At 64.7% G+C, this 57,671-nt stretch carries 50 protein-coding genes and 1 riboswitch (2 of these 51 running past the window's edge); of the genes, 24 read left to right on the forward strand and 26 right to left on the reverse strand.

Going from position 1 to position 57,671, the window contains the following annotated elements; all coding sequences use genetic code 11:
- The 14 genes from JY96_RS19450 to JY96_RS19515 all read left to right on the forward strand — a co-directional run.
- Positions 1–135 carry the 3' portion of an MFS transporter gene (locus JY96_RS19450; RefSeq protein ID WP_035043737.1) on the forward strand. Its footprint begins 1,317 nt before the window's first position, so the window shows 135 of its 1,452 coding nt (coding positions 1,318–1,452); its start codon lies beyond the left edge, outside the window; it ends in the stop codon at positions 133–135.
- A gap of 20 nt (positions 136–155) precedes the next feature.
- Complete coding sequence (locus JY96_RS19455; RefSeq protein ID WP_035039930.1) at positions 156–3,953, forward strand: nitrate reductase subunit alpha; 3,798 nt, start codon at positions 156–158, stop codon at positions 3,951–3,953.
- The gene (narH, locus tag JY96_RS19460) at positions 3,950–5,473 is read left to right on the forward strand and encodes a nitrate reductase subunit beta (protein WP_035039932.1); all 1,524 of its coding nucleotides are present in this window, start codon (positions 3,950–3,952) and stop codon (positions 5,471–5,473) included. Before JY96_RS19455 ends, narH begins: the two co-directional genes overlap by 4 nt.
- Before the next feature lie 4 nt (positions 5,474–5,477).
- A complete protein-coding gene (gene narJ, locus JY96_RS19465) occupies positions 5,478–6,182 on the forward strand; it encodes a nitrate reductase molybdenum cofactor assembly chaperone (protein WP_035039934.1) in 705 nt (234 codons plus the stop codon).
- Positions 6,179–6,874 (forward strand): respiratory nitrate reductase subunit gamma, encoded by a 696-nt coding sequence (narI, locus tag JY96_RS19470; RefSeq protein ID WP_035039936.1) that lies wholly within the window; start codon positions 6,179–6,181, stop codon positions 6,872–6,874. The genes narJ and narI overlap by 4 nt, the downstream gene beginning before the upstream one ends.
- A 12-nt stretch (positions 6,875–6,886) precedes the next feature.
- Positions 6,887–7,675 (forward strand): peptidylprolyl isomerase, encoded by a 789-nt coding sequence (locus JY96_RS19475; RefSeq protein WP_035039938.1) that lies wholly within the window; start codon positions 6,887–6,889, stop codon positions 7,673–7,675.
- Between the two features lie 6 nt (positions 7,676–7,681).
- Entirely contained in the window at positions 7,682–8,389 is a 708-nt protein-coding gene (locus JY96_RS19480) for a carbonic anhydrase (protein WP_035039940.1), read from the forward strand.
- Between the two features lie 67 nt (positions 8,390–8,456).
- Positions 8,457–9,647, forward strand: coding sequence for a PEP-CTERM sorting domain-containing protein (locus JY96_RS23775; protein WP_200883532.1), 1,191 nt, complete (start codon positions 8,457–8,459; stop codon positions 9,645–9,647).
- A 213-nt stretch (positions 9,648–9,860) separates the two neighbouring features.
- Positions 9,861–10,559 (forward strand): Crp/Fnr family transcriptional regulator, encoded by a 699-nt coding sequence (locus tag JY96_RS19490; protein ID WP_081961453.1) that lies wholly within the window; start codon positions 9,861–9,863, stop codon positions 10,557–10,559.
- Positions 10,560–10,687: 128 nt separating this feature from the next.
- Complete coding sequence (locus tag JY96_RS19495) at positions 10,688–11,125, forward strand: cytochrome c (RefSeq protein WP_035039944.1); 438 nt, start codon at positions 10,688–10,690, stop codon at positions 11,123–11,125.
- 18 nt (positions 11,126–11,143) lie between these two features.
- Positions 11,144–12,574, forward strand: coding sequence for a cbb3-type cytochrome c oxidase subunit I (locus tag JY96_RS19500; protein ID WP_035039946.1), 1,431 nt, complete (start codon positions 11,144–11,146; stop codon positions 12,572–12,574).
- A 32-nt stretch (positions 12,575–12,606) separates the two neighbouring features.
- A complete protein-coding gene (locus JY96_RS19505) occupies positions 12,607–13,428 on the forward strand; it encodes a CbbQ/NirQ/NorQ/GpvN family protein (RefSeq protein WP_035039948.1) in 822 nt (273 codons plus the stop codon).
- Positions 13,406–14,422 carry a 4Fe-4S binding protein gene (locus JY96_RS19510; protein WP_235333985.1) on the forward strand — a complete coding sequence of 339 codons (1,017 nt, stop codon included), beginning with the start codon at positions 13,406–13,408 and terminating at the stop codon, positions 14,420–14,422. Before JY96_RS19505 ends, JY96_RS19510 begins: the two co-directional genes overlap by 23 nt.
- Positions 14,422–16,332, forward strand: a complete 1,911-nt coding sequence (locus tag JY96_RS19515) for a nitric oxide reductase activation protein NorD (RefSeq protein ID WP_035039951.1) — start codon at positions 14,422–14,424, stop codon at positions 16,330–16,332. Before JY96_RS19510 ends, JY96_RS19515 begins: the two co-directional genes overlap by 1 nt.
- A gap of 24 nt (positions 16,333–16,356) precedes the next feature.
- Here JY96_RS19515 and JY96_RS19520 read toward each other — a convergent pair whose 3' ends face one another.
- From JY96_RS19520 to JY96_RS19540, 5 genes are all read right to left on the reverse strand, one after another.
- Positions 16,357–16,809: a bacteriohemerythrin gene (locus JY96_RS19520; protein ID WP_052162762.1), complete on the reverse strand. Its 453-nt coding sequence runs from the start codon at positions 16,807–16,809 to the stop codon at positions 16,357–16,359.
- Between the two features lie 9 nt (positions 16,810–16,818).
- Positions 16,819–18,387, reverse strand: a complete 1,569-nt coding sequence (locus tag JY96_RS24250) for a methyl-accepting chemotaxis protein (protein WP_035043742.1) — start codon at positions 18,385–18,387, stop codon at positions 16,819–16,821.
- 119 nt (positions 18,388–18,506) lie between these two features.
- Complete coding sequence (locus JY96_RS19530; protein ID WP_081961457.1) at positions 18,507–19,013, reverse strand: putative zinc-binding protein; 507 nt, start codon at positions 19,011–19,013, stop codon at positions 18,507–18,509.
- Between the two features lie 11 nt (positions 19,014–19,024).
- Positions 19,025–20,116 (reverse strand): hypothetical protein, encoded by a 1,092-nt coding sequence (locus JY96_RS19535; RefSeq protein WP_035039953.1) that lies wholly within the window; start codon positions 20,114–20,116, stop codon positions 19,025–19,027.
- 7 nt (positions 20,117–20,123) lie between these two features.
- Positions 20,124–20,459, reverse strand: a complete 336-nt coding sequence (locus JY96_RS19540; protein WP_052162763.1) for a metal-sulfur cluster assembly factor — start codon at positions 20,457–20,459, stop codon at positions 20,124–20,126.
- 249 nt (positions 20,460–20,708) lie between these two features.
- Between JY96_RS19540 and JY96_RS19545 the strand changes: the two genes are divergently transcribed.
- Genes JY96_RS19545 through JY96_RS19565 form a run of 5 tightly spaced genes read left to right on the forward strand, consistent with a single transcriptional unit; the run spans position 20,709 to position 25,091 of the window.
- Positions 20,709–21,407: a Crp/Fnr family transcriptional regulator gene (locus JY96_RS19545; RefSeq protein WP_035039955.1), complete on the forward strand. Its 699-nt coding sequence runs from the start codon at positions 20,709–20,711 to the stop codon at positions 21,405–21,407.
- Between the two features lie 55 nt (positions 21,408–21,462).
- Positions 21,463–22,476 carry a peptidase U32 family protein gene (locus JY96_RS19550; protein ID WP_035039957.1) on the forward strand — a complete coding sequence of 338 codons (1,014 nt, stop codon included), beginning with the start codon at positions 21,463–21,465 and terminating at the stop codon, positions 22,474–22,476.
- 26 nt (positions 22,477–22,502) lie between these two features.
- Positions 22,503–23,399 (forward strand): U32 family peptidase, encoded by an 897-nt coding sequence (locus JY96_RS19555; RefSeq protein ID WP_035039968.1) that lies wholly within the window; start codon positions 22,503–22,505, stop codon positions 23,397–23,399.
- A complete protein-coding gene (locus JY96_RS19560; RefSeq protein WP_052162764.1) occupies positions 23,396–23,866 on the forward strand; it encodes an SCP2 domain-containing protein in 471 nt (156 codons plus the stop codon). The genes JY96_RS19555 and JY96_RS19560 overlap by 4 nt, the downstream gene beginning before the upstream one ends.
- Positions 23,853–25,091, forward strand: coding sequence for an NnrS family protein (locus JY96_RS19565; protein WP_052162765.1), 1,239 nt, complete (start codon positions 23,853–23,855; stop codon positions 25,089–25,091). Before JY96_RS19560 ends, JY96_RS19565 begins: the two co-directional genes overlap by 14 nt.
- A gap of 22 nt (positions 25,092–25,113) precedes the next feature.
- Here the strand turns inward: JY96_RS19565 and JY96_RS19570 are convergent, their stop codons facing one another.
- The 4 genes from JY96_RS19570 to JY96_RS19585 are packed head-to-tail and all read right to left on the reverse strand — an operon-like array spanning position 25,114 to position 28,499.
- Positions 25,114–25,518, reverse strand: a complete 405-nt coding sequence (locus JY96_RS19570; RefSeq protein WP_035039972.1) for a hypothetical protein — start codon at positions 25,516–25,518, stop codon at positions 25,114–25,116.
- Between the two features lie 30 nt (positions 25,519–25,548).
- Positions 25,549–26,241, reverse strand: a complete 693-nt coding sequence (locus JY96_RS19575) for an anaerobic ribonucleoside-triphosphate reductase activating protein (RefSeq protein WP_052162766.1) — start codon at positions 26,239–26,241, stop codon at positions 25,549–25,551.
- Positions 26,235–26,414: an anaerobic ribonucleoside-triphosphate reductase gene (gene nrdD / locus JY96_RS19580; protein ID WP_035039975.1), complete on the reverse strand. Its 180-nt coding sequence runs from the start codon at positions 26,412–26,414 to the stop codon at positions 26,235–26,237. Before nrdD ends, JY96_RS19575 begins: the two co-directional genes overlap by 7 nt.
- Positions 26,415–26,456: 42 nt before the next feature.
- Positions 26,457–28,499, reverse strand: a complete 2,043-nt coding sequence (locus JY96_RS19585) for a ribonucleoside triphosphate reductase (RefSeq protein WP_052162767.1) — start codon at positions 28,497–28,499, stop codon at positions 26,457–26,459.
- Positions 28,500–28,672: 173 nt separating this feature from the next.
- Here JY96_RS19585 and hmpA point away from each other — a divergent pair, with 173 nt between their 5' ends.
- The gene (gene hmpA, locus JY96_RS19590) at positions 28,673–29,884 is read left to right on the forward strand and encodes an NO-inducible flavohemoprotein (RefSeq protein WP_035039976.1); all 1,212 of its coding nucleotides are present in this window, start codon (positions 28,673–28,675) and stop codon (positions 29,882–29,884) included.
- Between the two features lie 39 nt (positions 29,885–29,923).
- On the opposite strand, the gene JY96_RS19595 is transcribed toward hmpA, so the two are convergent.
- Genes JY96_RS19595 through JY96_RS19635 form a run of 9 tightly spaced genes read right to left on the reverse strand, consistent with a single transcriptional unit; the run spans position 29,924 to position 38,607 of the window.
- The gene (locus JY96_RS19595) at positions 29,924–31,621 is read right to left on the reverse strand and encodes a nitrite reductase (RefSeq protein ID WP_035039979.1); all 1,698 of its coding nucleotides are present in this window, start codon (positions 31,619–31,621) and stop codon (positions 29,924–29,926) included.
- A gap of 13 nt (positions 31,622–31,634) precedes the next feature.
- Positions 31,635–32,891, reverse strand: coding sequence for a heme d1 biosynthesis radical SAM protein NirJ (nirJ, locus tag JY96_RS19600; protein ID WP_035039982.1), 1,257 nt, complete (start codon positions 32,889–32,891; stop codon positions 31,635–31,637).
- A 20-nt stretch (positions 32,892–32,911) separates the two neighbouring features.
- Positions 32,912–33,394 (reverse strand): Lrp/AsnC family transcriptional regulator, encoded by a 483-nt coding sequence (locus tag JY96_RS19605; protein WP_035039984.1) that lies wholly within the window; start codon positions 33,392–33,394, stop codon positions 32,912–32,914.
- The gene (locus tag JY96_RS19610) at positions 33,381–33,941 is read right to left on the reverse strand and encodes an Lrp/AsnC family transcriptional regulator (protein WP_161784368.1); all 561 of its coding nucleotides are present in this window, start codon (positions 33,939–33,941) and stop codon (positions 33,381–33,383) included. Before JY96_RS19610 ends, JY96_RS19605 begins: the two co-directional genes overlap by 14 nt.
- Positions 33,925–34,962 carry an Lrp/AsnC family transcriptional regulator gene (locus JY96_RS19615; protein WP_052162768.1) on the reverse strand — a complete coding sequence of 346 codons (1,038 nt, stop codon included), beginning with the start codon at positions 34,960–34,962 and terminating at the stop codon, positions 33,925–33,927. Before JY96_RS19615 ends, JY96_RS19610 begins: the two co-directional genes overlap by 17 nt.
- Before the next feature lies 1 nt (position 34,963).
- Positions 34,964–36,145, reverse strand: a complete 1,182-nt coding sequence (locus tag JY96_RS19620) for a cytochrome D1 domain-containing protein (protein ID WP_035039987.1) — start codon at positions 36,143–36,145, stop codon at positions 34,964–34,966.
- Positions 36,142–36,528, reverse strand: coding sequence for a cytochrome c (locus JY96_RS19625; protein WP_081961459.1), 387 nt, complete (start codon positions 36,526–36,528; stop codon positions 36,142–36,144). Before JY96_RS19625 ends, JY96_RS19620 begins: the two co-directional genes overlap by 4 nt.
- Before the next feature lie 23 nt (positions 36,529–36,551).
- The gene (locus JY96_RS19630; RefSeq protein ID WP_035043761.1) at positions 36,552–36,863 is read right to left on the reverse strand and encodes a c-type cytochrome; all 312 of its coding nucleotides are present in this window, start codon (positions 36,861–36,863) and stop codon (positions 36,552–36,554) included.
- A gap of 25 nt (positions 36,864–36,888) precedes the next feature.
- Positions 36,889–38,607: a nitrite reductase gene (locus tag JY96_RS19635; protein WP_035039989.1), complete on the reverse strand. Its 1,719-nt coding sequence runs from the start codon at positions 38,605–38,607 to the stop codon at positions 36,889–36,891.
- Between the two features lie 319 nt (positions 38,608–38,926).
- Between JY96_RS19635 and JY96_RS19640 the strand changes: the two genes are divergently transcribed.
- Positions 38,927–39,715 carry a DUF481 domain-containing protein gene (locus tag JY96_RS19640; protein WP_035039991.1) on the forward strand — a complete coding sequence of 263 codons (789 nt, stop codon included), beginning with the start codon at positions 38,927–38,929 and terminating at the stop codon, positions 39,713–39,715.
- A gap of 25 nt (positions 39,716–39,740) precedes the next feature.
- Here the strand turns inward: JY96_RS19640 and JY96_RS19645 are convergent, their stop codons facing one another.
- On the reverse strand, positions 39,741–40,817 hold the full coding sequence (locus JY96_RS19645) for an oxygenase MpaB family protein (RefSeq protein WP_035039993.1): 1,077 nt from the start codon (positions 40,815–40,817) through the stop codon (positions 39,741–39,743).
- 110 nt (positions 40,818–40,927) lie between these two features.
- Here JY96_RS19645 and JY96_RS19650 point away from each other — a divergent pair, with 110 nt between their 5' ends.
- Positions 40,928–42,049: an AraC family transcriptional regulator gene (locus JY96_RS19650; protein WP_035039995.1), complete on the forward strand. Its 1,122-nt coding sequence runs from the start codon at positions 40,928–40,930 to the stop codon at positions 42,047–42,049.
- On the opposite strand, the gene uca is transcribed toward JY96_RS19650, so the two are convergent.
- The 3 genes from uca to JY96_RS19665 are packed head-to-tail and all read right to left on the reverse strand — an operon-like array spanning position 41,983 to position 47,161.
- Complete coding sequence (gene uca, locus JY96_RS19655; RefSeq protein ID WP_052162769.1) at positions 41,983–45,747, reverse strand: urea carboxylase; 3,765 nt, start codon at positions 45,745–45,747, stop codon at positions 41,983–41,985. The genes JY96_RS19650 and uca overlap by 67 nt on opposite strands.
- A gap of 6 nt (positions 45,748–45,753) precedes the next feature.
- Entirely contained in the window at positions 45,754–46,446 is a 693-nt protein-coding gene (locus JY96_RS19660; RefSeq protein WP_052162770.1) for an urea amidolyase associated protein UAAP2, read from the reverse strand.
- A 16-nt stretch (positions 46,447–46,462) separates the two neighbouring features.
- Entirely contained in the window at positions 46,463–47,161 is a 699-nt protein-coding gene (locus JY96_RS19665) for an urea amidolyase associated protein UAAP1 (protein WP_035039997.1), read from the reverse strand.
- Between the two features lie 275 nt (positions 47,162–47,436).
- Positions 47,437–47,552: riboswitch (guanidine-I (ykkC/yxkD leader) on the reverse strand.
- 382 nt (positions 47,553–47,934) lie between these two features.
- Between JY96_RS19665 and JY96_RS22565 the strand changes: the two genes are divergently transcribed.
- Complete coding sequence (locus JY96_RS22565; RefSeq protein WP_052162771.1) at positions 47,935–49,881, forward strand: ATP-binding protein; 1,947 nt, start codon at positions 47,935–47,937, stop codon at positions 49,879–49,881.
- A gap of 61 nt (positions 49,882–49,942) precedes the next feature.
- Here JY96_RS22565 and JY96_RS19675 read toward each other — a convergent pair whose 3' ends face one another.
- From JY96_RS19675 to JY96_RS22570, 3 genes are all read right to left on the reverse strand, one after another.
- Complete coding sequence (locus tag JY96_RS19675) at positions 49,943–51,835, reverse strand: aminopeptidase P family protein (RefSeq protein WP_035043767.1); 1,893 nt, start codon at positions 51,833–51,835, stop codon at positions 49,943–49,945.
- A 139-nt stretch (positions 51,836–51,974) separates the two neighbouring features.
- Positions 51,975–53,498 (reverse strand): NAD(P)/FAD-dependent oxidoreductase, encoded by a 1,524-nt coding sequence (locus tag JY96_RS19680; protein WP_081961466.1) that lies wholly within the window; start codon positions 53,496–53,498, stop codon positions 51,975–51,977.
- 146 nt (positions 53,499–53,644) lie between these two features.
- A complete protein-coding gene (locus tag JY96_RS22570; RefSeq protein WP_052162772.1) occupies positions 53,645–55,567 on the reverse strand; it encodes a bifunctional diguanylate cyclase/phosphodiesterase in 1,923 nt (640 codons plus the stop codon).
- A 177-nt stretch (positions 55,568–55,744) separates the two neighbouring features.
- Between JY96_RS22570 and JY96_RS22575 the strand changes: the two genes are divergently transcribed.
- The gene (locus JY96_RS22575) at positions 55,745–57,445 is read left to right on the forward strand and encodes a serine/threonine-protein kinase (protein WP_235333987.1); all 1,701 of its coding nucleotides are present in this window, start codon (positions 55,745–55,747) and stop codon (positions 57,443–57,445) included.
- Positions 57,446–57,461: 16 nt separating this feature from the next.
- On the opposite strand, the gene JY96_RS19695 is transcribed toward JY96_RS22575, so the two are convergent.
- Positions 57,462–57,671, reverse strand: the 3' portion of a protein-coding gene (locus tag JY96_RS19695) for a hypothetical protein (protein WP_035039999.1). 324 nt of this gene lie beyond the right edge of the window; only the last 210 of its 534 coding nucleotides appear in the window; the start codon falls outside the window, past its right edge; it ends in the stop codon at positions 57,462–57,464.

Genomic DNA, 57,671 nt, shown 5'->3' on the forward strand with positions numbered 1-57,671 from the left:
AAGAGTTACGGCACGTCGATCGGCGCCACGGGTGGCCCCGAAGCGGCCCTGTTGATCTTCATCGCTTTTTATCTGCTGTGCATCGTGACCACCTGGTGGTTCTATGCGCGTGACAACGCCGAGCAGCCCTGCTGATTGGATACGGAGTAAACACAATGAGCCACTTTCTGGACAAGCTGACCTATTTCGCGCAGCCCAAGCAGGGCTTCTCGGATGGGCATGGTGTCACCACCGGCGAAGACCGCACCTGGGAAGACGCCTATCGCAACCGCTGGCAACACGACAAGATCGTGCGTTCCACCCACGGTGTGAATTGCACGGGCTCCTGCTCGTGGAAGATCTACGTCAAGGGCGGCATCGTGACCTGGGAAACCCAGCAGACCGATTACCCTCGCACCCGGCCTGATCTGCCCAACCACGAGCCACGCGGCTGTGCGCGCGGCGCCAGCTACTCCTGGTATCTGTACAGCGCCAACCGCGTCAAGCACCCCATGGTGCGCGGCGAGTTGCTCAAGCATTGGCGTGCTGCGCGTGCCGTGGCCAAGTCCCCGGTGGACGCCTGGGCGGCCTTGATGAGCAATCCCGATACCCGCCGCAGCTGGCAGAAAGAGCGAGGCCTGGGCGGTTTCGTGCGCGCCAGCTGGGACGAGGTCAACGAGATCGTGGCCGCCGCCAACGTCTACACGATCAAGCAGCATGGGCCGGACCGCATCATCGGCTTCTCGCCGATCCCGGCCATGTCCATGATCTCGTATGCCGCAGGCAGCCGCTACCTGAGCCTGATCGGTGGCGTGTGCATGTCCTTCTACGACTGGTATTGCGACCTGCCGCCCGCCAGCCCGCAAATCTGGGGCGAGCAGACCGACGTGCCTGAATCGGCCGACTGGTACAACTCGACCTTCATCATCGCCTGGGGCTCCAACGTGCCCCAGACCCGCACCCCGGACGCCCACTTCTTCACCGAGGTCCGCTACAAGGGCGCCAAGACGGTCGCCGTCACGCCCGACTACGCGGAAATCTCCAAGCTGGCCGACATCTGGATGCACCCCAAGCAGGGCACCGATGCCGCCGTGGCCATGGCCATGGGCCATGTGATCCTCAAGGAGTTCTACTTCGACAAGCGCAGCGCGTACTTCGACGATTACGCCCGCCGCTACACCGACCTGCCCATGCTGGTCATGCTCGAAGAGCAGGACACCCCGGCCGGCAAGGCCCTGGTCCCTGGCCGCTACCTGCGCGCCAGCGACATGAGCGCCGAACTGGCCGCGGGCAGCAACTCCGAATGGAAGACCCTGGCTTACGAGCTGGATGGCCGCATCGTGCAGCCCAATGGCTCGATCGGCTTCCGCTGGGGTGCCGACGGCCGCGCTGATCAAGGCAAGTGGAACCTGGAAAGCAAGGAAGCCGTGGGCGACCGCGAGGTCAAGTTCAGGTTGTCGGTGCTGGAAGAGGGCACCCAGGCCGACATCAACAAGGTGGCCTTCCCGTACTTCGGTGGCATCGACACCCCCAACTTCAACGCCAACAAGCAAGGCGATGTGCTGCTGCGCAATGTGCCCATGAAGCGCATCACCGTGCAGGACAAGGGCGTGAGCAAGGACGTGTGGGTGGCCACGGTGTTCGACCTGCAGGTGGCCAGCTACGGTGTGAACCGCGGCCTGACCGATGCACAAGGCAATCTGGTGGACGACGGCGCCAAGTCCTTTGATGACAATGTGGCCTACACGCCCGCCTGGCAAGAGCAGATCACCGGTGTGCCCCGCGCACAGATCCTCACCGTGGCCCGTCAGTTCGCCGACAACGCCGACAAGACCAAGGGCAAGTCCATGGTCATCATCGGCGCGGCCATGAACCACTGGTACCACTGCGACATGAACTACCGCGGCATCATCAACATGCTGATGATGTGTGGCTGTATCGGCCAGTCGGGTGGGGGCTGGGCGCACTATGTGGGCCAGGAAAAGCTGCGCCCGCAAACTGGCTGGACGGCCCTGGCCTTTGCGCTGGACTGGTCGCGCCCGCCGCGCCAGCAGAACTCCACCAGCTTCTTCTATGCCCACACCGACCAGTGGCGCTACGAAAAGCTGGGCGTAGGCGAGGTGCTCTCGCCGCTGGCCGACAAGAAGATGTTCGGCGGCAGCATGATCGACTACAACGTGCGTGCCGAGCGCATGGGCTGGCTGCCCTCTGCACCCCAGCTGGAAACCAACCCGCTGAAGGTGGTGAAGGACGCGCAGGCCAAGGGCATGGACCCCAAGGACTATGTGGTCGACGCGCTCAAGAACGGCACGCTGAACCTGTCCTGCGAGGACCCGGACAACCCAGCCAACTGGCCGCGCAACATGTTCGTGTGGCGTTCCAACATCCTGGGTTCATCGGGCAAGGGCCACGAGTACTTCCTCAAGCACCTGCTGGGCACCACCCACGGCGTGCAGGGCAAGGACCTGGGCGCTGACGACACCAAGCCTGAAGAAGTCAAGTGGCATGCTGAAGCGCCACAAGGCAAGCTGGACCTGCTGGTCACGCTGGACTTCCGCATGAGCACCACCTGCCTGTACTCGGACATCGTGCTGCCCACCGCCACCTGGTACGAGAAGAACGACCTCAACACCAGCGACATGCACCCCTTCATCCACCCGCTGTCTGCGGCGGTGGACCCGGCCTGGGAAGCCCGTTCTGACTGGGAGATCTACAAGGGCTTTGCCAAGAAGTTCTCCGAAGTTTGCGTGGGCCACCTGGGCACCGAGAAGGAAGTGGTGCTCACGCCCATCATGCACGACACCGCTGGCGAAATGGCCCAGCCCTTTGGTGTGCAGGAATGGAAGAAGGGCGAGATCGACCTGCTGCCCGGCAAGACCGCACCGCAGATCACCGTGGTCGAGCGCGATTACCCCAACACCTACAAGCGCTTCACCTCCCTGGGCCCGCTGATGAACAAGCTGGGCAATGGCGGCAAGGGCATCGGCTGGAACACGCAGGATGAAGTCCATGCGCTGGGCGAGCTCAATGGCCTGGTGCGCGAGGAGGGCGTGAGCAAGGGCTTCCCGAAGATCGAGTCCGACATCGACGCCACCGAGGTGGTGCTGATGCTGGCCCCCGAGACCAACGGCCACGTGGCCGTCAAGGCCTGGGAGGCACTGGGCAAGCAGACCGGCCTGGATCACACCCACCTGGCCCTGCACCGCGAAGACGAGAAGATCCGCTACCGCGACATCCAGGCGCAGCCGCGCAAGATCATCTCCTCGCCGACTTGGTCTGGCCTGGAAAGCGAGAAGGTCTCGTACAACGCCGGCTACACCAATGTGCATGAGCTGATCCCATGGCGCACGCTCACCGGCCGTCAGCAGTTCTACATGGATCACCCATGGATGATTGCTTTCGGTGAAGGCTTCGTGTCCTACCGGCCACCGGTGGACCTCAAGACCCTGCACGACGTGCAGGACCGCAAGCCCAACGGCCACAAGGAAATTGCGCTGAACTTCATCACGCCGCACCAGAAGTGGGGCATTCACTCCACCTACACGGACAACCTGTTGATGCTCACGCTCAACCGCGGTGGCCCCGTGATCTGGCTGAGCGAGGATGACGCCAAGGGCGCCGGCATCGTGGACAACGACTGGGTCGAGCTGTTCAACACCAACGGCGCCATTGCGGCCCGTGCGGTGGTGAGCCAGCGCGTCAAGCCCGGCATGGTCATGATGTACCACGCGCAGGAAAAGATCATCAACACCCCGGGCTCTGAGATCACCGGCACACGCGGTGGCATCCACAACTCGGTGACGCGCATCGTGCTCAAGCCCACGCACATGATCGGTGGCTACGCCCAGTTGAGCTATGGCTTCAACTACTACGGCACGATCGGCACCAACCGCGATGAGTTCGTGGTGGTGCGCAAGATGAACAAGGTCGATTGGCTGGACGACGAAGTGTCCACGCAAGGAGAACATGCATGAAGATCCGTGCACAAATCGGCATGGTCCTGAACCTGGACAAGTGCATTGGTTGCCACACCTGCTCGGTGACCTGCAAGAACGTCTGGACCAGTCGCCCTGGCGTCGAGTACGCCTGGTTCAACAACGTCGAAACCAAGCCCGGCATCGGTTATCCCAAGGAATGGGAAAACCAGGACAAGTGGAATGGTGGCTGGGTGCGCAAGGGCAACGGCAAGATCGAGCCCCGTCAAGGCGGCAAGCTCAGCTTGCTGATGAAGATCTTCGCCAACCCGAACCTGCCGCAGATCGACGATTACTACGAACCCTTCACCTTCGACTACGAGCACCTGCAGAACGCGCCCAAGTCCAAGGCGCCGCCGACCGCTCGCCCACGCAGCCTGATCACCGGCAAGCGCATGGAGAAGATCGAGTGGGGCCCCAACTGGGAAGAAATCCTGGGTGGCGAGTTCAGCAAGCGCAGCAAGGACAAGAACTTCGATGATGTCCAGAAGGACATCTACGGCCAGTTCGAGAACACCTTCATGATGTACCTGCCGCGCCTGTGCGAGCACTGCCTGAACCCGGCGTGCGTGGCGTCGTGCCCCTCAGGCTCGATCTACAAGCGCGAGGAAGACGGCATCGTGCTGATCGACCAGGACAAGTGCCGCGGCTGGCGCATGTGCGTCAGCGGCTGCCCGTACAAGAAGATCTACTACAACTGGCAATCGGGCAAGGCCGAGAAGTGCATCTTCTGCTACCCCCGCATCGAAGCGGGCCAACCCACGGTTTGCTCCGAAACCTGCGTGGGCCGCATCCGCTACCTGGGCGTGCTGCTGTATGACGCCGACCGCATCCAGGAAGCCGCCAGCGTCGAGCATGACCGCGACCTGTACCAGGCGCAGCTCGACATCTTCCTGGACCCGAATGACCCCAAGGTGATTGAGCAGGCCCGCAAGGATGGCATCCCCGATGCCTGGATGGCCGCGGCCCGCAACAGCCCCGTTTACAAGATGGCCGTGGAGTGGAAGGTGGCCCTGCCGCTGCACCCTGAGTACCGCACGCTGCCCATGGTCTGGTACGTGCCGCCCCTGTCGCCCATCCAGGCTGCGGCCAACTCGGGTGACATCGGCGTCAACGGCGAGATCCCGGATGTCAACCAGTTGCGCATCCCCGTCAAGTACCTGGCCAACCTGCTGACCGCAGGCGACACCATGCCCGTCACGCGCGCGCTGGAGCGCATGCTGGCCATGCGCGCCTACATGCGTGGCAAGCATGTGGACGGCGTGGAGAACAAGCGCGTGCTGGATCAGGTCGGCATGGACAAGCACACCGTGGACGACATGTACAACATCATGGCCATTGCCAACTACGAAGACCGTTTCGTGATCCCGTCCGCACACCGCGAGTACGCCGAAAACGCGTTCGACGTGCGTGGCGGCTGTGGCTTCTCGTTTGGCAACGGCTGCTCGGAAGGGCAGACCGACGCCAGCCTGTTCGGTGGCAAGAAGCGCCGCACCATCCCCATCAAGTCGGAGGTTTGAGACCATGAAGAAGACACCGACTTACAGCCTGCGTGTGCTCGCCCGCCTGATGGGCTACCCCGATGCAGACTTGCGCGCGGCCTTGCCGGCCCTGCGCGAGGCCTTGCATGCCGAAGGGGCCTTGTCGGCCAAGCGCCTGCAAGGCCTGGACACCCTCATCGACAGCCTGGCAGCGCGCGACATTTTTGACGTGGAGACCGACTACGTCGAGTTGTTCGACCGCGGCCGCGCCACGTCCTTGAACCTGTTCGAGCACGTGCATGGCGATTCACGCGACCGTGGCCAGGCCATGGTCGACCTGCTGCAGACCTATGAGCAGGGCGGCCTGTTCCTGGACCCGTCGCAGGCCAACCGTGAAATGCCCGACTACCTGCCCGTGGTGCTGGAGTTTGTCTCCACGCAGCCCGCCGCTCAGGCTGTGGGCTTCATGAGCGAGGTGGCGCACATCCTCAACGCCATCTATGCAGCCCTGCTCAAGCGCCACAGCCTGTATGCCCACGTGCTGGGTGCGGCGCTGGAGCTGGGTGAACAGCCCATCGAGGCGGTCGAGGTGCCTGAAGAAGAGGCCCTGGACGCAGCCTGGGCCGAGCCCGATGCCTTTGGCGGTTGTTCCAGCAAGGGCCAGCAGCGGCCGGATCAGCCTCAACCCATCCAGATCGTCCGGCGCAATGCGCAGGGCGCGCAGCAAAACAGAGGAGCAGCAGCATGAGCCTCACACATCAATTCATCTTTGGCATCTACCCGTATATCTGCGGGGCCATCTTCCTGCTGGGCAGCCTGGCGCGCTTTGATCGCGACCAGTACACCTGGCGCAGCGAGTCCAGCCAGATGCTGGCCACGGGTACCTTGAGGGCGGGCTCCAACCTGTTCCACCTGGGCATCATTGGTCTGTTCTTCGGTCACTTCTTCGGCATGCTGACGCCGCCCGAGATCATCCACGCCCTGGGCGTGACGGCCTCGCAAAAGCAGATGCTGGCCGTGATCGCCGGTGGCACGCTGGGCAGCATCGGCCTCATCGGGCTGCTGTTGCTGATCCATCGCCGCCTGAGCAACGAGCGCGTGCGCGCCACTTCGCGTGGCCGTGACTTCCTCGTGCTGTTCTGGATCCTGGCGACGCTGTTGCTGGGCTTGTCCACCGTGCCCCTGTCGATCGAGCACAGTGATGGCGGCACCATGCTCAAGCTCATGGCCTGGGCCCAGCATGTGGTGACCTTCCGTGGTGACGCAGCCAGCTTCATCACCGATGTGTCCACGGTGTTCAAGGTGCACATGTTCATGGGCATGAGCCTGTTCGCCATCTTCCCCTTCACCCGCCTGGTGCATGTGTGGAGCGGCTTTGCCTCGGTGGGCTACCTGGTTCGCCCGTGGCAAGTGGTGCGCAGCCGCAAGATCGGCCTGTAAGGAGACAAGCACATGCAAGTTGCTGAACTTACCCTGCCCGTGGCCTTGCGCGTGGGCGACGTGGTGCTGGCGGACGCTTCTGAGCTCTTGACCGATGCCGATCGGCGCCAGCGCGCCAGCCTGGAGTTGTTGCGTCAGGCGGCGATCGAAGCCGGTTTGCTGGCTGAGGATGACCCTGCACCGGAAGGTGGCGTTATCACCGAGGCCGCGGCCGAGGCGATCGACCAGTACCTGCTGCAGCAACTGCGTGTGCCCGAGCCCGACGAGGCAGCCTGCCGCCGTCACCATGCGGCGCACGCTGCGCAATACGCGATTGGCGAGCGCGTGCAGGCCCGCCACATCCTGTTTGCCGTGACGCCTGGGGTGGACGTGCAGGCCCTGCGCCAGCGCGCCGAGCAGGCTTTGCTGGAGGTGCGTGCCGATCCCAATCGCTTTGGCGAGACGGCTCGCCAGTTGTCCAACTGCCCCAGCAGCGAACGGGGCGGCGACCTGGGCTGGCTCGATGCCCAGGACTGTGCGCCCGAGTTTGCCCGGGAGCTTTTCGGGCAGACCGAAGGCACGGCCAACGTGGGCGTGTTGCCGCGACTGGTGCACAGCCGCTTTGGCCTGCATGTGGTCGAGGTGCTGGCGCGGGACCCTGGGCAGGCGCAGCCTTATGAAGCCGTGAGCGAAGCCGTGGCGCAGTCTTTGCGCCAACAAGCCTGGATCACGGCCTTGCAGCAGACGATGCGCGTGCTGGCCTCGCGCTGGGACGTGCAGGGCGTGGACCTGGACGCAGCAGACTCACCACTGATTCAGTGATCGTCCATGGATGACCACTTATTGGAGCGCCTCAGGCGCTTCCGTAACGACTACTTCCCGGACTACAAGGAACAGTTCCAGCATCTGGTGGAACAAGGCCAGCACCCCACGATCCTGTTCGTGGGCTGCTCCGACTCCCGGCTCGTGCCCTATATGCTGACGGGCACCGGGCCCGGCGAGTTGTTCATCGTGCGCAATGTGGGGGCCCTGGTGCCGCCCTATAACGGCCTGCATGGCCTGCACGGCACGGCGGCCGCCATCGAATACGCGGTGCTCAATCTTCATGTGAGCCACATCATCGTGTGCGGCCATTCCCATTGCGGCGCGATGAAGGCGCTGTACGAAGAGGTGTCGCCCGAGGCCAAGAACCTGCAAGCCTGGCTGGACCTGGCCCGTGAGGCGGCCTTGCCGGTGCAGGTGTCCGAAGAGGCCTTGCGCCGCACGGAGCAACGCTCCATCGTGCTGCAACTGGAGCGCTTGATGGACTATCCCATGGTGCGCCAGCGCGTCGAGAAACGGCAGATCTCGCTGCACGGGTGGCACTATGTGATCGAAGAGGGCGAGGTCTATGTGTTCGACGTGAAGTCTGGCCGCTTCGTGCCGGCCACGCACGCGGAACACAGTGGAACGGGGCCGTACCAGGACGTCGATCCTGACAACGGCTCCATCTTCAACGAGGTGGATGCTTCGTGGTATCCGAACGGTAACACCTGAATGAGGGGGGGCATGAAGGCATGGTGGTGTGTACATAATGGAGAACGATAAAAACTCAGGAGTGTCTATGTCTGTATACCAAGCTGGCGTTCGTCTATTCGTTTCGCTGACCGTTCTGGCGGCCGCTTCCTTGCAGGTGGCTCACGCGGAAGATCCCTTCTTCAGCTCCAGTGTGAGCATCGGCAATCTGCGCTATCGCCTGATCGATCTGGATCCCAACGATGGCATCACGCCGGGCATCACGATCAGCGGTGGTAACTGGTTTGGCAGCACGACCTTGTCCCAGGCGCCGACCTTGTCTGATTACGGCTACAACCTTCACACGCCCACCGTCTCTGATGGGGCGGGCTATCAGGTCGGCCCGTTGGGGCAGGGCAGCCCCGCAGCGACGCTCACCCCTGATAACTCCATCAACCTGACCGCTTCCAGCACGCAGACGAGTGCCTCGGTGACGGTCTCCAGCCTGAACGTCCAGTCGGCCTCTGCGCCCGCTGCGTACGGCAACTATGACTACACCACGTACGGCGCCAACAGCGTCACTGGGCAGTACGGCAGTTTCGACGTCACCAACACGTCTACGCAGTACATGTCTTCGGTAAGCAGGTCGGCTAGCGTCGGAACCGTGAATGGGGATACCCCTCAACCTGCTGTCATCCAGTTGACGGCCAATACCCTGTTGATCGTCGAAGGATCTGCCACGCTCAATATGTCTGTGGACCGCAGCAACCTGGTTGGTTCGCTGGTGTCCGAGGGGGGCACTCAGCTGGGCTACCCCATTTCTACGCCTGGCCACTATGCATCGGTGTTTAACCAGTCTGGCAGCGGTTCCGCTGATGCGTTTGCGACCATCCGTATCGGCGACAACCTCAGTGGTGTCATGGAGGCTGCGTACTTCAACAGCACGGGTTCTGGTTTCAGCCTGGGCAGGTCACTCAGCTACAACGGCGATGGATTCAGCAGCTGGGATCCCGAGTCTCAGTCGTATGTCACCGACAGCGCCATGACCTCCAACAGTGTTGACACACAGGATTGGACGCTGAGCCTGGCCAATCTGGGGACGGGTAGCAAGACGGTGTACCTGGCGGCAAGTGTCAATGTGGATTTGAACCAGGAGGTTTCGCGCACCGAGACCATCTCCGACGTGACTTTCACGCCTCTGGACATCACCCCAGCCATTCCCGAGCCTTCCACTTATGCGTTGATGGGCCTGGGCCTTGCTGGCATCAGTCTGGCGGCACGCCAGCGTCGTTCCCGCTGACAAGCCGCCTTCTGATGCGGGCCGATTCGGCCTGTCGAAGCCCCGCGATCCAATCGACGCGGGGCTTTTTTGTTGCAGGGGGTAATAACATCATCAGAAAGAACGATGCTCATTACCCCACTAGATCTGTTGGGCATCTTTGCGCCTCATCAAATCCATGCTTGGCATGGATGCTCAGAATGAACTCAGGTTCATGCGATCGAGAGGAGCAACATGATGGGTTCGCGCAGACTGAATGTGGTGTCCTACCTGGGCAGTCAGCCCTTGTTCAAGGACATGTCCGCGCCTGAGTTGGCGCGCATTGCAGCAGCCTCTACCGTCAGGCGTCTGTCACGGGGGGAGGAGTTGTTTCACGCCGGGCAGTCCTGCGAAGGGCTGTATCTGGTCATCGACGGCATGATCAAGCTGTATGCCAAGGCGCCCAGCGGCCATGAAAAGGTGATCGAGGTGATCGGGGCAGGGGGCTGCGTGTCAGAGTCGCTGATGTTCAGCGAAGGCGCGCACAGCGTGAACGCCAGCGTGTTGTTCGACGTGCAGTTGCTGGTGGTGCCCAAGGACGTGCTGGTCCACGAGATCGAGCATAACGCTGGCCTGGCCATGCGCATGCTCACAGGCCTGTCGCGACGCATGAATGGCCTGGTCAAGGACATCGAGGCCGTGACCTTGCACTCCGGCGTCAAACGGGTGGTGGACTACCTGCTGCATTCGCCCGTGGTGGGCGAGGCGCACAACACCGAGCAGGACGTGACCGTCTCGCTGCCGGCCAGCAAGGGCACGATCGCGTCCCTGTTGTCGGTCACGCCGGAGCACTTCTCGCGCATCCTGCACGACCTGCAGGCCAATGGCCTGATCTCGGTGGAGCGCCGGCACATCCACATCCTGGACGCACAGCGGCTGGCCAGCTACGCCTGAGGCATCCGTCTGAAGAACGATGCGGGGTATCTGGCTGTGGCCAAAGCCCCGTTTCTTGAACCGCTTCAAGGAAAACAAGTTTTCGCAGCCCTAGTCTCACGCTGTCCCTTGACAAGAAGGAGAATGGTATGACCCAGGGCAAGCAAGGCGGCTTCACCAAGCAGGCCGCCCGCAATATCTTTTACGGCGGAACCGTGTTCTTTGTGCTGCTGTTTGCGGCCATTGTTTTCGACTCGGAGCGCAAGATCCCGCAGCGCTCCAATGTGCAGAACATCACCGAGTCGGTGGTGCGCGGCAAGCACATCTGGGAAACACGCAACTGCATCGGCTGCCACACCTTGCTGGGTGAGGGCGCTTACTTTGCGCCGGAGCTGGGCAATGTCTACAAGCGCCGTGGACCCGAGTTCATCAAGGCCTGGATCAAGGGTCAACCCACCGGCGCACCTGGCCGCCGCCAGATGCCGCAGTTCAACCTCACAGACCAGCAGCTCGATGACATGGTTGAGTTCCTCAAGTGGACCAGCGAAGTCAATACCGAGAAGTGGCCCCCCAATATCGAAGGTTGACCGACGCGGAGCAAGATCATGATCAAGACACTCAAGTACCAATCGCAGTCGGTCGCGAAGTATTACTTCTCGGCTGCCTTGCTGCTGTTCGTCGGGCAGATCATCTTTGGTCTGGCCATGGGCCTGCAGTACATCATCGGGGACTTCCTGTTCCCGGCCATTCCCTTCAACGTGGCCCGCATGGTCCACACCAACCTGCTGATCGTGTGGCTGTTGTTCGGCTTCATGGGCTCGGCGTATTACCTGGTGCCCGAAGAGGCTGAAACCGAGCTGTACAGCCCCAAGCTGGCGCTGATCCTGTTCTGGGTCTTCCTGGCGGCAGGGGCCTTGACCGTGCTGGGCTACCTGATGGTGCCTTACGCCAAGCTGGCCGAGATGACCGGCAACGACTTGCTCAACACCATGGGGCGGGAGTTCCTGGAGCAACCGCTGCCGACCAAGGTGGGCATCGTCATCGTGGCGCTGGGCTTCCTGTTCAACATCACCATGACCCTGCTCAAGGGCCGCAAGACCAGCATCTCGCTGGTGCTGCACCTGGGCCTGTGGGGCCTGGCCATCATGTTCCTGTTCAGCTTTGTCAACCCGCACAACCTGGTGCGCGACAAGATGTACTGGTGGTTCGTGGTGCACCTGTGGGTGGAAGGCGTCTGGGAGTTGATCCTGGGTGCGCTGCTGGCCTTCGTGCTGATCAAGACCACGGGTGTGGACCGCGAAGTGATCGACAAGTGGCTGTACATCATCATCGCCTTCGCGCTGATGACCGGCATCCTGGGGACAGGCCACCACTTCTACTTCATCGGCCTGCCCGGCTACTGGCAGTGGATCGGTTCGGTCTTCTCGGCCATGGAACCCATTCCCTTCTTCATGATGACGGTGTTCGCCTTCAACATGGTGCAGCGTCGCCGTCGTGATCACCCCAACCAGGCCGCCGTGCTCTGGGCGGTGGGCACCTCGGTGATGGGCTTCCTGGGTGCTGGCTTGTGGGGCTTCATCCACACGCTGTCTGCCGTGAACTTCTACACCCATGGCACGCAGATCACGGCGGCTCACGGCCACCTGGCGTTCTATGGCGCCTACGTACTGGTGGTCATCACCATGATCAGCTACACGATGCCGACACTGCGTGGCCGCGTGGCCAACAGCGCACGTGCCCAGAGCGTGGAGATGTGGTCCTTCTGGATCATGACCATCAGCATGGGCGTCATGGTGCTGGCACTGACGGGTGCCGGCATCCTGCAGGTCTGGCTGCAACGCCTGTCCAGCAATCCCACGCCCTTCATGGCGACGCAGGAGCAATTGAACTTCTTCTACTGGGTTCGCCTGGGTGGTGGCGTGGGCTTCTTGCTCGGCCTCATCACTTACCTGTCGAGCTTCTTCATCGGTGGTGAAGAGCCCGTGGTGGCTTCTGGCGGCGGCGATGCCCGCGCCGTTCCCGCTCAACGTGCCTGATTGGGCCAACCCGTCTGCCTTCAGAGATCAGCATGGACATGCTCAGTGCCAGACAACTGGCGGGTGCACCAGATGGTGTGCCCCATTACATCCCTCAGGCGCAGGAGTGCGCGCTGTTCGAGCACGCCTGGCGCTGCCAGCTACCTTTGCTGATCAAGGGGCCGACGGGTTGCGGCAAAACCCGTTTTGTTGAACACATGGCTGCCCGTCTGGGGCGGCCGCTCATTACCGTGTCCTGCCACGATGACCTGAGTGCGGCTGATCTGGTCGGCCGGCACCTGATCGGGCAGGGCAATACCGTCTGGCAGGATGGCCCGCTGGCCCGGGCTGTGCGCGAAGGCGCCATCTGCTACCTGGACGAAGTGGTCGAGGCCCGCAAGGACACGACCGTGGTCATGCACCCGCTGGCCGATGACCGGCGCGTGCTGCCCATCGAGCGGACGGGCGAGTTGCTGATCGCCCCGCCCGAATTCATGCTGGTGGTGTCTTACAACCCCGGCTATCAGAACCTGCTCAAGGCGCTCAAGCCCAGCACGCGCCAGCGTTTTGTGGCGCTGTCTTTCGACTATCCGGCAAGCGAGGTTGAACAGACCATCGTGCGCAGCGAGTCCGGCGTGCCTGCCGATGTGGCCGCCGGTCTGGTCAGGCTGGCCCAAGCCTTGCGCCGCGTGACGGACCATGACCTGGAGGAAACCGCCAGCACGCGCTTGCTCGTCATGGCGGCCCGCCTGATCTCCGCCGGTATGGATGTGGACCTGGCCTGCCGCGCTGCCGTGGTGGACGCCCTGACCGATGACCCCGATACCGCCGCCGCCTTGATGGAGATTGTCCGTGGCGTCTTTGGCAGCCCCTGATCTGCAAAGCCGGCGCTGGCGTTGGCAGGTAGGCTTCTTTGTCTTTTTCCTGCTGGCGCCGGTGCTCAACCTGTTTCGGTTTGACCTGACAGAGACGCAGTTGTGGGTGCTGGGCTTCAAGTGGTCCTTGGGCATTGATGCCTTGATGAAGGGCGAGATATCGGCCACGCAAGCCGGCATCAGCCTGTTATGGCGCGGCTTGCTGCCCATCGTGCTGGTCTTGGGTGCATTTTTCAGCGTGGCCTGGCGCTATGGGCGCTTGTATTGCGGCTGGCTGTGCCCGCACTTCTCTGCGGTGGAGTTGCTCAACAAGGCCTTGCACCGCGCCATCGGCAAGTTCAGCCTGTGGGACAAGCACGTGACACGCCGCCGCAATGGCCGTGGCGAGTTCATCCAGCCTCACCAGGCCTGGTGGCCGGTCTTCTTCGTGCTCAGCCTGCTTCTGGGCTTCACCTGGGCCATCACCTTGCTGAGTTACCTCCTGCCGCCGCTGCGCATCTGGTCTCATCTGCTTCAGGGCGGTTTGACACCTGGTGAAGCCCGCTTCTTGTGGATTGGCACGGCGGTGTTCACGACCGAATTCGTGCTGGCCCGGCACCTGTTCTGCCGCTTCGGCTGTGCCGTGGGCCTGTTCCAGAGCCTGGTCTGGATGGCCAACCCCAAGGGCATGGTGGTGTCGTTCCAGCGTGAGCGGGCCCGGGAATGCCGTACCTGTGATGCGCCCTTGGGTTCGGCCTGTGACAACGCCTGCCCGATGCGCCTGCACCCACGCGACATCAAGCGCATGATGTTTTCATGTGTGCAATGCGGCCAGTGCCTGAGCCAGTGTGACCGTTCTCAAACCAGCCAGGCGCGAACCCCGGTGCTGAAGTGGGCGGTGGGCGTGGAGGCCGTGCGCGAAACGCTGAGGCAGAAGAAGGCCGAACAGATGGCGCATGCCAATCCAGCCCAACAGGCCCCGCGGGCCTCACATGCCTCGAAGGAGCTTCGCTGATGGAAGAGTGGGTTGGCCAATGGTGGCACCGCATCGCGACGCGGCTGGCTGAGCGCCAGTATCCGCACGCCGCCGTGCGCCTGGAGGACATGAGCGGGCAGCTTGCCGTGGTCTTTCGGGCCATGGGTGGCTTGCCGCAATGGCGGCTGGCGGGTGCCAGTGAACGGCGACACAAGGGGCCACGGGGCTTGATGCAGAAGATCGCAGGCAGCGGGCAACGCTTTGCCATGCCTGTGCTGGACGCCGAGACGCTGGCCTTGCCGCCCGAATTGGCGCTGTTTGACCAGACCGATCTCAATCGAGAGCTGTACCTGTGGCTGGCCGGGCAGGGTGCCATGCGGCTGCAGCTGTGCAGCATGGGCGACGAGGCGCATGCCGATGGGGACTGGATCAATGGCAACCTGAAGGCCACATCGTGCCTGCTGGCGCAATACCCGGGGTGGCGGGCGCGTTACCGTCGCCTGGTCGAGCAGCATCTGGCGCAAAGGCCCGATCCCGATGGGCTGCGTGGGTGGCAAGCCGTGTGCGAGCGGGCGGTGCAGTTGGCACTGCGGCAATCCCTTCAAACGCTGCCCGAAGGTGTGCAAGCTGGTGGCGAATGGGATACCTTGTCCCAGCCGGTTCGATCGGATGACGTGTTGCCGGTTTGCCTGTGGGTGGACGTGTCTTCCGCTCAAACGGCTTTGGTGGCGCAGGCGCGCCAGGATCAGGCCAGGGAGGGGCAGGGCGAAGAAGCCCCCAAGCCGACCGATGGCACCCGGCGACGCGCGAAGCAGGCCTCCGAGTCTCACGAGCGCCACGCCTTGATGATGTTCTTTCGGGCCGAGTCTCTGCTGTCGTGGACCGAGTTCGTGCGCGTCAACCGCCAGACCGATGACGACCCGGTGGAGGACTCCCGGCAGATTGCCAATGACATGGACACCTTGTCGGTGGCGCCCGGCGGGCAGACCTTGGCCTCTCGTGTGCGTTTTGATCTGGACTTGCCCAGTGCTGCGGCGGATGACCAGGTGATCGCGCAGGGCATCCTCCTGCCCGAATGGGATCACCGCAAGGCCAGCCTCTTGCCTGACCATTGCGCGGTGCAAGTGTTGCTGCCCACGGTGGCCGAGCCCTGGCAGGTGCCGCCCAGCTTGCGTACCACGGCCTCGCGCATGCGTCGGCGGCTGGAAAGCCTGCGTGCCATGCCGCGCTGGCAGGGGGGGCACACCAGTGGCGAACGCCTGAACATGGACGCCTGGGTGCGCTGGCAGGTCGAGTCTCGCGCGGGCGAGGGCGATGTGGCCACCTTGAGCGAGCCTCGTGTGTTCGCCCGCCCACAGCGTAGCGAGCGCAGCCTGGCTACCTTGCTGCTGGCCGACCTGTCTTTGTCCACGGACGCGTGGGCAGCTCAGGACGCCCGCGTCATCGACGTGATCCGCGACGCGCTGTATGTGTTCGGGCAAGCCATGGACGGGCTGGGTGACCCATTCGAGATGCTGGGCTTCAGCTCGGTCAAGCGCCACAACGTGCGGGTGCACGCGCTCAAGCGTTTTGATGAGCCGTGGGGCGCGGCCACGCGAGACCGGGTTGGTGCGATCAAGCCGGGCTATTACACCCGGATGGGCGCAGCCGTGCGTTACGCTACCAAGGCGTTGTCCTTGAGGACCGAGAAGCAAAGGCTCTTGCTCCTGCTCACGGACGGCAAGCCCAATGACCTGGACCACTATGAGGGTCGCTTTGGGCTGGAAGACACGCGTCATGCCGTGCAGGCCGCGCGATCGGCCGGCTTGCATCCGTTTTGCATCACCATCGACGAGCAGGCTGCGGATTACTTGCCCTATCTGTTTGGCCAGCACGGCTATGCGCTGGTGCACAAGCCGCAGGATCTGGTGAGCCGCCTGACCAACATCGTGGCCACACTCAGTGCCTGATTGGCCCCCGGCTTCGGCATCACCTCAAGGCGGCGTCGAGACCTCTGCCGCTTGTTCGCCGCTGGTGCGCTGCCATCTGTCTGGTGGCAGCAGGTAGTCGCGCAGCTTGCGGTCCGATCGGCGGATGTGCAGAGACAACCAGTCGCGCAGCAGCGACGACAGCTGCGATGCGGTGGTGATGCTGCCTTTTTCGTAGCGGCTTTTCAGCGCGGTGAGGTCCGCCATGAACTGGCGGTGAACCTGCTGGTGGCCCTCCAGATTCGGAAAGTGCACCGAGGCCATGACCTGCTCCTCGCGCTGGAAGTGCTCATGGGTGTAGGCCATCAAGGCCTGAAACAGGCGCCCCACGACTTCCTGGCCACATCCCTGACTGGTGGCCGTGTGCAGCGTGTTGACGAGCTCGATCAGGTGCCGGTGATCCTGGTCGATCAGGCCCAGGTCGATCACAAGGTCATCGGCCCACTCGAAATACGCCATAGGGGCTCCTCATGCGGCTTGAAGCAGCCGGGCGTCTTCCAGCTTGAAGACGTTCACGGATTCGACCAGTGTCCTGGCCTGATGTTCCAGGGACTGGGCTGCAGCGGCGGCCTGCTCGACCAGGGCTGCGTTGCCCTGCGTGACCTGGTCCATCTGGCCCATGGCCTGGCTGATCTGGCTGATGCCGGCGGACTGGTCCTGAGCGGCATGGGTGAGGTCGCTCATGATGTCGGCCACGCGGCGCACGCTCACCACGATTTCGTCCATGGTGCTGCCGGCCTGCTCGACCAGACGGCAACCTTGCTGCACATTGCCCACCGATGTCTCGATCAAGGACTTGATCTCCTTGGCGGCTTCTGCCGAGCGGCCCGCCAGGCTGCGGACCTCGGCAGCGACCACCGCAAAGCCCCGGCCTTGTTCACCGGCCCGTGCGGCCTCGACGGCGGCATTGAGCGCCAGGATGTTGGTCTGGAAGGCGATGCCGTCGATGAGGCCAATGATGTCGGCGATCTTGCCGGATGAGGTGTTGATGGCCTCCATGGTATGCACCACCTGCGACACCACGCCGCCACCCTTGAGCGCCACATCGGCCGCCGACGAGGCGATCTGGTTGGCATAGCGGCCGCTCTCCATGTTCTGCTGCACGGTGGCGGTGAGCTGCTCCAGTGAAGCGGCAATCTGCTGCAGCGAGCTGGCTTGCTCTTCGGTGCGTTGCGACAAGTCCAGGTTGCCACTGGCGATCTCGCTGGTGGCCGTGGAAATGGTGTCCGAGCCCTGGCGCACGTGGCTGACGATCTGGGTGAGGCTGCCATTCATGTCCTGCAAGGCGCGCAGCAGGCGGGCCAGTTCATCTTGCCCCCGCACGTCGACCTGCGAGCTCAGGTCGCCCGCTGCCACGCGCTGCGCGAGGTCCACGGCCTGCTTCAAGGGGCGCGTGATGGAGCGCGAGATCAATCTGGCCGCCATGACCCCGGCCAGCACGCCAAGGGCTGCCAGTGTGTACATCAGCGTTTGAGCCCGCTGAATGCTTGCCTGGACCTCGGTATTGCCATCGGTGACAACCTGCCGCTGAAAGTCGCTCAAAGCGGTGATGGGCGCTTGCAAGGCGTCAATGGCCGCCAGCGTTTCGTTGTTCATGACCTCGATGGCTTGCACGCGCTGGCCATCGCTCACGAGCCCGCGGACCTTGTTGAAGGACGCTACAAAATGCCGGCGCTTCTGCTGGATGTCGGCCAGCAGCTCGCGCCCCTTGGGCAGGTAGACCAGTTGGTCCAGCGTGGCCAGCGCTTCGTCGATCAGGCGCTTGTTCTGGTCGATGGACTGGTTGATGCGCTGGATTCGATCTGCATCGTCCGTGATGAGCAAGGCCATGGTCAGGCGGGCATTGCTGCGCGTGGTGGCGTTGACCAGGCCGGCTGCTTCGGCCTTTCGCCAGTCCAGCGTGATGATGCGCTCGTTGATGTGGCCGATGTCCTTGAACTGCTGGGCGGCGATGAAGGCGGCTGCGGCCAACATGGCCAGCAAGATGCCGAATCCCAGGGCAAGCCTTTGCCCGATGTTGAAAGAAACGCGATTCACTTTGTGCCTCTCGGGGTCATGGTGGGGCACCAGCCCCTGGTGCGAGCCGTGTTGGCGCGCCTTGCCGGGCATGATCGGCCTCCAGCCTGACCCCAATGAGCGTAGGGGCAGGGCGTACTTCACACTTGGTGCGAGGTCTGCCCTTGAACTTGATCTGCCTCAACTGCGCGTTCGCCCGCGCAACGGCATGCGCCATGGCCGCCACAAGCGTCTGTCGAAGCGTGTTGCGCCTGTGCGTGCAGCTCGTTCATGGATTGCGCCTGTGCCTTGACCTGCTTGAGCAGGGCTTCGGCCTGTGCCGCATCGAAATCAGCGTGGTAAGCCTTGTTGACCCCTTGTTGGCCCAGTTGGAGGTGCGCTGTGGCCTGGACCTGATGCTGTGCCAGAGAAGCCTTCACGCAACTCAGGGCGCAGCCATCAATCGCGAGGATCGGCCGCCCTTGCTGGACGGCGTCCTGCAGCTTGCGCACCAGGCTGGGCACGCGCCCGCCGATGCCCGCGATACACGACATTTCCGCGTAGCCCTCCCGGTCAAGCCGAACGGCCAGGTGGTTGGCGAGTTGGGCTGCACTGGAGCAGCCAGAGCAGGCGTAGACCAGGGTGAGGTGTTCGGTGTCGCGGGGCATGAGAGGCTCCTTCAAGGGTGACACTGCCGCCAGGACCAGGCGGCACTGATCACGGTCAAGGCGAACACCAGGATGGCGATGGCGTTGAGCGTGCTGCCCGTGACGAGCCATGCGGCATCGTTGTGACCCATCACGAGGCGAATGAAGATGGAGGTGTGGAGGAGGGCCAGGGGCAGGTAGAAGCGCATGTCGAAGTGCAGCTTGACGCGCGCCACGGCCGGCAGGATGACGGGCGCATGCCCCATCACCATGCTGATGATGAAGCCCAGGCCGAGGGCGTGCAATGCGGCATCGCGCGTGGCCATCCCCAGGCTCATGCCCACCCAGCACAGGCCGGACACGCCCAGCCAGGCATAACCCAGCAGCAGGCAGGCGGCCATGTAGCGGCTCAAGCCATCGGCCCTGATCGTGTGGCGGGCAATGTCAAAGCTGATCAACCAGCCTGAAAGAGCGAACAGGCCCAGGCCCCACAGCAACAAAGCGGCCTGGTCCTGCCATTCAGCCAGCACGATGCCGGCCAGCAGCAGCGCCAGGCACGCGCCCAGTGAGGGGCTTGACCATGGGCGTACCCGCATCAGTCGGGTCATCTCCAGCCGTTCGGCGGCGATGGTCAGCACCAGGAAGCCCAGCCAGGCCAGCAAGGTGCTGTTGGCCAGCCCGTGGTGCATGAAGCGCACATTGCCCAGCAACCAAGCCAGGGCCGATACCAGCAGCAGCCAGGTGTGGCGCGCAGCCTGCCTGCCAACGATGAACACATTGACCAGCACGAATACCGCGCCAGCCAGCACCATCAGCAGCATGCCAATCCAGGCTTGCCCCGCCATCAGGCAGACAGCGCCCAAGGCCGATGCCAGCGGCGCCGTAAAGGCCCATGACGCGTGCAGTGCCACAGCGCGCTCGATGCCGATGACCGTGCCTAGAAAGCCGCAGACCATCAGGGCCGCGTGCAGGCTGGCCGCCGGCAGTACCCAGGCCGCTGGCAGCCAGCCGATGATAGGCACGCCGGCCCGCATCAAGCCTCCGGCCAGACCGGTGAGCAGGCTGAATGCCACCAGCCCGATCAGGGCGGGGCGGGCCCATGTCGATGCGGAACGGCTGCGCATCCTGAGTTCACCAGTGCATGAGGCGGCGCGCATTGGCGCTCATGCAATCGGGTGTCCAGGGCGGCTCCCACACCAGCTCGACCTCGATCGCCGTCTCCATGGGCAGGATCTGTTCCAGTTCGGCGTGCACCTCATCGATCAGCATGTCCGTCACGGGGCAGGCCGCCGAGGTCATGGTCATGCGCACATGCACTTTGTCCTGGCTGATGTCCACGCCATAGATCAGGCCGACATCCACGATGGACAGGGACACCTCCGGGTCCACCACATGGCGCAAGGCCTTGGTAATGGGCTCGCGCCACAGGTCCTCACCAGTGAAGTTCAGCGGGCTGTTGTCTGTCATGGAGATATCCGTTGTGCGCTTGACGCAGCCATGTTAAAAAACAAAAAGGCCTTTGGGCTGAGTTAGTCAGGGCGGTTGCGGTGTGTCAAGTGGTTTTTCCTGGGCGTCATTCGATAGGGCTACTCCTTTCGAACGAGGGCGCCACAAGGTTGTATCGGCCGACTGGTGGACTTTGAGCTAGCGCAAATCCACGGTGGCTGCGTGTTTCCAGAATCCGCGCAAATCGTTGATCACGCAGGAGTCCATTGCATGCTTTCCACGAGTCTGGACATCCCCAGTTATCTGTCTGTCTTGCCCTTGTTCCATGAAATGCGTCCGGCCGAACTGGGGCGCATCGCCGAGTCGGCCGTGCTCAGGCGTTGTGAGCGAGGCGATGAAATCTTCCGCGTGGGCCAGGTGTGCGACGGCTTTCACGTGGTGATGGGCGGGCAGGTCAAGCTGTATGCCTTGTCACCCAGCGGCCATGAAAAGGTCATCGAAATCATCAGCCCGGGCAACTCCTTTGCCGAGGCGCTGATGTTCACGGGCAAGCCTTACATCGTGAACGCCCAGTCCTTGTGTGACAGCCTGATCCTGACCGTCAGGAAGCAGGCGGTGATGGACGAGATCGCACACGACCCTCGTTTTGCCTTGCGCATGCTGGCAGGCATCTCCAGGCGCTTGCACGGGCTGGTGCAGGATGTTGAATCGGCTGCGCTGCATTCGGGCATCCAGCGCGTGATTGGTTACCTGCTGCGCGACCAGTGCCTGGAAGACGTGGCACCCGGGCAGACCACCACCGTGTCGCTGCCTGTCAGCAAGGCGACGATCGCGTCCCTGTTGTCCTTGACACCCGAGTATTTCTCGCGCGTGTTGCGTGAGCTGGAGGACGGTGGTTACATCGCCATCGACCGGCGTGACATCCGCATCCTGGATGTGCAGGGCTTGTCGCGCTATCACCTCCAGTAACTCACCTCCGGTAGTTCACCTCGCGTCATTCACCAGCAGTCAACAAAGGCCCCACATGAACACCCCCAGACGGCCGGATCTGGTTTGCCCGGCCGGCTCCCTGCGTGCATTGCAAATGGCGGTGGACGCTGGCGCCGATGCGGTCTACATGGGCTTGAAGGATGCGACCAATGCGCGCAATTTCGCGGGCCTGAACTTTGACCAGAACCAGGCCACACAGGGCGTGCGTTACGCCCGTGACCGAGGCCGGCAGGTGCTGATGGCCCTGAACACCTATGCCCAGGCCGACAACCCGCAACGCTGGTTTGATGCGGTAGACATGGCCGCCGACATGGGCGTGCATGCCGTGATCCTGGCGGACCCGGCCGTGATGGCCTACAGCCAGCGGCGCCACCCCAACTTGCGCTTGCACTTGTCTGTGCAGGCCTCGGCCACCAACTACGAGGCCATCGGCTTTTACCGAGAACGTTATGGCATCCAGCGGGCGGTGCTGCCGCGCGTGCTGACCATGTCGCAAGTGGCCCATGTGATCCGCCATACCGATGTCGAGATCGAGGTCTTCGGCTTTGGCAGCCTGTGCGTGATGGTGGAGGGGCGTTGTGCCTTGTCGTCGTACGCCACGGGGCAGGCACCCAATACCGCCGGCGTGTGCTCGCCACCTTCGGCCGTGAGGTGGGATGCCGATGGTGACAAGGTCAACGCCCGCCTGGGTGGCATCCTGATCGACCAGTTTGCGGCAGATGAACCACGTGGCTACCCCACGTTGTGCAAGGGCCGGTTTGATGTCGATGGTGATGTGGGCTACGCGCTGGAAGAGCCTACCAGCCTCAACACGCTGGCCATCCTGCCTGAGCTGGTGAAGGCGGGTGTGTCGGCCATCAAGATTGAAGGCCGCCAGCGCAGCGCCGCTTATGTCGAGCAGGTGACGCGCACGTGGCGGCAGGCCATCGATGCCTGCATGGCGCAGCCCGATCGATTCAGCGTGCAGCCCACGTGGACCAGTGCCCTGGGGCGGCTGGCCGAAGGGCAGCAACACACCCTGGGTGCTTATTCGCGCCCTTGGCAATAGGGGCTGTGCCCCTGAAGAGGACGGTGATGTTCGATTTGAGCGTGGGGCCGGTGCAGTACTACTGGCCGAGGCAGACCCTGACAGACTTCTATGCGATCGTGGCCGATTCGCCCGCTCGCACTGTCTGTCTGGGCGAGGTGGTGTGTTCCCGCCGCCATGAAATGAAGCCCGAGGACTGGCTGGATCTCGCGCGCGACCTTCGGCAGGCTGGCAAGGAAGTCGTCATCGGCACGCAGGCCTTGCTGGAAACCGAGGCCGAGTTGCGCAGCCTGCGCCGCTGGGTCGAGCAGGGCGACTTCATGCTGGAGGCCAATGACGCGGCCGCCGTGCGCATGCTGGCCGGCCACACACCCTGGGTGCTCGGGCTGCACGTGAACATCTACAGCGCACCGGCCCTGGCCGAGTACCTGGCCCTGGGCGCAACACGCTGGGTGCCAGCCGTGGAGTTGTCGCTGCAAGCCGTGGCCCAGGTCAATGGTGGCGGCGCCAGCGTGCAGACCGAGGTGTTCGCATTCGGCCGCATGCCGCTGGCCTTGTCAGCGCGCTGTTTCACGGCGCGCCACCATCATCTGCAGAAGGATGCTTGCGCCTTCCGTTGCCAGGAAGATCCGGACGGCCTGACCCTGCGCACGCGTGAGGGGCAGTCCTTCCTGGCGCTCAATGGCATCCAGACGCAGTCGGGCTCGGTGCATTGCCTGCTGGGTCAGAAGCAGGCTTTGGTGGACGCCGGTGTCACGCGGCTGAGGCTGTCGCCCACCTCGCAGGATTTCGGTGACGTCGTGCGGCAGTTCGATGCCGTGATGAACCACGGTGCACCTGCTGGCGAGGCCATCGCCAGCCTGCAAGCCCTGCGCCTGCCGGGGCCCTTGTCCAACGGTTTTGCCCAGCCGCGTCGTGCGGGCATGGATTGGGTCACCTCATGAAAGACACCCCTTTGCCCGTGCCCGCTTGGCTGCGCCGCGTCGTGAGCCGGCTGCCCGTGTGGCCGCCGTCCATGGTGGCGGCGCAGGCGCTCAACCGCTTGTGGTGGCCCATGGTGGACGGCGAAACCCGCCAGGCCTTGTCCGGCCGCGTGGTGGTCTTGCAGGTGGATGACCTGGGCCTGAGCTTTCGCTTGATCGCACAGGCGCAGGGGCTGGCGCCCGCACCGGGTGGCCAGCCTGCCACCTTGACCCTGCGTGCGAGCGCCCCCGTCTACTGGCGGCTGTTGCAAGGCCAGGATGACCCTGACACCTTGTTCTTCGACCGGCTGATGGTCATGGAGGGGGACACCGAATTTGGCCTGTTGCTGAAGAACACGCTGGATGCCGTGGGGCCACCGCGCTGGCCGTCGCCGACATCCTCGCGAAGCGCGAGCGCGCAAGCTGGGGCCGCCCATGCTCGCCGCTAAGCCTGGCTGGCGCTTCTCGACCCTGCTGGCGGCGCCGCACCGCCTGAGCTTCTTCACGGCTGCCTGCGTGATGGCCGCGTCGGCCTTGTGGTGGTGGGTGGAGATCATGGCCCGTGCTGGCCTGTGGCCGTCCTTGAGCACGGCCTCGCCGCCCACTTTCGTGCACGCCGTGGTGATGAGCCTGGGCTTCATGCCCTTGTTCTTTTCCGGCTTCCTGTTCACAGCGGGGCCCAAGTGGCTGCAGATGCCCGAAGTGCCCGCACGTGCCATTCGGCCAGCCGTGGTCATCACTGGCGCGGGCTGGGTGCTGGTGCTGTGCGGTTCTCATCTGCACCATCTGCTGTCGGCCCTGGGGGCGGCGCTGGCGGCTGGTGGATGGGGCATGCTGGCCTGGCGTTTCATGGGCCTGGTCCGGCTCAGCCGGGCGCGTGACAAGCTGCATGCCAGCCTGATCGCCCTGGCCAGTGCGCTGGGCGTGCTGGCGATGTTGTCTGCCGCGGCGGGGCTGGCCCTGCGTGATTACGGCGTCATCCACCTCGCTGCGCAGCTGGGCTTGTGGCTGTTCATCGTGCCGGTTTATGTGAGCGTGGCCCACCGCATGATCCCGTTCTTCACGGCCTCGGCCTTGCCCATTCTGGATGCCTGGCGTCCCAACTGGTTGCTGTGGTCCCTACTGGGGTTTGTGGGCCTGCAAGGGCTGTGGGTGGTGAGCGATGCCGCTGGCTGGCAGGGCGTGATCCTTTCCAGCTTGCGTGCCTTCAGTTCGCTTGCCGGGGGCCTGCTGGTGCTGGGCCTGGCGGTGCGCTGGGGCCTGGTGCAAAGCCTGCGCATCCGTTTGCTGGCCATGTTGCACATCGGCTTTGTCTGGCTGGGGCTGGCGCTGTGCCTGGATGCGGTCGCGCAGCTCATGGGGGACGGCTTGTGGAACCTGTTGCCTCTGCACGCCCTGACCATGGGCTTTCTGGGCAGCATCCTGCTGGCCATGGCCACGCGGGTCAGTTGCGGCCACAGCGGCCGCACGCTCACGGCGGACAACCTGGCCTGGGGTTTGTTCTGGGGCTTGCAGGTGGCCGTGGTCTTGCGCCTGCTGGCCATCGTGTGGCCGGCGCAATCCAGCTGGCTGTTGCTGGGCGGGGCCACCGCTTGGCTGCTGGTGATGGGCGGCTGGGCGCTGCGTTATGGCCGCTGGTATGGCCTGCCCCGGGTAGACGGCAGGCCGGGCTGATCAAGCCGCACGCGGTTCGGGATCAGTTCAAGTTGACCGCGTCGCCATCGCGGTTGAAGGGGATGAAGTTCCCCAACTGGCCGGCCTTGATGGCTTCGACCATGCCTTGCAGATAGGCTTCGACGTCCTTGCTGCTGGGTGCCTTGGGGCCGATGCCCGCCACGCCCGCCACGAACACGATCACCCATTGCGGGCTGAACTGCGCCGCTTCCTTAACCAGCGCGGCGAAGCTGCCGATCTCTTCAGGTGTTTTGTCGACGCAGGTAGTGGGGGCCAGTTCACCGCCATGGCCAGCCGCAAAGGCGGCGCGCTGCTCGGGCGAGGCGTTGTCTGGCAGGGTGGCTTCGGCGAACACCAGCAGCAGGCGCTGCGCGTCGGGTTGCTGGCGGGCGGCCTGAAGCAAGTCATCAAAGGTGGAAATCTGCATGGGGTGTTGGCCTTGTGTAAGGTGGCCAGTCTATCGAAGTTCGAGCGTCAAGCCCGTGTCCCGCAGGCGTTGCAACAAGGCGGCGCTGGGTGGTGCCCAGGTGGCGGTGAGGTCGGCGTGTTGCGTGTGGGCAGGGCGGAACTGCTGGATCACCCAGTGCTGGATGCCCAGCCGCACGAGCGAGTCGGCCAGTGCGGCGAGCTGGTCGTCACTGTGCAGGTCGGGGTGGTAAGTGGTGCGGATCTCCAGGCCCAGGTTCTGGCGCTTGATGGCCTGCAGCACAGCCTGGAGGCTGCGCCAGGCGGGCAGGCCGCTGCGTGGCATGTCGGTGACCGCTTCGTAGTCAGCAAAGTTGGCCTTGATGTCAAAGCCGATCCAGTCAAGCATCGGCAGCACCTTCTCCAGCTTGTCGGGGTAGATGCCCGCCGTGTGCAGCCCGGCTTTGAAGCCCATGCTGCGCACGGTGTCGATGGCGTCCCCCAGTTCGGGGTCGAGGGTGGGTTCCCCACCGCTGAACACGACCCCGTCGAGCAGGCCTTTGCGGCGCGCCAGCGTGCCCACCACGTGCTGCCAGCCCGCAGGCGTGCCGCCTTCGCGGCTTTGCAGATCCACGTTGTGGCAGTAGTGGCAGCGCCAGGGGCAGCCCTGCACGAACACCACGGCGGCCAGCTGGCCTGGCCAGTCCGAGGTGCTCAGGGGGGTGAAGCCACCAACTTTCAGCATGCCTTGCCAGGCTCCTTGAAGTAGATGCGTTCGGCGAACTCACCCTTCTTGCCCGTGTTGAACGAGGACACCGGGCGGTGGTAGCCCATCACGCGGGTCCAGATCTCGCAGCGCTGGCGCTCGTTGTCAGCGAGAACGGGGTGGGCAGCTTGGGGTTGGCGAATGGTCATCATGGTTGATTGCTCCTGGTCGAGTGGGGAAAGTGGTCGGTCATGTCAGTGGTGAGGGCAGCAGGTGTCGGCCTGCTGGGGTTCGGTGCGCTTGCGGGCAAGGGCCTCTTCGTCACACTTGGGGCAGAACTCGTGTTCACCTGACAGGTAGCCGTGTACCGGGCAGATCGAGAACGTCGGGGTGATGGTGATGTAAGGCAGCCTGAAGCGCGTCAGGGCACGTTTGACCAACTCCTTGCAGGCGTTCGCCGAAGACACGCGCTCGCCCAGGTACAGGTGCAAAACAGTACCACCCGTGTACTTGGCCTGCAAGGCCTCCTGGCGCTCCAGCGCTTCGAACGGGTCGTCGCAGAAGCCCACGGGCAGTTGCGAGGAGTTCGTGTAGTAAGGCATGTCGCTGGGGCCGGCTTGCAGGATGTCGGCGAAGCGCTTGAGGTCTTCCTTGGCGAAGCGGTAGGTGGTGCCTTCTGCCGGTGTGGCTTCGAGGTTGTAGAGGTGGCCGGTTTCTTCCTGGATGTCCGTGATGCGGGCGCGGATGTGGTCCAGGAAGCGCAGCGCAAAGGCCTCGCCCCACGGTGTGGTGATGTTTTCCTGGTCGCCCGTGAAGTTGCGGATCATCTCGTTGATGCCGTTCACGCCAAGCGTGGAGAAGTGGTTGCGCAAGGTGCCCAGGTAGCGCTTGGTGTAGGGGAAGAGCCCGTTGTCCATGTGCTGCTGGATCACCTTGCGCTTGATCTCCAGGCTGTTCTTGCCCAGCTCGATCAGCTCGTCGGTGCGCGCCAGCAAGGCGGCTTCATCGTCCTTGTACAGGTAGCCCAGGCGTGCGCAGTTGATGGTCACCACACCCAGCGAGCCGGTCTGCTCGGCCGATCCGAACAGGCCGTTGCCGCGCTTGAGCAACTCACGCAGGTCCAGCTGCAGGCGGCAGCACATCGAGCGGATCATGTTGGGCTGCAGATCCGAGTTCAGGAAGTTCTGGAAGTAGGGCAAGCCGTACTTGGCCGTCATCTCGAACAGGCGCTCGGTGTTGGGGTGATCCCAGAGGAAGTCCTTGGTGATGTTGTAGGTGGGGATGGGGAAGGTGAAGGCGCGGCCCTTGGCGTCGCCGCGCATCATCACGTCGATGTAGGCCTGGTTGATCAGGTCCATCTCCACTTGCAGGTCGCCATAGGCAAAGGGCATTTCAACGCCTGCGATGACGGGTACCTGCTCCTTGAGGTCGTCGGGGCAGGTCCAGTCAAACGTCAGGTTGGTGAAGGGGGTTTGTGTGCCCCAGCGTGAAGGCACGTTGAGGTTGTAGACCAGCTCCTGGATGCACTGGCGGACTTGCTCGTAGCTCAGGCTGTCCTTGCGCACATAGGGCGCGAGGTAGGTGTCGAAGGAGCTGAAGGCCTGGGCACCGGCCCATTCGTTTTGCAGCGTGCCCAGGAAGTTGACGATCTGGCCCACGGCGCTGGACAGGTGCTTGGGTGGGCCGGCTTCCACTTTGCCGGGCACACCGTTGAGGCCTTCGTGCAGCAAGGTGCGCAGCGACCAGCCGGCGCAGTAGCCCGAGAGCATGTCCAGATCGTGGATGTGGATGTCGGCCTCGCGGTGGGCATGGCCGATCTCCGCGGGGTAGACGTGGGCCAGCCAGTAGTTGGCGATGACCTTGCCCGAGACGTTGAGGATCAGGCCGCCCAGCGAGTAGCCCTGATTGGCATTGGCGTTGACACGCCAGTCTTGCTGCGAGAGGTATTCGTTGACCGAGCGCTCGACGTCCACGGCGCAGGCCTTGTCGCGGCGCAAGGTGCTGCGCTGCTCGCGGTAGACGATGTAGGCACGGGCCGTGTTGAAGTGGCCTGCTTCGATCAGCGTGCGTTCGACCTGATCCTGGATCTGCTCGACGGTGGGCACGCGCCGCTGCAAGGTGAGGCTGACCATGCGGGCCAGGTCGGCAGCGCGCAGGGCGTCGAATTCACCGGTGGCCTGGCCTGCGCTTTCGATGGCGTGGGCGATCTTGTCCAGATGGAAGCTGGCGGTGGCGCCATTGCGCTTGATCACGGCGACCGCGCAGGCCTCCGTCGAGGCGAGGGGGGTGTCTGGCATGCGGGGCTCCTGCTAGATGTAGTGTTTGGTTGGTCTTCAAAACGCTACGGGTAGTGTTCCGATCTGGAGAGGCCTTACGGTTGACCCTGGTCAATCCGGAGGCAGGATTTCAAGGTTCTTAAACATTCATGTAGAATGAATGTTATTGAAATTGAAGCACCTCAAGGATTTCCATGTTGACCCAGACCCATCGCGAACTTGTCAAAGGCACGGCAGCCCTGCTCAAGGAGCAAGGCGTGGCATTGACGCGTCATTTCTATGCCCGCATGTTCGAGTACAACCCCGAACTCAAGGCTATCTTCAACCAGGGCCACCAGCGTGAAGGCAGCCAGCAGCAGGCCCTGGCCATGGCCGTGGCGGCTTATGCGCAGCACATCGACAACCCCGGCGTGCTGATGCCGGTGCTGGAATTGATCGCCAACAAGCACGTGAGCCTGGGCATCCGCGCGGAGCATTACGCCATCGTCGGGCGCCATCTGCTGGCATCCATCCGCGAGGTGCTGGGTGCACTGGCCACGGACGAGCTGATCGAGGCCTGGGGCGCTGCCTACGGCCAACTGGCTGATGTGCTGGTGGGCATCGAGAACAAGCTGTATGCACAGGCGGCACAGGTGCAAGGCGGCTGGAGCGGCTGGCGCAACTTCCGCGTCGAGCACAAGCAGGTTGAGAGCGAGGAGATCACGTCCTTCTACCTGGTGCCTGCCGATGGTGGCGAGGTGCCTGCCTACCAGCCTGGGCAATACGTGTCGGTGAAGCTGTTCGTGCCAGCGCTGGGCTACAGCCAGCCGCGCCAGTACAGCCTGTCTGCCGCGCCTGGCGGCCAGTCGCTGCGCATCTCGGTCAAGCGTGAAAGCGGGGACGAAGAAGCAGCGCGCCCGCAGGGCATGGTGTCCAACCTGCTGCACGCCAGTGTGAAGGAAGGTGATGTGATCGAGGTGTCGCCACCCATGGGCGACTTCGTGCTGCACCAGGACCGCGACAACCCCGTGGTGCTGATCAGCGCCGGCGTGGGCCTCACGCCCATGGTGTCGATGCTGGAGGCCTTGACCCGGAACGCGCCCAAGCGCGAGGTGCGCTTCATCCACGCTTGCCGACATGGCGGCGTGCACGCCTTCCGTGAGCATGTGGCCAACGTGGCGGCGGGCAACCCGCGTGTCAAGGCCAAGGTTCACTACGAGTTCCCGCGTGAGGAGGACCAGGCCCATCCGCATGAAGTTGGCCGCATCGAACTCTCGCGCCTGCAGGACTTGTTGCCCAGCGGCGAGGCGGACTTCTATGTGTGCGGCCCCAAGCCCTTCATGCAGGCACAGATGGCCGCCTTGAAGGCCATGCAGGTGCCGGCAGAACGCATCCATGCCGAGGTGTTCGGCACGGGCGGTGTCTGATGCTGGCGGGCAGGGCGCAAGGCCCTGCCTGTTGGCACCTCAGTGCGAGGTGCCTTCCGAGCGCGTGATCTTGTTGAACACGTTGTACTTGCCCACGGGTTTGCTCATGGGCAGGCGCTTGACTTCTTTCAGCGTGGTGGCGTCGTACACGATGAGGGCGCCGTTCATCTCCCACAGGCTGGCCAGCGCGTAGCGGCCATCGCGCGTGAACTCGATGTGCGCCAGGGTCTGGCCTTCAGGTGCCTTGACCTGGGCCACGGGCTCCAGCGTGGTCTTGTCGATCACGGTGAGGATGTGCTTGGCTGTTGGCGACATCATCGAGTCCGCCCACAGGTAGCGAGACTGCTCGTGGCTGCGCATGAAGAAGCCCGGGCCCGGCGTGGGGATCTGCTTGATGATCTGCCAGGTCTTCATGTCGATGACGCTGATGAGGCCTTGCTGCAGATTGGGCGTGGCCAGCACGGTCTGGCCTTTGTACTGGAAGCTGATGCCTGAGCCTAGATGCGGCATGCCAGGCAAGGGCAGGGTGGCCACGCGCTGGCGAGCATCCAGGTTGATGACCTGGGCGCTGGGCTCTTCGGCGGCGGGGCTGGATGAAGCCGCTGTGGCGCCCGATGCCGGCCCCGAGCTCGCACTGGCTGCGGAGGCGGGTTTGATGGCTGCAGCCGGGCGGCCCGCCCCGATCACATGCCTGTAGGGCGGATCAAAGAAGAAGTCGTCCAGCGGCTGGCTCAGGGGCGTGCGGCGTATGCCCAGGTAGCCGTTCTTGGCAATGGCCTCGCCCATGCGGAAGTCATGCACATAACCATCATGGATGGGCTCGGCCTTCGGGTTGTACGAGATCTCCCATAGCTCGGGCAGGTCCTTGAGCGCCACGATGAAACTCTGGCGCGGTGCGGCGTCATATACCGCAGACACGCGTGAGTGCTGCTTGCCGTCCAGGCTGGTGGCAGGGTAGATGCGCACGAGCTTGAGGTCGGCATCGAACAGCACGACGTTGCCGGGCAGGTAGTTGCCGGCCAGTACCCAGCGGCCATCACCCGACACGGCCACATTGCGCATGTTCAGGCCGGCGCGCACCTCGGCCATTACCTGCAGGGTGTAAAGGTCGTACTTGGTGATCCAGCCATCGCGCGAGCCGAAGTACACGAAGCGGCCATCCGGCGAGAACTTGGGGCCACCATGCAGGGCGTAGCGGCTGGCGAAGCGGTGGATGACTTCCAGCTTGTCGCCGTCCACGATGGAGACGTGGTGGTCACCGCCTTCCACCACCACGAAGAGGTTGAGCGGGTCGGCCTGCCAGACGGGTTTGGCCTGTGCGTTTGGTGCAGGCGAGGTTTCGGTGCGCGAGGCGCGGATGTCCTCGTCGCGCCAGGTGGGGGTAGGCTGAACCGGTGTGTAGACCCAGTTGGCCAGCTGCGTGATCTGCTCTTCGCTCAGGGTGCCGCCAAAGGCGGGCATCTGGGTGGCGGGGCGGCCCTGGCCGATCACCTTGATGGCTTCGGCCTTGCGCAGGCGCTCCAGGCTTTCTGGCAGCAGTGCGGGGCCCATGCCGCCGGTGCGCTGCTCGCCGTGGCAGGTGGCGCAGTGCTGCTTGAACAGTTGGGCCGCAGGAACAGGGGCGGTAATGGGGGCGGTCACGGCTGCAGGAGCGGGCTCGGCGGCGCGGCTCATGTCCCAGCCCATCAGGAGCATGGCGACGGCCAGCAGCACGCGCCAGATGACATCGGTGATCATGTGCAAACCGCTTTCAGGTTTCGGTGGCAATAGGGATGGAAACCTTGCGGCCTTTCGAGCTTTTCGGGCTGCTGAACGGTGTCACGGCCACGCGCGTGGCGGCCGTGTGGGTCTGCAGGCCGATCTCGTGGTCGTCCAGGTAGCAACCGGGGTCTTCCGCCCAGGGGTTGCCGGTGACCTGCTCGGCGCGCACGCGCGTGTTGCCTCCGCACAAGTCCAGGTGGACGCAGCTGGCGCAGCGGCCTTCGACTGGGCGGGGTTGGGTCTTGAGGCCGGCCATCAGGGGCTCGCTCGTGTCGGACCAGATTTGAGAGAAGGGGCGCTGGCGCACATTGCCCAGGCTGTGGTGCCACCACATGGTGTCGGGGTGCACATCGCCCAGGTTGTCGATGTTGGCGATGTGCAGGCCCGAGGCATTGCCGCCCCAGGCACGCAGGCGTTCGCGCAGGGCGGGGGCCCATTGAGGCATGTGCTGGCGCAGCCAGGCCAGCAGGTAAGGCGCATCGGCGTCGTTGTTGCCGGTGACGTATTCTTCGTCGCGGCCTTCGAGCGCGGCCTTCCAGGCGGTGGCGAACAGCAGGTCCAGTGCATCACGGGTGGCGCTGAAATGGGCGTCCTTGGCGCGGTGGATGTTGCCGCGGCCCGCGTAGTTCAGGTGAGAGAAGTAGAACTTGGCGATGCCCTCGTCGCGCATGAGTTGCAGCAGCGCGGGCAGGTCATGCGCGTTCATGGCCGTCATGGTGAAACGCAGGCCCAGCTTGACGTCGCGGGCCTTGAGCAGGCGCAGGGCGTTCAGCGAAGCATCGAAGGCGCCTTCCAGCCGGCGGAACTTGTCATGCGTTTCGCGCAGGCCATCCAGGCTGATGCCCACGTACTCGAAGCCCGCCTGGGCGATGCGCTCGGCCATGGGCTCGTCGATCAGCGTGCCATTGGTGGACAGCGCCACGTAGAAGCCCTTGTCGCGCGCGCGGGCTGCGATCTCGAACAGATCGGGGCGGAGCAAGGGCTCCCCGCCGGACAGGATCAGCACGGGCACGCGGTAGTTGCGCAGGTCGTCCATCACGTTGAACACCTCGTCGGTGCTCAGCTCGCCCGGGTAGTCGTGGTCGGCAGACAGGGCGTAGCAATGCTTGCAGGTGAGGTTGCAGCGGCGGGTCAGGTTCCAGATGACGACGGGCCCCGGTGGCGTATGGCCATGGCGGGCCAGCGGGTAGCTGCCTTGTCGCTCGGCCTGGACCACTTCGCGCAGGTATTGGGAGATGCGAAACATGAGGGGCTCCTGGTTGGGGCTCAGGCGGCTTGCAGGCGCAGGCCGGTCTTTTTCAGGATGGCCGTGCTGTAGAGGATGTCGAAGCCTTTGCAGGCATCGGCCAGCAGGCAATGGATGCGGCCCGCTTCGCGCTCGACTTCGGCGCGGCTGTGGCCATGCACCATGGCAAACAGGTTGTAGGGCCATTCGGGCAGGGCGCGTGGGCGGCGGTAGCAGTGCGACACCGTGGGCAGCGCGCCGATCTTGGCGCCCAGTTCGTCCACCAGGGCATCGTCCACATCCCACACGGTCATGCCGTTGGCGGTGTAGCCCAGCTTGTAGTGGTTGGGCACGGCGCCAATGCGGCGGATCAGGCCTTCGTCCAGCATGCCCGCCAGGCGCTCGCGCACCACGGCCTCGGGCACGCCCAGTTGGGCGGCTACCTGGGCATATGGGCGTGGCACCAGCGGCAGGCCGCCTTGCGTGGCCGTGATGAGGCGGCGGTCGAAATCAGTGAGTGACATGGGGCACCCCTTGGCTGGTCTGGCCGGCGCGTTCGCGCTTGGCCAAGGCGGCCTGGGCGCTCAAGCGCAGTTCCACGAAGAACTCGCGCTCCTTGGGAAAGGCAAACACGCGCAGGCCGGTCTGGGCTTCGATCTGTTGGCAGGTCTGCTTGACCTGATCAGGCGTTTCGCCGGCAATCACGAACCACATATTGAGCTGGTGCGTGCGGCGGTAGTTGTGGGCCACGGCGGGCAGGGCGTTGACCTGCTCGGCCACGCGCTCAAAGTCGGCTTCGGGCACAGCCATGGCCGCCAGCAGGAACTGGCCACCCGCACGTTCGATCTGGAACAGGGGCCCGAAGCGCGTGAGCAGGCCGGTGTCGAGCAGGCGCTGCAGGCGTTGCAGCACCTCGTCTTCCGTGAGGCCCAGGTCGGTGGCCACGTCTGCAAAAGGACGTTCGGTCAAAGGCAGGCCGCCATGCAGCCGGTCAATCAACTGGGCATCGACATGATCCAGCCAGGCGCTGGGCAGGCCATCGAGTCGAGTGGGGTCATGCAGCTTGTTCATGGGCGGCCTCTGTGGGAGCCGTGTCGGACAGGGCACGGAAATAGCGGCCGCCCGTCTGCTTGAAACGGGTGCCGCTGAACAGGGTCTGGCGTGGGTAGTCGCCCAACCCGGCTTGTTGGATGGCGGATTCGATGATCTCGCTGACGGCCTCGCGGCTCTGCCCGTGCACCATGAAGTAGAGGTTGTAGGACCAGTCACGATGGCGTTCGCGCCGGTAGCACAGGGTGATGCCGGGCTGTGAGGCCAGCCGGGCGCCGCAGGCGTCCACCAGCTCGTTGGGCACGTCGAGCACGGTCATGGCATTGGCGCTGATGCCCAGGTCATGATGGCGCACCACCACGCCGAAGCGGCGCAGCGTGCCTTGCGCCAGCCAGCGGGTCAGGGTCTGGCGGATGCGTTCGGTGGACCAACCCAGGGCCTCGGCCCAGGCATCGTAGGGGCGGGGCATGATGGGCAGGCCTTCCTCCACCAGGGCCGCCAGGCGTTCATCTGCCACGGCCACGGGGGTGCCGCGTTGGCGTTGTGCAGGGTGAGCCTCACCGGGGTGAGGGGACTGCTTGGTCTGGCGCAGGTCGAACCCCAGGTCGATGCGGTAAGGGCGCACCATGGGCAGGCGCAGGGCCTTGAGTCCGGTGGCGTCTTCCAGCTGGTTGACCTGGGCGTGCACCGTGTCGCGGTCGCGGCCTGTGATGACGAACCACAGGTTGTAGTCGTGTTCACGTTCGTAGTTGTGGTTGACGCCTTCGATGGCGTTGACCCGTTCGGCCACGCGGGCGAGTTGGGCCTCGGGCACCGACAGGGCGCACAACATGGCCGCACCACCCACCCCTGCGCCCCAGATGCCACCGATGCGGCTGACGCTGCCTTCCTTGAGCAGGCGGCGGTAGGTGGCCAACACGGTGGCTTCGTCGCTGCCGCAGCGCAGGGCCACACCGGCAAACGGCGTGTCGGACAGCGGGAAATCGCGCTGCCAGTCATTGAGCAGCAACTGATCCAGAGCGGGACGGTCGGACAGGTTCATGTCAAAACCCCATGCGTGCTGCGCGGCTGGTGAAGAAGATGCCGCTGGGTGAGGGCAGGCTCAAGGTGCTGAGCGTCTGCAAGGTCTGTGTGTCGATGATGGAAACCAGGTTGGCGTCGCGCGAGGAGATCCACACGGCCTCGCCGCGCGGTGTGAACTCCATGTGGAGCACGGCCTTGCCGGGCTCCAGCGTCTGCACGATCTGGCGCGATTGCGTGTCGATGACCTGGACGCGGTGGTAGTCGGGCACAGCGAAATTGACCCAGACCTGGCGGCCATCGGGGCGCGCCATCACGAACACGGGCTGGCCCGCCACGGGGATGCGGCCCACTTCCTGCCAGGTGTCGGTGTCCACGATCAGGACCTCGTGGTGCCCGATGGCGGGCAGCCAGGCTTGCCGGCCAGCCACGGCCCAGCCGCGCAGGTGGGGCATCTTGTAGACGGGCAGGGGTTGCTGGCCGCGGCCATAGCCTTGCAGGATGCGGCGGGCCTGAGGTTGGGGTGCCCACAGGTCGATGAGGGTCAGGCCGTCTTCGCCAAACAGGCCGGCGATGTAGTAGCGGCCGTCCGGTGTGACCAGGGCGTCATAGGGCTGGTGGCCGATCTGCGTGAACTTCTGCAGGGCCGGTTTTTGCGGCGTGCTGAGGTCGGCGATCCAGATCTGGTCGGCATCGAACAGCGAGAAGATGAAGCGGTGGCCGGGCAGGTCCGCCAGGCCCACCACGCGGGACAGCTTGCCGGGCGCGTACTCGGCGGGGATGTCGGCCACCAGGGCGAGGGTCTGGGCATCGAACACCTTGACGCCGCCGGGCTCGTAGTTCTGCGCGGCCACGAGGCGGCCGTCTTGCGAGATCGCCCCGCCGATGCTGTTGCCGGCCTGCTGGGTGCGGGCTTCGATCTGGCGGGTGAGGATGTTGAGCTTGGTGAGCGCACCATCGCGGCCGAACACATAAGCGTGGGCGCCATCGCGCGAGAACACCACGGAGGCGTGAGACAGATCGCCCAGGCCCGCGATGTCACCCAGCACTGTTTGCGTGCTGGTGTTGACCACGGCCACGGTGCCATTGGCGCGCTCGATCACGACGCCCAGGTCACCTGTACCGACGGGAGTTGGCGCACTGGCGCAGGCCGCGAGGATGAGCGTCAGGCTCAGCGAGAGGATCAAGCGCAGGGTGGTGGTCAAGGCTGTTTCACCTCAGGAAAACCGCGCAGGAGTTGCTGGGCAATCCAGCGCGCGTCTTGTTCATCGAGCATGCCCTGCCAGCCGGGCATCGGGGTGCCGCTGCGGCCTTGCAGGATGGTTGAAACCAGCGCAGCCACAGGGCGATCAGCCAGTGCCTCGGGCGTCAGGGCAGGGCCGAGGCCGCCTTTGAGGCGCATGCCGTGGCAGGAGCCGCAGTCCTGTCTGACGATGTGGATGAGGGTCTGTTGCCTGGCTGGCGATGGTTCGGTATCGCTTGCCTGAGACCACGCCCCACCGGCCAGCAGGCACAGCGCCCCCACGGTGGCTTGTCGGCATGCGGCCACCCATCCCGGGCTGAGTGGCTGGAGGATGTCTGGCCGCATGTTGTTTGCCGCTGAAGGTCCGCTTACTGCGTCTTCAGGATCAGTTCCACGGCCCCCTTGAGGTCGGCGTCGCTGATCTTCTCTGCGGGGTTGGGCGGCATGGGGATGGGGCCCCACACACCCGAACCACCCTTGCGGACCTTCTCGGCCAGCCTGGTGGGCGCTTCCTTGTCGCCCTTGTACTTGGCGGCGATGTCCTTGAAGGCCGGGCCGACCACTTTCTTGTCCTTGGCATGGCAGGCCATGCAGCCCGCCTTGGTCATGGCTTCATCGACGGTGGCCATGCTGCTGCCTGCAGCCAGCGCCAGGGCGCTCAGGATCAGGATACGTTTGATCATGATGTGCTTCCTCGTGTGGGGGTCAATAGATGTCGTTTTGCGTGTTGAACACGTTGAAGTGACCGGTCGGTGTGATCAGGCGAGGGTCCTTGATGACCGCCTTGAGCTTGAGCGTCTTGTCATCGACCACCACGATGGCAGACTGCTTGTCCTTGGCCGACCACACAGAGAACCACACCTCGTCACCGGCCTTGTTGTACTCAGGCTGAACCACGCGCATGGCACCACCGTCCTTGATGCCGGTCCAATCGGCGATTGGCAGGACCGTGAAACCCTTGGCCAGGTTCTTGATGTCGTACACGGCCACGGTGTGCGAGATGGCAGGATCCGGGTTCAGCGGGTTGTCCACATACAGGTGCGTGGATTTCGGGTGGCTCTTGATGAACAGCGAACCGCCGCCCTGGCTCTTGATGGTCTCGACCACCTTCCAGGCCTGCGCCTTGTGGTGCACAGGGTCGGTGCCGATCAGCGAGATGCTGTCGTCACCCAGGTGGCCGGTCGACCACACGGGGCCGTACTTCGCGTGGATGAAGTTGGCGCCACGACCCGGGTGGGGGATCTTGCCGACGTCGATCAGCGCCGCCAGCTTGCCTTCCTTGAGGTCAACGGCCGCGATCTTGTTGGACTGGTTGGCCGCGACCATGAAGTAGCGGTGGGTGGAGTCCAGGCCGCCGTCATGCAGGAAGCGGGCGGTGCCGATCTCGGTGGTCTTGAGTGCATTGATGTCCGAGTAGTCCACCAGCAGGGTCTTGCCGGTTTCCTTCACGTTGACCACGAACTCGGGCTTGAAGTGGGAAGCCACGATCGAGGCCACGCGGGGCTCGGGGTGGTATTCCTGCTTGTCCACCGTCATGCCGCGGGTGGACACGATCTTGAGCGGCTCCAGCGTGTCGCCGCGCATGATGGTGTACTGAGGCGGCCAGTAGCTGCCGGCGATCGCCAGCTTGTCTTCATAACCCTTGTACTTGGAGGTGTCGACCGAGCGGGCTTCCAGGCCCACGCGGATCTCGGCCACGTTATCGGGCTTTTCCATCCACAGGTCGATCATGTTGATCTTGGCGTCGCGGCCGATCACGAACAGGTAGCGACCCGAAGCCGACAGGCGCGAGATGTGCACCGCATAGCCGGTCTTGATGATGTTGATGATCTGCTTGGTGTCGCCATCGATCAGGGCCACCTCGCCGCTGTCACGCAGCGTGGTCGAGAAGATGTTGCTGATGTTGTAGTTGTTCAGCTTCTTGGTGGGGCGCTTGTCTGGTGGGACGATGACCTTCCAGGTCGACTTCATCTGCTCCATGCCGAACTCGGGCGGTGTCGGAGGGTCTTGCTGGATGTAGCGGGCCATCAGGTCCACATCGGCTTCGCTCATTTCGCCCGAGGTCATCCAGTTGGGCATGCCGGCGGGCGAGCCGTAGGCGATGAAGACCTTGAGGTAGTCGGTGCCCTTGCTCAGGGTGATGTCCGGTGTCAGGGGTTTGCCAGTGGCGCCCTTGCGCAGCACGCCGTGGCAACCGGCGCAGCGTTCGAAGTAGATCTTGCGGGCCTTGTCGAACTCCGCCTGGGTCATGGGCGGGGCCTTGGGGTTGCTGCTCTGGTACATCGGCTCGGTGGCCAGTGGCGAAGTACCTGCCTGGTAGTTGATCTCAGGTTGCGAGGGCTTTTTGACCTCTTCAGCCTGGGCCCCGAATGCCAGTGCCACCATCATGGCGGCAGCCAGTCTGGCCATGCGCGGAGTGTTCATCTTGGTTTCTCCAGTATCGATGGGGCCGGCGGACAACCTGGCCCGGTGCTGTGCCGTTGGGGGTGCCAGCGGGTGGTACCTGCTCGGGGTGGCGACATACCCTCAGATAGAGCAAGGGCATGTTCGACCTGGGAAACAGGACTGTCCTTGAAGCAGTTCAAGAAATCAGGCCCCCTGGCCGGCCTGACGCAAAGGGGCGACGGCCGACTCGGCGGCGTTTGAGTTGGCGCAAATGCGCCCGGGCGGCCGGTTGCGAGCCGATCCGGGGCTGGAGTCCGGGCATGATGCTGGCCTGTGTGAATCAGCCTGAGTTGACGGTATGGATGAGATGAAGGGCGGGCGGCGCCAGCGCGGAGGTGGATGGCATGGCCTGCTGGTGGTGACGTATGCCCTGATTGCGCTGATTGGCCTGATGGACCTTGGCGTGGCCCAAGCCGAAACCCCGGTGCAGGACAAGCTGACGGGCGACGTTGACGGGCAATACAGCTACAACAAGTCCGAGTACACCAGCCGCCGGCTGACATTGGCCGCCGACCTGGCCTACCCCATGCCTCAGCGTGAACTGGACGGCGAGCTGCGCTTTGACCGCGAGTACATCAAGGAGGAGGGCGTGCCGCAGGCCATCAACCGGGACCGGTATGACGCCAGCGTGAAGTTCAAGCAGTTCTTCGACGATGAGCCGTATTACCTGTATGTGTCGCCACGCGTGCGTCACAACCGCTTTGGTTACTACCAGTCGGCGCAGGCCATGCGGGTGGGGGCGGGCCGCAAGTTTGGTGGCGATGGCAACTGGAACCTGAGCCTGGAGCTGGGCTCCGGTTACCGCGTGGCCCATTCCGAAGACGATGACAATATCAGCGAGGTGCTCTACACCACCAGTCTGAAGGCTTCCTGGGACATCACGGACCAGCTGTCGCTGAAGTTCAATGGCGTGCAAGAGCAAAGCCGCCGCGAGACCTTCCGCACCATGAGCCTGGCCTTGCGCAACAAGCTGACCAACCACATCGGCTTGAAGTACGAGGTGCTGTACCGCCGATCCTTTCCCTTCGACTCACAAGAGAAGGATGGCGAGTTGTCCGCCGATTTCGGCGTGAGCTACAGCTTCTGACCCTGATCCTGGCTTGGGGCTGGCCTCAGTGCGAGGTCTTGAGGGCGTAGTCCGCCGGTTTGCCCTTGAGCCCCTTGGCCACCAGGTAGCTGAAGTAGCGGCTGCCCGCGCGGACCTCCATGGCACGCCAGCCCGGAATCCGGTAGCGGATGGACGTGGCACGGTGCAGGCCCGCGACCACGCTCAGCACCGCTGCCCACACCGGGTGACGGGGGATGTGCAGCTGATCGGCCCACGCGGAGCCCAGCAGCCGGCGCGACACGGCCTCCAGCGCACCTTGTGGCAAGAAGAAGGGTGATTGCCAGGCCAGCCCCTGGTGCACGGCGGCCACCAGCGTCCGGCTGTTGTCGTCCGGCTTGATCAGATCGCGCTGGAAGTATTGATACAGCCGGGCCTCATCCTCCAGCGTGTCGGGCAGCAGGCTGAGGTCCACGCCCTGCAGGTGGTTGCCCCAGCGCCAGAGCAACTGGTAGCTGCGTGCTTCTTCGTCACTGACGCGCACGCCCAGGCTGCTCATGCTGTTGAGCAGGATGCTGCTGAAGCCCAGCGCGGTGAGGCTCAGTTGCAACTGGTTGATGGGTCCGCCCAATTCGGCATTCGGCCATTGGGTGCGGGTCAGCACATGGTGGCGCACCATGGCATGCAGCAACCTCACGCGGATGATGGCCTGGTGCCCCGGTGCGCCCACCTTCAGGCCACCAGGCTGCATCACCGCATGGACCATGGTTGATGTTTCGAACAGGCGGCGGACCACGTCCTGGCGCAGGCGGCCTGTGTGCAACAGCACTTTGGCCGAACCCGGCGGCGTGTAGGTGATCAGCAGGCTGCCCAGCACGAACGAGGCGATGGACAAGGGCGCACAGCGCAGAAACAGCTCCTGGCCCGCCTGCATGGCGTCCACATCGGCCCAGGACGGCACATGGTTGACGCTGTCCATGAACTGCCGGTAGACGCCGCCTTCCTGATCCGCCAACTGGCGCACCTGGCCCAGAAGGTCGCCATCCCGGCGCCCGTTTTTCATCAAGGCCTCGATCACGGCATCGGCCAGCGCGTCGCCACGTTGGGATAAGTGCTGGTAGGCCTCGGGTGTGGGAAGCGGCACGATGTCACCTTAGTTGTTCATTACGATGGGCCCAGCTTAGTGAGCGGCCCGGCGGCTTGTCTTGACCGGGTTGACAGGGCGTTTTGACACCGCGAAGCGATTTTGGGGAGATGACCATCACCGTGCTGACTGCCGCAGGCTTTTATCTGCGTTACCTGCTTGACGCGCTGGCTGGCCTGGGTGTGGATCTGTCGGCAGACCTGCGCGCGATGGGGCTGGACCAGGCCGCGCTGGCCGAGCCATCCAGCCGTGTGTCGCTGGACGTGATCGATCAGATCCTGAACAAGGCCGTGCAGGCCGATGCGGCACACCAAGCGCTACTGGCGAATCAGGCTTTGGGGGCACCTTCAGGGCAGGCGCCTGGGCTGCCACTCGGTTTGAGGCTGGGGGCCGCCGTGACGCCTGTGGCGCTGGATGTGCTGGCCTACGCGAGCATGAGCAGCAGCACCTTGGCCGAGGCCATCGCACTCCTGTGCCAGTTCGAGCCCTATCGGCTGGGCTTCGCCCGATGTGACATGCGGTACGAAGGTGAGGAGGCCCTGGTGGAGATGCAGGTCTCGGGCTCATGGGCGAGCCTGCCCTTGCAGATCGAAGCGGCGTTTGCCGGCTGGGTGGAGTTCGGGCGCTGGATCACGGGCAATGTGTCTCACCCCACGTGCATCGAGTTCGCGCACCAGGCCCAAGCGCCCGTGGCCGTGTATGAGGCCTTCTTCCATTGCCCGGTGTATTTCGAGCGCCCGTGCCATGCGGTGCATGTGTCTGCCCCGTTGTTGAGCAGGCCGCTGGCGGCGTCCAATCCTCATGTGAGCCACCTGATGCGCGAGGAGTTGCAACGTCGCGTGGCGCGCTACGCCAAAGGCGAACAGTTCATGGTGCGGCTGGTGCAGGCCATCGAGGCCTGCCTGGCCGATGGCACGCCTTCGCTGGACCAGGTGGCACAGGCCATGTCGCTGGCGCCGCGCCAGTTGCGCGCACAGGCCTCGGAGGCGGGCACCACCCTGGTCAACGAGGTGGACGCCGTGCGCCAGCGCCTGGCTCGCCAGTACCTGGCCGCCAGCATGCCGCTGGCCGAGATCAGCCAGCGGCTGGGGTACTCGGAGCAAAGCGCCTTCAGCCGGGCCTGCGTGCGCTGGTTCGGTGTCAGCCCGGGCAAGTGGCGCCCGGATCAGGCCGCCAGCACCACCACGTTCTGCCCGGCGGACACGGCGCCACCTTCGCGGCAACGCACCTGAAGCACCTGGCCGTTTGAGGGGGCCAGCACCGGGAACTCCATCTTCATGGATTCCACGATCGCCAAGGTCTGCCCTTCGGTGACTTGCTCGCCTTCCTGGACGAGCACCTTCCACACGCTGCCGGGCACGGGGCTGCCCACGGCACTGGCCCCCTCGGGCACGGCGTCGGCATCCGCGGCCGGTGCGTGATCGGGCTCGCTGAGGCTGCCGTCCTGGCCAGAGGCCCGCCAGCGTTCACGCTCGGCATCAAAGGCGGCCTGCTGGGTCTGCTTGAAGGCGTCGATGCTGTCAGCGTGTTGCGACAGGAAACCCAGATACTGCCGGAGGCTGAACTGGCCTTCCTCGACCTTGAGCTGGAGCCGGCCCGCGGGGAAGTCGCGCCGCATCTGGGCCAGTTCGGCTTCGCTGACAGGGTAGAAGCGGATCTGGTCAAAGAAGCGCAGCAGCCAGGGTTTGCCGGGCTCGAAGTCGGCCGCACCACTGGCCGCATCCCGCCAGCGGTTCCACATCTGCACCGTGCGGCCCACGAACTGGTAGCCCCCTGGGCCCTCCATGCCATAGACGCACATGTAGGCGCCACCAATGCCCACGGCGTTCTCGGGGGTCCAGGTGCGCGCGGGGTTGTACTTGGTGGTGACCAGGCGGTGGCGTGGGTCCAGCGGCGTGGCCACGGGGGCGCCCAGGTAGACGTCGCCAAGGCCCATCACGAGGTAGCTGGCGTCGAACACGATGCGCTTGACGTCTTCGATGCTGTCCAGCCCATTGATGCGGCGGATGAACTCGATGTTGCTGGGGCACCAGGGCGCGTCAGGCCGGACCGATTGCATGTACTTCTCGATGGCCAGACGCGTGGCGCTGTCGTCCCATGACAGGGGCAACCACACCGTGCGGGTCGGCACGACCAGGTCATCGGTGCCGGCCAGGCTGGCTTCGGCTTGATCGAGCGCGGCCACCAGCTCGGCACGGGGCAGGCGCGAGGGCTCGAAATGGATCTGCAGTGAGCGGATGCCGGGCGTCATGTCCACGATGCCTTCGAGCGCACCCTGGCCGCGCAGGGCCTGCAAGGCGCTCATCACGGCATGCACGCGAAAACGCAGCGTGAGGTCCAGTTGCAGCGGGCCGTATTCGACCAGGATGTAGCGGTCGCCAGCCTGGCGGATGACGCGGGCAGGGCGGGTCTGGGGTGCTTCGGGGTCTGCATCACGCGTATCGACGACAGGCGACAAGCTGGTGGTGACTTCGCTGGCCGGCACGCTTTGAGGCAGGTTGGGGAAGCCGGTCTGCGGTGCGGCTTGGGCTGCCTCCTGATGCGGCGTCGAGCGGGGGCCCAGCGTCTTGATCAGGGCGTCCTGTGCGGCTTGCATGGCCAGGGCCTGCTCCAGCGTCAGGGCGTGGAAGCGCACCGTGTCGCCGGCTTTGAGCTGGCCCAGCTTCCAGCGTTCTGCACCCACCACCACGGCCGGGCACACGAAGCCGCCCAGGCTGGGGCCATCGGGGCCAAGGATCACCGGCATGTCTCCCGTGAAATCGATGGCACCGATCGCGTAGGCGTTGTCGTGGATGTTGGAGGGATGCAGGCCGGCCTCGCCACCGTCCGTGCGCGCCCACTGGGGCTTGGGCCCGATCAGGCGCACACCGGTGCGGCTGCTGTTGTAGTGCACCTGGTAGTCGGTCGAGAAAAAGACGTCGATGTCTGCCGGGGTGAAGAAGTCCGGTGCGCCATGGGGGCCATACATCACGCCGATGTCCCAGTGGCGGGTCAGGGTGGGCACCAGATCCGCGGGCAGGGCGTGGCCCAGGTGGGGCGCCGGGGCAGATGCCTCGGCCCACGTCGGCGCGCCATCAGGCACAGCGCCGGCGTGCAGCATGTCGCCGGTGCGCAGCGCACGGCCTGCATGGCCGCCGAACTGGCCCAGCGTGAAGGTGCTGCGGCTGCCCAGGTAGAGCGGCACATCCAGCGCGCCTTGAACCGCCAGATAGGTGCGCCCACCACCTTCGGCCAGTGGTGCGGTGCCCAGCTTCAAGGTGCTGCCTGCCCGGATGGCCAGCGCACGGTTGAACGCCTGCTCATAAGGCAGGTGTTCGCCATTGAGGGTGACCGGCATGGGCGCACCGGCCAGTGCGATGACCATGTCGGCATGAAAGCGCAGGGTCGGGCCACCCACGGTGCATTCCAGGGCTGCGGCGCCCTCACCGTTGCCGATCAGCTTGTTGGCCAGGCGCAGGTGCAGTTCGTCCATGGGGCCACTGGGCGGCACGCCCACATCCCAGTAGCCGATGCGGCCCGGCCAGTCCTGCACGGTGGTCTGCACGCCGCCGTCGATGACCTCGATGGCACGCGGTTGCCATTGGAACTCGCCCAGCGTGCGGGTCACCACCTGCCCCTGGATGAACACAGGCGAGGCTGCCACGGCGCGCAGGTAGCGCAGATTGGTCTCAATGCCCGCCAGGCGCGTTGCGGCCAGCGCCTGCTGCAGCTTGCTCACCGCTTGTTCGCGTGTGTCCGCCGTGACGATGAGCTTGGCCAGCATGGGGTCGTAAAAGGCGGGTACATCGGTGCCTCGCTCAACCCAGCCGTCCACGCGTGCATCATCCGGGAAGACCACCTCGGTCAGCACGCCCGCGCTGGGCTGGAAGTTGCGAGCGGGGTCTTCGGCATACAGGCGCACCTGGATGGATGCACCTTTGGGCTGAGGTGCCTGCAGCGCCCATTGATCGCCGCGCGCCAGCTTCACCATCCATTCGACCAGGTCGATGCCGGTGACCTGCTCGGTCACGCCGTGTTCCACCTGCAGGCGGGTGTTGACTTCCAGGAAGTAGAAGGCACCGGTGTCGGCGTCCAGCACGTACTCGACGGTGCCAGCAGAACGGTAGGACACGGCCTGGCCCAGGCGCACGGCGGCCTCCAGCAAGGCCTCGCGTGTGGCGGCAGGCAGCCCGGGGGCGGGTGTTTCTTCGATCACTTTCTGGTTGCGTCGCTGGGCCGAGCAATCACGCTCGCCCAATGCCGCCACCTGGCCGCGTCCATCGCCAAACAACTGCACCTCGATGTGGCGGGCGCGTTCAACGAACTTTTCCAGGAAAAGGCCCGCGTCCTTGAAGTTGGCGCGAGCCAGTCGTGCCACGGCTTCATAGGCCGCATCCAGCTCGGCTTCATTGCGCACCAGGCGCATGCCGATGCCGCCGCCACCTGCCGTGCTTTTGAGCATCACGGGGTAACCAATGCGGCTGGCTTGTGCACGGGCATCGGCCGCGTCCTGCAGCAGATCGCTGCCAGGCAGCAGCGGCACCTGATGCTGCTGGGCGAGTTCGCGCGCAGTGTGCTTGAGGCCGAAGGCCTTCATCTGCGCTGGCGTGGGCCCGATGAAGGCGATGCCCGCTTCTTCGCAGGCCTGTGCGAAGCCGGGGTTTTCCGACAGGAAGCCGTAGCCGGGGTGGATGGCGCCAGCGCCTGTGGCCTTGGCGGCGGCGAGGATGCGGTCGACGTCCAGGTAGCTTTGGGCCGCCGGTGCCGGGCCAATGCACACGCTGGCATCGGCCATGGACACGTGGCGCGCGTCGGCATCGGACTCCGAATAGACGGCGACCGAGCGCAGGCCCATCTTGCGCAGGGTCCGGATCACACGGCAGGCGATGGCACCGCGGTTGGCGATCAGGACGGTATCGAACCTGGGTTGGCGTTGGGTGGTGTCAGTCATGCGTGTTCAGTCCCAGACCAGGAATTGCGCGGGGGTGGGGTTGTAGGCATTGCACGGGTTGTTGAGCTGCGGGCAGTTGGACACCAGCATCAGCACGTCCATCTCGGCGCGCAGCTCCACGTACTTGCCGGGGCCGGAGACCCCGTCGGCAAAGGTGAGCTGGCCGTCCTCGGTGACCGGCACGTTCATGAAGAAGTTGACGTTGGGCACAAGGTCCCGCTTGCCCAGGCCGATGTCGGCGTGCTGCAGCGCGATCAGGTAGTTGTCGCGGCAGCTGTGCATGAACTTCTTCTGCAAGGCATAGCGCACGGTGTTGCTCTCGGCTGCGCAGGCGCCACCCAGGGTGTCGTGTCGCCCGCAGGTGTCGGCCACGATGGTGAGCATGGGCTTGCCCTCACTGGACATCAGCACCGAACCCGTGGTGAGGTAGATGCCACCTTGCGCCAGCATGGTGTCGGTGGCGCTGTAGTGCTCGGCCGCATCGTTGGCGTTGTAGAAGATCACGTCCACCGCCTGGTTGCCCTCCAGGTCCACGATGCGCAGGGTCTGGCCTTGCGCGATGTGCAGCAGATAGGGCTCGCCGGATGGCAGCACGTGGTTGAGAACGGCTTGCGCCGGATCCAGATGGCTTTCCTGGATGCGCACGGCTGTGGCGGAGGGCGTTGGCGTCGTTGGCGCGTAGTCAGCGTTGGCGTTCATGGCAGGGCGCTCCGGTTCAGAGGTAGTACATGTCGGCGTTGTGCAGCGCCCGCGCGCACTCGGGGCGGAAGGCGCGGTTGAAGTCGTCGGGCAGGGCAGGGCCAGACTTCCACGCAGCGAGGCCCACCTTGCCGGGCGCGTACGTCTTGCTGGGGTCCAGGGGATGAGGCGCGGTGGAGAAGGCGATCAGCGTGTCCATGTCGAAGCGCAGCTCGACCATCGCACCCGCCGCCGCATGGCCCGGCGCAAACTGGAATCGCCCATCGGCATCCACCGACACCTTGCTGAAGAAGTTGACGGGCGCGATGAGGTCACGTTTGCTCAAGCCGTATTTGCCGATCTCGATCAGCAGGCCGTCCTTGCCGCTTCGGTACATCGCATTGCGATGCGTGTGGAAGCTGCGGTCTCCATATTGGGCATGCAGGCGCTCGGCATCCAGCAAGGCGCCCATGGGGTCGTGCCAGCCCAGGCTGTCTTCGGTGATGCTGGCCAGTGCGCGGCCCATGTCGCTCATCAACACGTGGCCGCGCGTGTAGTGGGCCGTGTGCTGTGCCTTGAGCGAGTCCGGCATGTTGTAGCGCTCCAGCTTTTCCCGGGCGTGATACAGCACCATGCTGAGGTTCGCACCAGCGTCCAGCGCCACCAAACGCAGGCGGCTTCCCCTCGGCATCACATAGGACCAGTGGCCACCGCCTGGCACGATCTCGGACCACATCACGCGCTCGGCGGGCAGCTCAGGTGCAAAGCCTCGCCAATGCGGCCATGCGTCTACCGGCTGGCTGGATGGTGGGTTGGCAGGGGAGGCTGTGTGCGCATCTGCGCCGGGGGTACCTGAGGGGCCATGATCGCGGCGACCGCGACCATGGCTCCAGGTACGGGCGTCAGACAGTTCATCACTGGATGACGGACTACGCTGTTCGTCGGCTTGCATCAGGCACCCTCCAAGGCAGGTTGAAAGCACGTGAGAGGACACTTCATGCGCTGAAGCGAACCTCCCGGGCTTTTGTCCCGCCGTGGAGCCAGTGTCGGTATGCAGCCGACTCGGGCCGGCAGCTCTCGGACCAGTCACCCCGCTGTGCGGAGCCGGAACCCTAGCCACCTTTTCAAAGCAACGACCATGAGCCGTTCCTCTCTGTGCTTTTCAATGAGCAAGAGTGATGCCAGGTCGCGGCAGGCGGCTTCAAGGCGCCTGGAGGGCGTTCTGGGCCTGGTTTGAGCCTTGTTTGAACCTTGTTCGCGCCCCGTTTGAGCTTCTCGGGCGGCCGCCTGCCTGATCCTGGTGCGCGACCCTGGTGCAAGACCGGACCGGGTGTTTTCCGGGGCTCGGATCTGGTGCGTTCCCCCGGCTTGAGGGGGCTGGAATGTCCTGTTCTGCCGCATTTGTGCAGTGCACCCAAGGGCGTTTACGGTGTTGTCGGGGCTCGCCGCTGTTGATACTGAACTTGTCGCCTGGGGTTGTTGTCTGGTCCTTGTCGGGTGACCCACCACATGTCTGCCGATCAAGCTCACGCCAAAACACTGTCCGAACAAGTCCGCATCACGCGGACCCGGCTGCTCTTTTCCCACATCCCGCTGGGGACGTCCGTCGCCGTCGGCCTGGGCTGCCTGATCACCCTCATGGTGGCTTACCTGGTCGATGGGGCGATCGGCCTGCACGCCTGGATCTGGCTGGGTGGGCTGGTGGCGCTGTCGTTGTCGCACATCCACCGCAGTCTCAGGTTCTTCCGATCCAGAGACCGGGGCCATCCTGCCTGGTTGAAGCGGGTCAAGTTGTCCATCCTGGTGCTCAGCACCTGGTGGGGCGGCCTGCTGTGGGCCATGCCCATCCAGGGCCATGTCGATGTGCAGGCCGCCTTGGTGGGGGCGCTGATCGGCCTGGCAGCCTGCGGCGCCTTCATGCTGACGGTGGACCGGGCCAGCGCGCGTTGCTGGTTCACGCCCATGCTGATGTCGGTGGCGGCGTACTGCGCAGCGCAGGGCTCGGTGCTGGGCCTGTTCGGTTTCATCAATGTGGCGGGCTTCATCGGTGTGCTGTGGCTTGAAACCGGGCGCGCGCACCGCCGCATGGACGAGTTGCTGTTCCTGCGCTTCACCAATGACCGCGTCACCGCATCCCAGGCCGCCGCCTTGCGCGAGGCGGAGGAACTGAACCAGGCCAAGGGGCAGTTCCTGGCCACCATGAGCCATGAGATGCGCACGCCGCTACACGGCATCCTGGGGCTGTCGCGTCTGATCCGGGCCGAGCTGCAAAGCCAGGATGCGCACGAACGCATGAACCTGCTGGAGGCATCAGGCCAGCACCTGCTGGGTGTGATCAACGACGTGCTGGACTACTCTCGCCTGCAAGCCGGCCGGATGGAGTTGTCCCCTGCGGCGCTTCGCCTGCCTGCGCTGGTTCGCGAGGTGACCTCGCTGGCGGCGGTCAACGGGCTCGACAAAGGGCTGGATGTGGCCATGGCCTGCGAGCTGCCTGATGACTATGTCGTCGAGGTGGATGGCGGCCGCCTCAAGCAGATCCTCTACAACCTGCTGGGCAATGCCGTGAAGTTCACCGAGCGCGGCAAGGTGACCATGCGGGTGCGGGAGATCGCCGATGCGCGCGCAGGCCAGCGGCAAATCAGCCTGGAGGTCGAGGACACCGGCATCGGCATCCCCTCGCATGAGCTGAGCCGTGTGTTCGACGCCTTCCATCAGGTGGATGGCCGCTACGAGCGCCGGACGGCCGGCAGCGGCCTGGGGCTGAGCATCGCGCGTGAGCTTTGCCTGGCCATGGGCGGTGACCTGACCTGCGACAGCGAGGCCGGCAAAGGCTCTGTTTTTCGCTGCGTGTTGCCCTTGAAGCGCGTACCGGCGCCCGTGGTGAGCGACGCCGCATCCGCAGCCCAGGTTGCGCCTCGGGCCGCCATGGCCCCCGTACATCATGAGACACCGGCTGGCGCTGCGGTGCCGCGCGAAGCCTTGCCCGAGGCAAACGGCAAGCCTGTGCATGACAGCGCCACACAGCAGGCGGCCACCGTGCTGCTAGTGGAGGACAACCCCGTGAACGCCATCGTGGCGCGCACCGAGCTGGAGCAAATGGGTTTGCAGGTGGCGCACGCCGAAAACGGCCAGCTCGCGCTGGACTGGCTGGCCGAGCACGAGGCGGATCTGGTGCTCATGGACTGCCACATGCCCGAGATGAACGGCTTTGACGCCACCCGACACATCCGCGCCATCGAGAGCCAACGCGGCGATGCGCCCGTGCCCATCGTGGCGCTCACGGCCAGCACGCATCAGGACGTTCAGCAAGCCTGCTTGCAGGCCGGCATGAACGATTGCTTGTCCAAACCCTTCCTGCACGGGGAGCTGCTGCGCATCGTCAAGCGGCATGTGAGCGACCGTAGCCGACGCGCCCGCCGAAGGCAGCGCGGCCCTGGCCTCGTGGTCGCGACCTGACGGCGATTAGATCGCCATCTGATCTCGACCTGGCCCGCGCTGCTGACCCGGACCCGGTCGCTCAGCGCGTCAACGGCCTGGTGCGCTCCATCATCCAGGCCAGCGCATCGCCTTCCAGCAGCGGCATCAGGCGGCGGTGCACCTCAGCATGGTAGGCATTGAGCCAGGCCAGCTCGTCATCGCGCATCAGGTTCAGGTCAATGCAGCGCGTGTCGATCGGGCACAGTGTGAGCGTCTCGAACGCCAGGTACTCGCCATGCTCTGGCGTGCCCACCGGCGCATCAGGCACTTGCGGTGCCAAGGGCACGTTCAACACCAGGTTCTCGATGCGGATGCCCCATTGCCTGGGGCGATACAGCGCCGGCTCGATGGACGTGATCATGCCCGGCTGCATGGCCATATTGGGATCCGGCATGGCCTTGGAGATGGACTGCGGCCCCTCGTGCACATTGAGGAAGTAGCCCACGCCGTGTCCTGTGCCATGGCCGAAATCCATGCCGTGCTCCCACATGGGCGCGCGCGCCACGGCGTCAAGCATGGGGCCCAGGGTGCCGCGCGGAAAGCGCATGCGCGACAAGCCCATGGTGCCTTTGAGCACCAGCGTGTAGTCGCGTTTCTGGGCCGCGCTCGGCGTGCCGATGGCCCAGGTGCGGGTGATGTCCGTGGTGCCACCCAGGTACTGCGCCCCGGAGTCGATCAACAGTAGCCCTTCGGCGCACAAGCCCTGTGGCGTGCTGATCTGGGCGTGTGACTCAGGCGTGGCGCGGTAATGCGGCTGGGCGCCATTGCCATTGAAGCCCGCGATGGTGGGGAAGCTCAGTGACACATAGCCGGGTTGCCTGGCGCGCTCGGCGCTCAGGCGCTCGTCGATCGTCAACTCGCTGATGTGTTCGCGGCCCAGAGCCTGTTCCAGCCACGCGTAGAAGATGCACATGGCGGCGCCATCGCGCTCCATCGCCTCGCGGATGAAGGCGGCCTCGGCATCGGTCTTGCGCGACTTGGCCAGTGTGCTCGGGTTGATGGCCTCGATCACCTTGACGCCATCGGGCACGGCTTCACGCAGGCCCCAGGTGATGCGTTTCGGGTCGATAAGCAGGCAGGCGCCTTGGGGCAGGGCGCGGATCGCGGGCAGGGCTTGCGCATATGGCTGCACCCGCACACCGTCGTTCAGCAACCGTGCCTGCAAGGCGGCATCCACCTTGCCTTCACCCACAAAGAGATCGACCTTGTCCAAGCTGACCAGGGCGTGCCCGAGGAACACGGGGTTGTAGTCCACATCCGCGCCGCGCAGGTTCAACAGCCAGGCCAGGTCATCGAGCGTGGCGATCCAGTGGTGCGTGGCGCCTTTGTCCTGCATGGCCTGGCGCAAGGCGGCCAGCTTGTCGCGGCGGGGCGTGGCGGCATAAGGCAGGGCATGCTCGTACACGGCAGCCGTGGGCAAGCCCGGGCGATCGGGCCAGATGCCATCCAGCACGTCGTCCTGGGTGCGAAGTTGCCATTGGCATGCCTTCAGGGCGTCGGCCAGCATCTGCGCCTGGGCCAGGCCCATCACCGTGCCATCAACGGCAAGGGTAAGCGTCTGCTTCTGGTCGGCATTCAGCGCGGCCAGATCAGGCTGCTCGACCAGCCATTGCACATAGGCGGGTACGGCCGGGCCATCGAGCTTGACCAGGTCCACGCCACTGCCGGCCAGTTCGGCCTCGGCTTGTTCCCAATAGCGGCTGTCGGTGAACACGGCGGCGCGGGTGGGTGACACCATCAGCGTGCCGGAAGAGCCGGTGAAGCCGCTGAACCAGACGCGCCCTTGCCAGCGCTCGGGCAGGTACTCGGACAGGTGCGGGTCGCTGCTGGGGATCAGCGCGGCGTGCCAACCTTTCTCGGCCAGGCGGCCACGCAGGGCTCGAAGTCGTGCGGAGATGGGGCTGGCTGCAGGGGCGGGGGCAGGAGCGTTCACGGGGTAGGGGCGGCGCCTGGTTGCGCGCAGGTCAAAAACAGGCCCCCATGTTGCCACGAGCCGCGCGGCCATGGGTTGGCCGGGGTGAAGCGGTGGCGGAGGCCAGACACCCCAGCCACCGCGTGTGGCTCAAGCTGGCTCAGCGAGCCGGTGAGGGCTGCGCGCCGGCCGGGCCCGCCGAAGCTGACGGTGCCGGCGTGACAGCCGGGGTGGCTGCGGTCACGCTCACGGGTGGCACGGGGGGCGGTGCCACGCGCACCAGCATGGCATTGGGCTCCAGCGCGTGCGGGTCCGGGAACACGCGTGCGTGGCGCTGCGAGGTGAAGTAGGCCCAGGCCCAGTCCATCATCACCACCGTGCGGTTGCGGAAGCCGATCAGGAAGTACACGTGCACGAACAGCCAGAACAACCAGGCCGAGAAGCCGCTGAACTTGATCTGCTTGTTGGTGAAGGGGATGTCCAGCATCGCCACGGCGGCGCGCTTGCCGATGGTGGCCATCGACCCGTAGTCGAAGTAGCGGAAGGCCTGGGGCTCCAGCCCCTTCATGCGGCGCATGATGTTGAACGCGGCCTTGCGGCCCATCTGCTTGGCGCCCGGGCTCACGCCAGGAACGGGCGTGGGGTGCTTGGGGTCCAGGTAGCTCTTGGCCGAAGCCAGGTCGCCCACCACATAGATGTTGCCGTGCCCGGGGATGGTGAGATCAGGCTGCACGATGACACGGCCAGCACGGTCCAGCTGGCAACCGGTGCTCTTGGCCAGGGCGCGGCCCAGCGGTGAAGCCGCCACGCCTGCGGCCCACACCACGGTGCGGCTGGGCAGGAAGTGCGAGCTCACCTTGGTGCTGCCATCAGGCTGGGTTTCGTTGATGTCGTAGTGGATGCCAAACGCCGTGATGTTGGTGACCTTGGCGCCCGTCAGCACCTCGGCGCCCAGCATCTCCAGCTGCTCTTTGGCTCGCTTGGACAATTCCTCTGTGAAGGTGCCCAGCACACGCGGTGCGCCCTCCAGCAAGATGACGCGTGCCACGCGCGAGTCGATGCGACGGAACTCGGCGCTCAAGGTCTGCTGCGCGATTTCAGCCATGGTGCCGGCCATTTCCACACCGGTGGGGCCCGCGCCCACCACGGCGAAGGTCAGCCAGGGTTCGCGTTTGGCAGGGTCGGTCTCGCGCTCGGCCTGCTCGAAGGCCGTCAGCACGCGACGGCGAATGGTGAAGGCGTCACCCAGTGTCTTCAGGCCGGGCGCGTACTTGGCCCAGTCGTCTCTGCCAAAATAGCTGTGTGTCGCGCCAGCGGCCAGGATCAGGTGGTCATAGTGGATGTGTTCGCCGCCATCCAGCACCACGCAGTCCGAAGCGGTGTCGATGGACGTCACTTCGCCCATAAGCACGGTCAGGTTGCCGCGCGCAATCTGCTTGCGCAGGATGTGGCGGATCGGGCCAGCAATGGCCGGTGCCGGCAGGCCGGCCGTCGCCACCTGGTACAGCAGAGGCTGGAACAGGTGGTGGTTCGTGCGGTCAATCACCACGATCTCGACGTCCGCGCCAGACAAGGCCTTGGCCGCCTCCAGGCCGCCAAACCCGCAGCCGATGATGACGACGCGGGGTTTTTGCTGCGCAGGGGTTGATCCGGTACCAGAGAACGACGAGGTAGATAGGGTCATGCGCGACAAGAGGGAAGGTGGGACGAACAGGCGCCGGGCAGCTTGCGCGCCAGCGTCCTAAAGAACTAGGTATTTATACCAGTAACCCACTCTTTCATGTGGCTTTGCACCTCCCTGGTGCGCCCCTTGATTGCGGGTAAATTGCATCAAATCGCCCCTTGGCGCAGGGGTGGGCAGGCTTCGGCGTCCGAGGTGAGGGGCGCTTTCGATATGACGAAACCGGCTTTGCCCGCATGCTTGGCCGCGTACATGGCCGCGTCTGCGCGCTGGCACAAGGCTTCGCCGGTTTCGCCGTCCTGCATGATGGCCGCCCCGATGCTGGGGCTGACCACCACAGCGTCCCCGTCCATGTCATGCGGCACCGACAGGCGCTCAACGATGCGCTGGCAGATGCGTACCACCTCACCCGGGTTGCCCGCACCCTCCAGGATCACGGTGAATTCGTCACCTGCCAGGCGGCACACGCAATCAGTCAGCCGCACGCAGGTCAGCAGGCGCCTGGCCACCTCGGCCAGCAGCTTGTCGCCCGCGGCGTGGCCGTAGCGGTCGTTCACGCCCTTGAAGCCGTCCAGGTCCACATACAGCACGGCCAGGGCCTGCGGGTTGCGTCGGGCCCGCGCCAAGGCCTGGCCCAGGCGTTCGCCAAAGGCGCGGCGGTTGGGCAGGCCGGTCAGGCTGTCGTGGCGGGCTTGCTCGGCCAGTTCGCGCTGGTGCGCCTTGAGCACGGAGATGTCGCTGAACACCCGGATGTGCTGGGTGATCTTCTGCAGGTCATTGCGCAGGGTGCTCACGCTCAACCAGGTATCCAGATTGCGCCCATCCTGGCAGACCTGGTGGCTCTCGCCCGACCAACGCTGGCTGCCACGCAAGGCTTGCGTCACGCCCGGCAGGTGCGATTCACGCAAGGGCGGCATCCCCAGCAATTCGGCGCTGCGCCCGATGACCTCGGCGGGTGTCATGCCCGTCAGGTTGAGGAAGGCCGGGTTCACCATCACGATGCGGTCCACGGCATCGCTCACCACGATGGCCTCACCGGTCTCGTCGATCACCCGCGAGGCCAGCTTGAGTTGCGCGGCGGCTTCCCGCTGCGCGGTCACATCGTGGGCGATGGACAGGATATGGTCGACCTCGCCGTCCACGCCATACACCGGCGCCTTGATCAGGTCCACGATGCGCTCACCGTTGGGCGTGTTGTAGACCAGATTGGGAAAGTGGTGGATGCGCGGGTCGCGCAGCACGGCCAGATCCTGCTCGTCACCGCGGCGCGTGATCTCTGGCGGCAGCAGGCCGTTGGCCTTGCGATGCAGCACCTTGTTGGCGGGCAGTTGCATGATCTCTGCGGCCGCCTTGTTCCACACCACATACTCGCCAGCGGTGCTGGGGCGGGTGCTGCGCGCGAACACGGCCATGGGCAGGCAGTCCACCAGCGTGCGGTAGAAAGCTTCACGTTCACGGGCTGCATCCATGGCCTGATGCGATTCGGTGATGTCGCGCGACACCAGCGCCACGCCACCATCCAGCGGGATGATCTGGTGGTGCAGCCAGCGTGCACCCAGCTGGTCGCCCTGGCGGGCATACAGATGCTCCTCGATCTGGGGCAGCCCGGACTCGATGGCGGCGTTCACAAGATGCAGGAAGCTGTGCTGCAGCTGCGAGGGCAGCACGTCCATCAGCATCTGCTCCTGAAGCGGTGAGGCGTCGGCACCCAAGAGATCGTGGGCGCGCTGGTTGGCCTGCGCGATCTGGTATCCCAGGAAGCGGCCAAACGGGTCTCGCCTGGGTTGCAGCATCACGATGCCCACCTCGCAGCCCGTGGCCACGGCCTGCCAGAGCCGCTCGGTCTGCAAGGTCTGGTGCAGGCACCGGTGCATGCGCCTGTGGCAGAGCCACATGCTCAAGCCCGCCGCCCCGGCAATGAGCGCGCCCGGCCATTGGGCTGCAAAATGTGGCGAGGACGACAACACAAGACCGATCGCCAGGCCTGCGGTGGACAGCAATTGCGCTGTTGCCGAAGGGCGACGATGGGTGGTGGGCGTCCCCATGGTCATCGAATGGATGAGCGAAGACATGGACACCCCGACTGCAAATAAATAACAGTTGCCGGGTTTTCGGATGATCTATGCGCGGCTTGAGGGGTGTTTTCCGATAGGTGGGATGCCCAGCCTGCGTTAAGCTGCCCCCCACTGCATCAACGACCCCGTGTGTTGAGAGGGCTGCCGGCATACCGGATGGCCATCATCCGTTCCATGCCGACCATTTCCGAGCACGACGCACTACCTGCAGGCACCCGACTTGGCGAGTTCGAGATCCAGAAGATCCTGGGTATCGGCGGCTTTGGCATCGTCTACCTGGCGATGGACCATGCCCTGCAGCGCCTGGTGGCCATCAAGGAATACATGCCCGCCGCACTGGCCGGGCGTGGGCCTGACAACGACGTCATCGTGCGTTCGGCCGCCGGCGCGGAGACCTTCACACTGGGCTTGCGCTCGTTCATCAACGAGGCACGCCTGCTGGCCCGCTTCGACCACCCCTCGCTGGTCAAGGTCTACCGCTTCTGGGAGGCACACGGCACCGCCTACATGGTGATGCCGTATTACCAGGGCCAGACGCTGTTGCAGGTTCGCCGCGCCATGAGTGGCCCGCCAGACGAGGCCTGGTTGCGCCGCCTCATCATGCCCCTGCTGGGCGCGCTGGAGTGCCTGCACAAGGAAAACGTCTTCCACCGCGACATCGCCCCGGACAACATCCTCTTGCTGGACGACGAAGATGGCCCGGCCAGGGGCCGCCCCGTCCTGCTGGACCTGGGGGCTGCCCGCAAGGTCATCGGCGACCATTCGCAAACGCTGACGGCCATCGTCAAACCCAGCTTTGCGCCCATCGAGCAGTACGCCGAAACAGTCCAGATCCGCCAGGGGCCATGGACGGATCTGTACGCACTGGCTGCCGTGGTGCACTTCTGTATCACCGGACGCCCGCCCATGCCCGCGACCGCGCGCGCCGTGCACGACGATCTGCCCACCTTGAAGCAGATGAGCTCGGGCCTGGCCAGCGGCTTCGATTGCCACCTCAGTGAATCTTTCGCCAGCGCCATCGACCACGCGCTGGCCGTTCGGCCGCAGGATCGGCCGGAATCCATCGCGGCCTGGCGCGAGGCCTTGTCAGGCATCGTCAGCGCGCCCGCTGCAGGCGTCGAACATGGGCCGGACTGGTCGCCCCAGACCGTCCTGGTTCGTCAGGAAGGCCACGAAACATCGCCAGGGCACAAAGCCATCGAGGCCCAGGCCTACATGACCACCATCCCGGCGGCAGGGCAGCTCCATGCGCCACCGACCTGGCCGTCCGCGCGGCAGCCAGGTGATACCGTGCCCGTGACCATGCCCCTTTCACCGCCGCCCCAGCCTCGCGATGCGGTGGCGCGGGGCTTGGCCAGTGGCCGCTCGCACGGTTGGTCACGCCATGGCCTGAAGTGGGCGCTTGCAGCCTTGGTACTGTTTGGGGTAATGGCCATCTGGTGGCTGCAGCGGACCAGTCACAAGGCGCGGCCTCAAGATGCGCTGACGGTGGCCGCACAGCAGGCCGTCGCTAAAAAAGCGGCCTCGACGCCCGATGCGAGGCGCGCGGATCCATCAGGCGCCAATACCCGACCAGAAGCTCGACAGGATGCCCGATCGGATACCCGCAAACCAACGACCACCCTGGCCGCAGCCAGCGCCAGCGAAGCCAGGCCCCGGCGCCAGGCCCGTCAGGAAAGCGCGGCACCTCGCAAGGACGAAGAACGGGTTGCAGACACCAATGAGCCACTCAACCCCCGCAAGGCCTGCTCGGGCAAGTCGTTCATCTTGCTGGCCATCTGCATGAAGCGCCATTGCGCCAGGCCTGAATACGCGGCCCACCCGGAATGTGAGCGCATGCGGCAGCAGGAGGCGGCCCAGCGCCCCAATTACTGAAGCGCCTGCAAAGGGCTCAGGCCGCGGCTCGGTCGTTGTTCTGGCGCAAGGCCAGCCAGGTCTGTTGCAGCAGGCGTGCATCGGCGCTGGCTCGGTGGCGCACCAGGCCCGAGGCCAGGGCCACGCGGCGCTTCACGTCATGCCAGCGCGCGGCATCGCCGTCTGACAGCAGGCTGCGCAGGCTCTCCAGCTTGAAGCTGGGACTGCGGTCGGCCACTTCATAAAG

The sequence above is a fragment of the Aquabacterium sp. NJ1 genome, from assembly GCF_000768065.1.
GTDB lineage: Bacteria > Pseudomonadota > Gammaproteobacteria > Burkholderiales > Burkholderiaceae_C > Aquabacterium.

Coding starts and splice junctions, on each gene's coding strand:
- JY96_RS19455 (WP_035039930.1), top strand. CDS start 156: ATGAGCCACTTTCTGGACAAGCTGACCTATTTCGCGCAGCCCAAGCAG.
- narH (WP_035039932.1), top strand. CDS start 3,950: ATGAAGATCCGTGCACAAATCGGCATGGTCCTGAACCTGGACAAGTGC.
- narJ (WP_035039934.1), top strand. CDS start 5,478: ATGAAGAAGACACCGACTTACAGCCTGCGTGTGCTCGCCCGCCTGATG.
- narI (WP_035039936.1), top strand. CDS start 6,179: ATGAGCCTCACACATCAATTCATCTTTGGCATCTACCCGTATATCTGC.
- JY96_RS19475 (WP_035039938.1), top strand. CDS start 6,887: ATGCAAGTTGCTGAACTTACCCTGCCCGTGGCCTTGCGCGTGGGCGAC.
- JY96_RS19480 (WP_035039940.1), top strand. CDS start 7,682: ATGGATGACCACTTATTGGAGCGCCTCAGGCGCTTCCGTAACGACTAC.
- JY96_RS23775 (WP_200883532.1), top strand. CDS start 8,457: ATGTCTGTATACCAAGCTGGCGTTCGTCTATTCGTTTCGCTGACCGTT.
- JY96_RS19490 (WP_081961453.1), top strand. CDS start 9,861: ATGATGGGTTCGCGCAGACTGAATGTGGTGTCCTACCTGGGCAGTCAG.
- JY96_RS19495 (WP_035039944.1), top strand. CDS start 10,688: ATGACCCAGGGCAAGCAAGGCGGCTTCACCAAGCAGGCCGCCCGCAAT.
- JY96_RS19500 (WP_035039946.1), top strand. CDS start 11,144: ATGATCAAGACACTCAAGTACCAATCGCAGTCGGTCGCGAAGTATTAC.
- JY96_RS19505 (WP_035039948.1), top strand. CDS start 12,607: ATGGACATGCTCAGTGCCAGACAACTGGCGGGTGCACCAGATGGTGTG.
- JY96_RS19515 (WP_035039951.1), top strand. CDS start 14,422: ATGGAAGAGTGGGTTGGCCAATGGTGGCACCGCATCGCGACGCGGCTG.
- JY96_RS19520 (WP_052162762.1), bottom strand. CDS start 16,809: ATGGCGTATTTCGAGTGGGCCGATGACCTTGTGATCGACCTGGGCCTG.
- JY96_RS19530 (WP_081961457.1), bottom strand. CDS start 19,013: ATGCCCCGCGACACCGAACACCTCACCCTGGTCTACGCCTGCTCTGGC.
- JY96_RS19535 (WP_035039953.1), bottom strand. CDS start 20,116: ATGCGCAGCCGTTCCGCATCGACATGGGCCCGCCCCGCCCTGATCGGG.
- JY96_RS19540 (WP_052162763.1), bottom strand. CDS start 20,459: ATGACAGACAACAGCCCGCTGAACTTCACTGGTGAGGACCTGTGGCGC.
- JY96_RS19545 (WP_035039955.1), top strand. CDS start 20,709: ATGCTTTCCACGAGTCTGGACATCCCCAGTTATCTGTCTGTCTTGCCC.
- JY96_RS19550 (WP_035039957.1), top strand. CDS start 21,463: ATGAACACCCCCAGACGGCCGGATCTGGTTTGCCCGGCCGGCTCCCTG.
- JY96_RS19555 (WP_035039968.1), top strand. CDS start 22,503: ATGTTCGATTTGAGCGTGGGGCCGGTGCAGTACTACTGGCCGAGGCAG.
- JY96_RS19560 (WP_052162764.1), top strand. CDS start 23,396: ATGAAAGACACCCCTTTGCCCGTGCCCGCTTGGCTGCGCCGCGTCGTG.
- JY96_RS19565 (WP_052162765.1), top strand. CDS start 23,853: ATGCTCGCCGCTAAGCCTGGCTGGCGCTTCTCGACCCTGCTGGCGGCG.
- JY96_RS19570 (WP_035039972.1), bottom strand. CDS start 25,518: ATGCAGATTTCCACCTTTGATGACTTGCTTCAGGCCGCCCGCCAGCAA.
- JY96_RS19575 (WP_052162766.1), bottom strand. CDS start 26,241: ATGCTGAAAGTTGGTGGCTTCACCCCCCTGAGCACCTCGGACTGGCCA.
- nrdD (WP_035039975.1), bottom strand. CDS start 26,414: ATGATGACCATTCGCCAACCCCAAGCTGCCCACCCCGTTCTCGCTGAC.
- JY96_RS19585 (WP_052162767.1), bottom strand. CDS start 28,499: ATGCCAGACACCCCCCTCGCCTCGACGGAGGCCTGCGCGGTCGCCGTG.
- hmpA (WP_035039976.1), top strand. CDS start 28,673: ATGTTGACCCAGACCCATCGCGAACTTGTCAAAGGCACGGCAGCCCTG.
- JY96_RS19595 (WP_035039979.1), bottom strand. CDS start 31,621: ATGATCACCGATGTCATCTGGCGCGTGCTGCTGGCCGTCGCCATGCTC.
- nirJ (WP_035039982.1), bottom strand. CDS start 32,891: ATGTTTCGCATCTCCCAATACCTGCGCGAAGTGGTCCAGGCCGAGCGA.
- JY96_RS19605 (WP_035039984.1), bottom strand. CDS start 33,394: ATGTCACTCACTGATTTCGACCGCCGCCTCATCACGGCCACGCAAGGC.
- JY96_RS19610 (WP_161784368.1), bottom strand. CDS start 33,941: ATGAACAAGCTGCATGACCCCACTCGACTCGATGGCCTGCCCAGCGCC.
- JY96_RS19615 (WP_052162768.1), bottom strand. CDS start 34,962: ATGAACCTGTCCGACCGTCCCGCTCTGGATCAGTTGCTGCTCAATGAC.
- JY96_RS19625 (WP_081961459.1), bottom strand. CDS start 36,528: ATGCGGCCAGACATCCTCCAGCCACTCAGCCCGGGATGGGTGGCCGCA.
- JY96_RS19635 (WP_035039989.1), bottom strand. CDS start 38,607: ATGAACACTCCGCGCATGGCCAGACTGGCTGCCGCCATGATGGTGGCA.
- JY96_RS19640 (WP_035039991.1), top strand. CDS start 38,927: ATGGATGAGATGAAGGGCGGGCGGCGCCAGCGCGGAGGTGGATGGCAT.
- JY96_RS19650 (WP_035039995.1), top strand. CDS start 40,928: ATGACCATCACCGTGCTGACTGCCGCAGGCTTTTATCTGCGTTACCTG.
- uca (WP_052162769.1), bottom strand. CDS start 45,747: ATGACTGACACCACCCAACGCCAACCCAGGTTCGATACCGTCCTGATC.
- JY96_RS19660 (WP_052162770.1), bottom strand. CDS start 46,446: ATGAACGCCAACGCTGACTACGCGCCAACGACGCCAACGCCCTCCGCC.
- JY96_RS19665 (WP_035039997.1), bottom strand. CDS start 47,161: ATGTGGTCCGAGATCGTGCCAGGCGGTGGCCACTGGTCCTATGTGATG.
- JY96_RS22565 (WP_052162771.1), top strand. CDS start 47,935: ATGTCTGCCGATCAAGCTCACGCCAAAACACTGTCCGAACAAGTCCGC.
- JY96_RS19680 (WP_081961466.1), bottom strand. CDS start 53,498: ATGACCCTATCTACCTCGTCGTTCTCTGGTACCGGATCAACCCCTGCG.
- JY96_RS22570 (WP_052162772.1), bottom strand. CDS start 55,567: ATGTCTTCGCTCATCCATTCGATGACCATGGGGACGCCCACCACCCAT.
- JY96_RS22575 (WP_235333987.1), top strand. CDS start 55,745: ATGCCGACCATTTCCGAGCACGACGCACTACCTGCAGGCACCCGACTT.